The sequence below is a fragment of the Fibrobacter sp. UWH9 genome (genome assembly GCF_900129715.1).
GTDB lineage: Bacteria > Fibrobacterota > Fibrobacteria > Fibrobacterales > Fibrobacteraceae > Fibrobacter.
This window is the reverse complement of sequence record NZ_FQWP01000007.1, coordinates 1-55282: the sequence shown is the minus strand read 5'-3', so window position 1 is coordinate 55282 and position 55282 is coordinate 1. Positions and strand designations below refer to the sequence as shown.

At 51.5% G+C, this 55282-nt stretch carries 62 protein-coding genes, 1 tRNA gene and 1 pseudogene (1 of these 64 cut by a window edge); 9 read left to right on the top strand and 55 right to left on the bottom strand.

The window, feature by feature from the left end:
• Positions 1-685 carry the 3' portion of a glycoside hydrolase family 5 protein gene (locus BUB94_RS07965; RefSeq protein ID WP_073235782.1) on the top strand. The gene continues 530 nt to the left of window position 1, outside the view, so the window shows 685 of its 1215 coding nt (coding positions 531-1215); its start codon lies off the left edge, out of view; the stop codon is at positions 683-685.
• A 4-nt stretch (positions 686-689) separates the two neighbouring features.
• On the opposite strand, the gene lpxA is transcribed toward BUB94_RS07965, so the two are convergent.
• Complete coding sequence (lpxA, locus tag BUB94_RS07960; RefSeq protein WP_073159197.1) at positions 690-1457, bottom strand: acyl-ACP--UDP-N-acetylglucosamine O-acyltransferase; 768 nt, start codon at positions 1455-1457, stop codon at positions 690-692.
• Between the two features lie 37 nt (positions 1458-1494).
• Between lpxA and BUB94_RS07955 the strand changes: the two genes are divergently transcribed.
• The gene (locus BUB94_RS07955; RefSeq protein WP_073235779.1) at positions 1495-2598 is read left to right on the top strand and encodes a glycosyltransferase; all 1104 of its coding nucleotides are present in this window, start codon (positions 1495-1497) and stop codon (positions 2596-2598) included.
• 57 nt (positions 2599-2655) lie between these two features.
• On the opposite strand, the gene BUB94_RS07950 is transcribed toward BUB94_RS07955, so the two are convergent.
• The 4 genes from BUB94_RS07950 to BUB94_RS07935 are packed head-to-tail and all read right to left on the bottom strand — an operon-like array spanning position 2656 to position 7328.
• Positions 2656-3984, bottom strand: coding sequence for a CCA tRNA nucleotidyltransferase (locus tag BUB94_RS07950; RefSeq protein ID WP_073235776.1), 1329 nt, complete (start codon positions 3982-3984; stop codon positions 2656-2658).
• Between the two features lie 8 nt (positions 3985-3992).
• Positions 3993-4451, bottom strand: a complete 459-nt coding sequence (locus BUB94_RS07945) for a hypothetical protein (protein WP_073159083.1) — start codon at positions 4449-4451, stop codon at positions 3993-3995.
• Positions 4452-4463: 12 nt separating this feature from the next.
• Positions 4464-6701 carry a T9SS type B sorting domain-containing protein gene (locus BUB94_RS07940; RefSeq protein ID WP_073235770.1) on the bottom strand — a complete coding sequence of 746 codons (2238 nt, stop codon included), beginning with the start codon at positions 6699-6701 and terminating at the stop codon, positions 4464-4466.
• A 9-nt stretch (positions 6702-6710) separates the two neighbouring features.
• The gene (locus BUB94_RS07935; RefSeq protein ID WP_073159087.1) at positions 6711-7328 is read right to left on the bottom strand and encodes a sigma-70 family RNA polymerase sigma factor; all 618 of its coding nucleotides are present in this window, start codon (positions 7326-7328) and stop codon (positions 6711-6713) included.
• Between the two features lie 169 nt (positions 7329-7497).
• Here BUB94_RS07935 and BUB94_RS07930 point away from each other — a divergent pair, with 169 nt between their 5' ends.
• A complete protein-coding gene (locus BUB94_RS07930; protein ID WP_073235908.1) occupies positions 7498-9420 on the top strand; it encodes a protein-disulfide reductase DsbD family protein in 1923 nt (640 codons plus the stop codon).
• Positions 9421-9520: 100 nt separating this feature from the next.
• Here BUB94_RS07930 and glgA read toward each other — a convergent pair whose 3' ends face one another.
• The 5 genes from glgA to BUB94_RS07905 all read right to left on the bottom strand — a co-directional run bounded on the left by glgA (position 9521) and on the right by BUB94_RS07905 (position 15542).
• Entirely contained in the window at positions 9521-10750 is a 1230-nt protein-coding gene (gene glgA / locus BUB94_RS07925; protein WP_073159089.1) for a glycogen synthase, read from the bottom strand.
• 145 nt (positions 10751-10895) lie between these two features.
• Positions 10896-12203, bottom strand: a complete 1308-nt coding sequence (locus tag BUB94_RS07920) for a poly(ethylene terephthalate) hydrolase family protein (protein ID WP_073235767.1) — start codon at positions 12201-12203, stop codon at positions 10896-10898.
• Positions 12204-12434: 231 nt separating this feature from the next.
• On the bottom strand, positions 12435-13004 hold the full coding sequence (gene folE / locus BUB94_RS07915) for a GTP cyclohydrolase I FolE (protein WP_073159093.1): 570 nt from the start codon (positions 13002-13004) through the stop codon (positions 12435-12437).
• Positions 13005-13137: 133 nt separating this feature from the next.
• Positions 13138-14490 (bottom strand): amino-acid N-acetyltransferase, encoded by a 1353-nt coding sequence (gene argA, locus BUB94_RS07910; protein ID WP_073235764.1) that lies wholly within the window; start codon positions 14488-14490, stop codon positions 13138-13140.
• A gap of 113 nt (positions 14491-14603) precedes the next feature.
• On the bottom strand, positions 14604-15542 hold the full coding sequence (locus BUB94_RS07905; protein WP_073159097.1) for an FKBP-type peptidyl-prolyl cis-trans isomerase: 939 nt from the start codon (positions 15540-15542) through the stop codon (positions 14604-14606).
• 299 nt (positions 15543-15841) lie between these two features.
• Here BUB94_RS07905 and BUB94_RS07900 point away from each other — a divergent pair, with 299 nt between their 5' ends.
• Together BUB94_RS07900 and folD are read left to right on the top strand one after the other, a co-directional pair.
• A complete protein-coding gene (locus tag BUB94_RS07900) occupies positions 15842-16063 on the top strand; it encodes a hypothetical protein (RefSeq protein ID WP_073159099.1) in 222 nt (73 codons plus the stop codon).
• 155 nt (positions 16064-16218) lie between these two features.
• Positions 16219-17064, top strand: coding sequence for a bifunctional methylenetetrahydrofolate dehydrogenase/methenyltetrahydrofolate cyclohydrolase FolD (folD, locus tag BUB94_RS07895; RefSeq protein WP_073235761.1), 846 nt, complete (start codon positions 16219-16221; stop codon positions 17062-17064).
• Positions 17065-17263: 199 nt separating this feature from the next.
• Here the strand turns inward: folD and BUB94_RS16740 are convergent, their stop codons facing one another.
• From BUB94_RS16740 to BUB94_RS07875, 4 genes are all read right to left on the bottom strand, one after another.
• Positions 17264-18997, bottom strand: a complete 1734-nt coding sequence (locus BUB94_RS16740) for a carbohydrate-binding protein (protein ID WP_158535434.1) — start codon at positions 18995-18997, stop codon at positions 17264-17266.
• Positions 18998-19117: 120 nt separating this feature from the next.
• The gene (locus BUB94_RS07885; RefSeq protein ID WP_083538175.1) at positions 19118-20104 is read right to left on the bottom strand and encodes an SIR2 family protein; all 987 of its coding nucleotides are present in this window, start codon (positions 20102-20104) and stop codon (positions 19118-19120) included.
• A gap of 68 nt (positions 20105-20172) precedes the next feature.
• Positions 20173-20880, bottom strand: a complete 708-nt coding sequence (locus tag BUB94_RS07880; RefSeq protein WP_073159107.1) for a histidine phosphatase family protein — start codon at positions 20878-20880, stop codon at positions 20173-20175.
• A gap of 8 nt (positions 20881-20888) precedes the next feature.
• Positions 20889-21461: a phosphatase PAP2 family protein gene (locus tag BUB94_RS07875; protein ID WP_073159108.1), complete on the bottom strand. Its 573-nt coding sequence runs from the start codon at positions 21459-21461 to the stop codon at positions 20889-20891.
• A 160-nt stretch (positions 21462-21621) separates the two neighbouring features.
• Here BUB94_RS07875 and BUB94_RS07870 point away from each other — a divergent pair, with 160 nt between their 5' ends.
• The gene (locus tag BUB94_RS07870; RefSeq protein WP_073235752.1) at positions 21622-22800 is read left to right on the top strand and encodes an acetate/propionate family kinase; all 1179 of its coding nucleotides are present in this window, start codon (positions 21622-21624) and stop codon (positions 22798-22800) included.
• A gap of 321 nt (positions 22801-23121) precedes the next feature.
• Here BUB94_RS07870 and BUB94_RS07865 read toward each other — a convergent pair whose 3' ends face one another.
• The 9 genes from BUB94_RS07865 to BUB94_RS07825 form a co-directional block, all read right to left on the bottom strand.
• Positions 23122-25794 carry a tandem-95 repeat protein gene (locus BUB94_RS07865; RefSeq protein ID WP_073235749.1) on the bottom strand — a complete coding sequence of 891 codons (2673 nt, stop codon included), beginning with the start codon at positions 25792-25794 and terminating at the stop codon, positions 23122-23124.
• 433 nt (positions 25795-26227) lie between these two features.
• Positions 26228-28114, bottom strand: a complete 1887-nt coding sequence (locus tag BUB94_RS07860) for an ATP-binding cassette domain-containing protein (RefSeq protein WP_073235747.1) — start codon at positions 28112-28114, stop codon at positions 26228-26230.
• A 33-nt stretch (positions 28115-28147) separates the two neighbouring features.
• Positions 28148-28627, bottom strand: a complete 480-nt coding sequence (locus BUB94_RS07855) for a hypothetical protein (protein WP_101480032.1) — start codon at positions 28625-28627, stop codon at positions 28148-28150.
• 203 nt (positions 28628-28830) lie between these two features.
• Complete coding sequence (gene lon, locus BUB94_RS07850; protein ID WP_073235745.1) at positions 28831-31212, bottom strand: endopeptidase La; 2382 nt, start codon at positions 31210-31212, stop codon at positions 28831-28833.
• 165 nt (positions 31213-31377) lie between these two features.
• Positions 31378-32673, bottom strand: coding sequence for an ATP-dependent Clp protease ATP-binding subunit ClpX (gene clpX / locus BUB94_RS07845; protein WP_073159120.1), 1296 nt, complete (start codon positions 32671-32673; stop codon positions 31378-31380).
• Positions 32673-33263: an ATP-dependent Clp protease proteolytic subunit gene (locus tag BUB94_RS07840; protein WP_073159122.1), complete on the bottom strand. Its 591-nt coding sequence runs from the start codon at positions 33261-33263 to the stop codon at positions 32673-32675. The genes clpX and BUB94_RS07840 overlap by 1 nt, the downstream gene beginning before the upstream one ends.
• A 14-nt stretch (positions 33264-33277) precedes the next feature.
• Complete coding sequence (tig, locus tag BUB94_RS07835) at positions 33278-34537, bottom strand: trigger factor (protein WP_073159124.1); 1260 nt, start codon at positions 34535-34537, stop codon at positions 33278-33280.
• A 49-nt stretch (positions 34538-34586) separates the two neighbouring features.
• A tRNA-Leu gene (locus BUB94_RS07830) sits at positions 34587-34666 on the bottom strand.
• Positions 34667-34770: 104 nt separating this feature from the next.
• On the bottom strand, positions 34771-35874 hold the full coding sequence (locus BUB94_RS07825) for an acyltransferase family protein (RefSeq protein WP_073235743.1): 1104 nt from the start codon (positions 35872-35874) through the stop codon (positions 34771-34773).
• Positions 35875-35941: 67 nt separating this feature from the next.
• Between BUB94_RS07825 and BUB94_RS07820 the strand changes: the two genes are divergently transcribed.
• Together BUB94_RS07820 and BUB94_RS07815 are read left to right on the top strand one after the other, a co-directional pair.
• On the top strand, positions 35942-37015 hold the full coding sequence (locus BUB94_RS07820) for a glycosyltransferase family 2 protein (RefSeq protein WP_073159128.1): 1074 nt from the start codon (positions 35942-35944) through the stop codon (positions 37013-37015).
• Positions 37000-38526 carry a lipopolysaccharide biosynthesis protein gene (locus tag BUB94_RS07815; RefSeq protein ID WP_073235741.1) on the top strand — a complete coding sequence of 509 codons (1527 nt, stop codon included), beginning with the start codon at positions 37000-37002 and terminating at the stop codon, positions 38524-38526. Before BUB94_RS07820 ends, BUB94_RS07815 begins: the two co-directional genes overlap by 16 nt.
• On the opposite strand, the gene BUB94_RS07810 is transcribed toward BUB94_RS07815, so the two are convergent.
• The 3 genes from BUB94_RS07810 to BUB94_RS07800 all read right to left on the bottom strand — a co-directional run bounded on the left by BUB94_RS07810 (position 38497) and on the right by BUB94_RS07800 (position 42136).
• Positions 38497-39747: an O-antigen polymerase gene (locus tag BUB94_RS07810; protein WP_249269452.1), complete on the bottom strand. Its 1251-nt coding sequence runs from the start codon at positions 39745-39747 to the stop codon at positions 38497-38499. The genes BUB94_RS07815 and BUB94_RS07810 overlap by 30 nt on opposite strands.
• Positions 39748-39825: 78 nt before the next feature.
• Complete coding sequence (locus BUB94_RS07805) at positions 39826-41028, bottom strand: GumC domain-containing protein (protein ID WP_073159134.1); 1203 nt, start codon at positions 41026-41028, stop codon at positions 39826-39828.
• Between the two features lies 1 nt (position 41029).
• Positions 41030-42136 carry a polysaccharide biosynthesis/export family protein gene (locus BUB94_RS07800; protein WP_249269450.1) on the bottom strand — a complete coding sequence of 369 codons (1107 nt, stop codon included), beginning with the start codon at positions 42134-42136 and terminating at the stop codon, positions 41030-41032.
• Here BUB94_RS07800 and BUB94_RS17165 point away from each other — a divergent pair.
• A complete protein-coding gene (locus tag BUB94_RS17165; RefSeq protein WP_249269449.1) occupies positions 42114-42263 on the top strand; it encodes a hypothetical protein in 150 nt (49 codons plus the stop codon). The two genes, BUB94_RS07800 and BUB94_RS17165, sit on opposite strands and share 23 nt — an antisense overlap.
• Before the next feature lie 34 nt (positions 42264-42297).
• On the opposite strand, the gene rplQ is transcribed toward BUB94_RS17165, so the two are convergent.
• The 29 genes and pseudogenes from rplQ to tuf form a co-directional block, all read right to left on the bottom strand.
• Positions 42298-42765: a 50S ribosomal protein L17 gene (gene rplQ, locus BUB94_RS07795; protein WP_073159138.1), complete on the bottom strand. Its 468-nt coding sequence runs from the start codon at positions 42763-42765 to the stop codon at positions 42298-42300.
• A gap of 2 nt (positions 42766-42767) precedes the next feature.
• Complete coding sequence (locus tag BUB94_RS07790) at positions 42768-43742, bottom strand: DNA-directed RNA polymerase subunit alpha (RefSeq protein ID WP_073159140.1); 975 nt, start codon at positions 43740-43742, stop codon at positions 42768-42770.
• An 18-nt stretch (positions 43743-43760) separates the two neighbouring features.
• Positions 43761-44180 carry a 30S ribosomal protein S11 gene (gene rpsK / locus BUB94_RS07785; protein ID WP_073159201.1) on the bottom strand — a complete coding sequence of 140 codons (420 nt, stop codon included), beginning with the start codon at positions 44178-44180 and terminating at the stop codon, positions 43761-43763.
• A 26-nt stretch (positions 44181-44206) separates the two neighbouring features.
• On the bottom strand, positions 44207-44575 hold the full coding sequence (rpsM, locus tag BUB94_RS07780) for a 30S ribosomal protein S13 (RefSeq protein WP_073159142.1): 369 nt from the start codon (positions 44573-44575) through the stop codon (positions 44207-44209).
• Between the two features lie 9 nt (positions 44576-44584).
• Positions 44585-44701, bottom strand: coding sequence for a 50S ribosomal protein L36 (gene rpmJ, locus BUB94_RS07775; protein WP_014546097.1), 117 nt, complete (start codon positions 44699-44701; stop codon positions 44585-44587).
• Positions 44702-44728: 27 nt separating this feature from the next.
• Positions 44729-44947 (bottom strand): translation initiation factor IF-1, encoded by a 219-nt coding sequence (gene infA / locus BUB94_RS07770; RefSeq protein ID WP_014546098.1) that lies wholly within the window; start codon positions 44945-44947, stop codon positions 44729-44731.
• Positions 44947-46308: a preprotein translocase subunit SecY gene (gene secY / locus BUB94_RS07765; protein WP_073159144.1), complete on the bottom strand. Its 1362-nt coding sequence runs from the start codon at positions 46306-46308 to the stop codon at positions 44947-44949. Before secY ends, infA begins: the two co-directional genes overlap by 1 nt.
• Positions 46308-46745, bottom strand: a complete 438-nt coding sequence (gene rplO, locus BUB94_RS07760; RefSeq protein ID WP_073159146.1) for a 50S ribosomal protein L15 — start codon at positions 46743-46745, stop codon at positions 46308-46310. Before rplO ends, secY begins: the two co-directional genes overlap by 1 nt.
• A 1-nt stretch (position 46746) precedes the next feature.
• The gene (gene rpmD, locus BUB94_RS07755; RefSeq protein WP_073159148.1) at positions 46747-46926 is read right to left on the bottom strand and encodes a 50S ribosomal protein L30; all 180 of its coding nucleotides are present in this window, start codon (positions 46924-46926) and stop codon (positions 46747-46749) included.
• 11 nt (positions 46927-46937) lie between these two features.
• Positions 46938-47432, bottom strand: a complete 495-nt coding sequence (rpsE, locus tag BUB94_RS07750) for a 30S ribosomal protein S5 (RefSeq protein ID WP_073159149.1) — start codon at positions 47430-47432, stop codon at positions 46938-46940.
• Positions 47432-47803: a 50S ribosomal protein L18 gene (rplR, locus tag BUB94_RS07745; protein WP_073159151.1), complete on the bottom strand. Its 372-nt coding sequence runs from the start codon at positions 47801-47803 to the stop codon at positions 47432-47434. Before rplR ends, rpsE begins: the two co-directional genes overlap by 1 nt.
• A 9-nt stretch (positions 47804-47812) precedes the next feature.
• Positions 47813-48352: a 50S ribosomal protein L6 gene (gene rplF / locus BUB94_RS07740; protein ID WP_073159153.1), complete on the bottom strand. Its 540-nt coding sequence runs from the start codon at positions 48350-48352 to the stop codon at positions 47813-47815.
• 2 nt (positions 48353-48354) lie between these two features.
• Positions 48355-48750 (bottom strand): 30S ribosomal protein S8, encoded by a 396-nt coding sequence (rpsH, locus tag BUB94_RS07735; RefSeq protein WP_073159155.1) that lies wholly within the window; start codon positions 48748-48750, stop codon positions 48355-48357.
• Positions 48751-48763: 13 nt separating this feature from the next.
• The gene (locus BUB94_RS07730) at positions 48764-48949 is read right to left on the bottom strand and encodes a type Z 30S ribosomal protein S14 (protein ID WP_072799949.1); all 186 of its coding nucleotides are present in this window, start codon (positions 48947-48949) and stop codon (positions 48764-48766) included.
• Between the two features lie 9 nt (positions 48950-48958).
• The gene (gene rplE / locus BUB94_RS07725) at positions 48959-49498 is read right to left on the bottom strand and encodes a 50S ribosomal protein L5 (protein ID WP_073159157.1); all 540 of its coding nucleotides are present in this window, start codon (positions 49496-49498) and stop codon (positions 48959-48961) included.
• Between the two features lie 8 nt (positions 49499-49506).
• Positions 49507-49806: a 50S ribosomal protein L24 gene (gene rplX, locus BUB94_RS07720; RefSeq protein ID WP_073159159.1), complete on the bottom strand. Its 300-nt coding sequence runs from the start codon at positions 49804-49806 to the stop codon at positions 49507-49509.
• Positions 49806-50174: a 50S ribosomal protein L14 gene (rplN, locus tag BUB94_RS07715; protein WP_073159161.1), complete on the bottom strand. Its 369-nt coding sequence runs from the start codon at positions 50172-50174 to the stop codon at positions 49806-49808. Before rplN ends, rplX begins: the two co-directional genes overlap by 1 nt.
• 21 nt (positions 50175-50195) lie before the next feature.
• Positions 50196-50450 (bottom strand): 30S ribosomal protein S17, encoded by a 255-nt coding sequence (rpsQ, locus tag BUB94_RS07710; RefSeq protein WP_073159163.1) that lies wholly within the window; start codon positions 50448-50450, stop codon positions 50196-50198.
• A gap of 18 nt (positions 50451-50468) precedes the next feature.
• Positions 50469-50660, bottom strand: coding sequence for a 50S ribosomal protein L29 (rpmC, locus tag BUB94_RS07705; protein ID WP_073159165.1), 192 nt, complete (start codon positions 50658-50660; stop codon positions 50469-50471).
• A complete protein-coding gene (gene rplP / locus BUB94_RS07700) occupies positions 50660-51073 on the bottom strand; it encodes a 50S ribosomal protein L16 (RefSeq protein ID WP_073159167.1) in 414 nt (137 codons plus the stop codon). The genes rpmC and rplP overlap by 1 nt, the downstream gene beginning before the upstream one ends.
• A gap of 2 nt (positions 51074-51075) precedes the next feature.
• Positions 51076-51735 carry a 30S ribosomal protein S3 gene (rpsC, locus tag BUB94_RS07695; RefSeq protein ID WP_073159169.1) on the bottom strand — a complete coding sequence of 220 codons (660 nt, stop codon included), beginning with the start codon at positions 51733-51735 and terminating at the stop codon, positions 51076-51078.
• A 5-nt stretch (positions 51736-51740) separates the two neighbouring features.
• Entirely contained in the window at positions 51741-52088 is a 348-nt protein-coding gene (gene rplV, locus BUB94_RS07690) for a 50S ribosomal protein L22 (RefSeq protein WP_073159171.1), read from the bottom strand.
• On the bottom strand, positions 52088-52369 hold the full coding sequence (rpsS, locus tag BUB94_RS07685; protein ID WP_073159173.1) for a 30S ribosomal protein S19: 282 nt from the start codon (positions 52367-52369) through the stop codon (positions 52088-52090). Before rpsS ends, rplV begins: the two co-directional genes overlap by 1 nt.
• Before the next feature lie 3 nt (positions 52370-52372).
• Positions 52373-53203 (bottom strand): 50S ribosomal protein L2, encoded by an 831-nt coding sequence (gene rplB, locus BUB94_RS07680; RefSeq protein WP_073159175.1) that lies wholly within the window; start codon positions 53201-53203, stop codon positions 52373-52375.
• Between the two features lie 2 nt (positions 53204-53205).
• Complete coding sequence (rplW, locus tag BUB94_RS07675) at positions 53206-53511, bottom strand: 50S ribosomal protein L23 (RefSeq protein WP_073159177.1); 306 nt, start codon at positions 53509-53511, stop codon at positions 53206-53208.
• Positions 53511-54131, bottom strand: coding sequence for a 50S ribosomal protein L4 (rplD, locus tag BUB94_RS07670; protein ID WP_073159179.1), 621 nt, complete (start codon positions 54129-54131; stop codon positions 53511-53513). Before rplD ends, rplW begins: the two co-directional genes overlap by 1 nt.
• A complete protein-coding gene (gene rplC, locus BUB94_RS07665; RefSeq protein ID WP_073159181.1) occupies positions 54131-54748 on the bottom strand; it encodes a 50S ribosomal protein L3 in 618 nt (205 codons plus the stop codon). The genes rplD and rplC overlap by 1 nt, the downstream gene beginning before the upstream one ends.
• A 5-nt stretch (positions 54749-54753) precedes the next feature.
• Positions 54754-55062: a 30S ribosomal protein S10 gene (gene rpsJ, locus BUB94_RS07660; RefSeq protein ID WP_014546117.1), complete on the bottom strand. Its 309-nt coding sequence runs from the start codon at positions 55060-55062 to the stop codon at positions 54754-54756.
• Between the two features lie 10 nt (positions 55063-55072).
• Positions 55073-55282 (bottom strand): annotated as a pseudogene (gene tuf / locus BUB94_RS07655) (elongation factor Tu); the annotation flags it as partial.

Sequence of the window (55282 nt, the reverse complement as noted above, 5' to 3'; positions counted from 1 at the left end):
CCACTTTAACGAACTTTATGAAAACCCCGACAAGTACTTGCCGCAGTTCTACGCCATCTGGGAACAGATTGCCGAAGAATTCAAGGATTACAGCAACGACTCCCTGGTTTTCGAAGTCCTGAACGAATCTCGCGGAAAGTCGGATAAAATCCTGGCCCAGATGACTGACAGCGCCATCAAGATCATCCGCAAGACCAATCCGGGCAGAACCATCATGATTGACCCGGGTAACTACGGTAAGTTCGATCTGATGGGCGATTTCGCCGATATCAAGGACAGCAACATCATTATCGACGGTCACTACTATGAACCTTATAGCTACAGCCACCAGGGACACAACGGCGCATGCGGCTCCCTCTGGAAGCCCATCGACCAGACCGCAGCTCTCTCCATCGTCGCCGACTTGAAGAATTACGTCCAGCTGGCAAAGAAAACCTTCCCCGGCAAGAACGGAACCTACGCCCCCCTGTACATCGGTGAATTTGGCGCCTCTTCCGCCTGCGAAGCCGAAGGCGTAGACGACGAAAACAGATCCTATTACATCAAGGCTATCGTGGAAGTCGCCAACCAGCTGGGCTATACCTGGGCCATCTGGGGCTTTACCGGAGTTCAGTTCGACATCTACGACAAGGGTGCCGGCGAATGGTACCCCAAGATTCTGGAAGTTCTTCAGAAGAATATGTAATAATCTACGGTCGAACGATAGAACCGGCCCAATGATCGTCAAAGAAGGCTTGGAACAGATGTTCCGGGCCTTTTTTCAATTCCTCGATGACTTCGGAGGCGGGGCGGCCGCTACGGTACAGCATACGGTAGGCCTGTTCCAGGTTGCGGATACGTTCTTCGGGGAATTCTTCGGGATGGAGGCGGAGAGCATGGAGATTAAGACCACAATAACGGATAGGGGTTCCCGATGCCTTGGTACACGGAGGGACGTCGCGGTCCACCTTATAGGTTCCGCCCACGAAAGCGTATGCACCCACCTGGTTGCGCTGCTGGATGGCAGTAACGCCACCGATGGTAGCGAACTCACCGATGCGAACATGACCGCCAAACTGGCAACCATTGGCGATAACGGCACCGCGGCCAATCTGGCAGTCGTGACCGATGTGGGAATAGGCCATGATCAGAACCTGGTCGCCGACGCGGGTGCAACCTCCCCCCTGGACGGTTCCGCGGTTTAACGTACAGTATTCGCGGATGGTGCAGTGGGCGCCGATTTCTAGGCGGGTTTCTTCCCCGGCGTACTTCAGGTCTTGTGGGGGCGCCCCCAGAACGGCACCATCATACACATGGGTTTCAGGTTTGATGTTCACTCCGCCATACACATGTACCCTGGATTCCAGGACCACGCCTTCTCCGATTTCAGCCCCTTCATCTACCAGGCACCAGGGCCCAACAACAGCAGAATCGGGGATTTTTACAGAAGGATGGACAAATGCGGAAACGTGAATCATGGCAAAAAAGTAGAAATTTCCTAAATTTGCGAACACCATGGGTAGTGTAATTATCGGCAGCCTCACTGCACTCTATGTGCTCCTGTTCCTATTCTTTGTAATAGGGCTGTTGAAGACGCACCGTTACAAGGGTGTGAAGGCCACTCCCACCGTTTCTGTGGTGGTCCCCATGCGTAATGAAGAGGAATTTGCCCTGCGCACCCTGGAGGCCCTGGCGGTCCAGGATTATGTGGGGGAATGGGAAGTAATCTGCGTAGACGACCGTTCTACGGATTCTACCAGGGAGATTCTCGAGAAGTTTGCCGCAGACCATCCGCGATTCCGTGTGCTTTCGCTGGACCCGAACCTGCCCCAAATCGCAAGCCCCAAGAAGCGAGCCCTGGAAAGCGCCTTCAAGATTGCAAAGTACGAAGTGCTCTTGACCATGGATGCCGACTGCATTCCCCGCAAGAGCTGGATTACCGCCATGGCGGGCCGCTTCGTAGACGGAATCTGCATTGTCCAAGGTCCGAAACAGAATAACGGCACCCGCACCATGCCTCACCTTTTCCAGAAACTGGAAACCCTGGGCTACACCGCCATGGAAGCCGCCGGTTTCAGCTGGGGACACCCCATCGTGGCAAGTGCTGCCTGCCTGGCCTACAAGAAGGACCTGTTCTTTGAAGTGGGCGGATTCGGCGACCTGATTAATTTGAGCAGCGGTGACGATGACATGCTCATCCACAAGATGATGAAAATTCCGGGAACCAAGGTCTGCTACAACCTGGACAGGGAAGCGGTTATCGAGACGGAACCGGTTCACACGTGGAAGCAGCTCTTTAACCAGCGCGCCCGCTGGAGCAGCAACGGCACCAGCTACGAAAGCAAGCCGTACATTTTGATGCTGACCTTGATTTACACCTATTACATCTGGATGTTTATCAGCCCCTGGTGCGTGGTGTTCTTCGATTGCCCCTGGCAGTGGTGCGTGTTCAGCATCTTGCCGAAGATTGTCATCGACTTTATCTTCCTGGGAATTGCATCCTGGAAGTTGCATAGCAAGCGCAAGATGCTTGCGTTTATCCCCACGGAACTGATCCAGATTCCTATGATCGTGTTCTGCGTGCCGGCAGGAATTACCGGACTATTCAGGTGGAAATAAATCCTTAGAGGTAAAACTGCTCGCAGTTTTACGTCAGTTGTTCACGGGACCAAATGTTTATTGCAACCGCTCGCGGGCCCAGGACTGGGCGGCATCGGCATCGGCGATTTCGCCATCCAACTGCAGTTCAAAACTTTTCTTGATCAGCTCGCCCATTTGCTTGCCGGGCTTTACACCCAGATCCATCAGCATCTTGCCAGTGAGATAGGCCGTAGGCGCCTTTTCGTAGACACCCAGTTCTTCGGCGCGGACCCTGAAGGCCTGTGCGTAGGTGTTCCGAGTTTCTTCGGCGTACAGGGTATTACTCTGCAAGAAAGCGATATACAGGCGGAGTCCGGAAAGTTCCACCGACAGACGACGGATTTCGGAATCCCGGGGAATGCTTTCGCCAGGCTCATACCTGAAGGCATTTTTTAACAGCAGGGGAACACCGCGAACCAATTTGATTTCGTTGGTAATGCGAGCCAGGAACTTAAGAACCGCTTCTTCGCAGGACTTCTCATCAGAAGCAGCGGACGCATTACCGGCAAGCAAACCGGCAAACATCAGGACCATCCGTTCTTCGTCGGAAAGATCCTGGACGGCGGAAAGATTGTTGAGGAATTCGCCAAGAGTTTCCCAGCTAGAATCATCTGCAGCGCCATTCAAGGACAGGGGACGAATTTCGGGGAAGTATTCATCCAGCTTAATGTCGAGGAAAGCGCGAAGGCCGAGAGAGGGCTTACCGGGTTTCAGCAACCACTTCTTGAATTCTTCGAAAAGACGTTCGATGGACAAGTCATCAAGCGAAAGGGTGCGGCACATTTCAACCGTTTCGGGAGCTAGCTTAAGCTTGAAGCGGCTAGCAAACTGCACTCCGCGAAGAATACGCAAGGAATCTTCGGCAAAGGCGGGCCCCACATGACGAAGAAGGCCGGCCTTAAGATCTTCCACACCATTATAAGGATCGCAAAGAGTCAGATCCGGCAGTTCCATGCCCATGGCGTTGATGGTAAAGTCGCGACGGAGGGCGGCTTCCTTGAAAGTCAGACGGGCATCGGTCTTGACCACAAAACCGCGATGTCCGTAACCCACCTTGCTTTCGGTACGGGGGAAAGAGAAATCGAGAGACTCCCCTTTCATGGCGAGATGGATGACACCAAAAGCCTTGCCAATCAAATTGCAACGACCAAACTTGGACAGAATGGCAATCAAGTCATCCTGCTCCATGTCATACACTTCGATGTCGTAGTCACGGCAGTTACCGCCCAGCATGGCATCGCGGACCCAACCGCCCACCAAGTAGGCACGACCACCGGCCTCGCGAATTTCGCCCGCAATTTTCAATAAACGCTGGGGCAGGCCCGGTTCAAAAGTTTCACCCGAAAGAGTTTGCACTGTGGCCATGAATCACCCTACTGGAAGTTGGAAACATCACTTGCAGAAGTATCGGCAGGTACCTCATCCGCAGACGGAGCGGTTCCTGCACTTTCGGACGGAACAGTCTTGCTTCCGTAGCGGTCATAGATGCTCACCGTTTCCTGCCCTGACGAATCACCCAATGCATCTGAAACAGAAATTTCACGAGGGGATTCGTCAGCCGCGGCAGTTCTAGACTCAGCAGACTTTGTCGAATCCGTTGCGGCAAAGCGGTCATAAATGCTTTTACGAGATGCGGCTCCATCTGCCTTTTTCAAGGCTTCCTCTTCACGGCAGACACGAAGTTCTTCTTCTGCATAAGCTCGCTGGTCAGGAGAATAGGCCATGGTATTCAGACGATATTCCATTTCTTCGCACACGAGACCTTGACGTTCCCCTGCGCAAGCATTCAGCAGTACACTTATCACGAACAACAAAAAAATCAGACGTACCATCCAGCAAACCCTCTAATGGATAATAATGAACTTGCCCTTCTTCACCTTTGAAGAATTTTTTACAACATAATAATACACGCCAGGTGCCACCAGATTTCCGTCTAATCCGCGACCATCCCATTCAACGCTGCCCCCCAGTGTATCATCTTTTCGGAAGGAACGAATCAGGGAACCGCCACGGTTATAGATGCTAACAGATGCGCCTTCTGCAATATTCGCAATAACGAATCGGTTATGGACAGCAGGCCTGAAGGGAACGGGATAGGCATAAACGTCGGCCTTTGCCGAATCGGTCATATTCTTCGAGGAGTACTTGAGATTCTTGTTGTAATAACGGCTGACGCCACTGGCATGAGTAAACCAGACCACCCCAAGGGTATGGTCAATGGAAAGGTCCGTTACGTCATTGGACAACATACCGCTCTTTACATTGTAGGACTTGACCGTCAGCGTGTCGGGAGACTTGTTTTTCAGGGACAGACGATAGGCGCCCTGGTCTGTCGTACCTAACCACAGGTTGCCATGAATATCCACGTCAATGGCAGAATATTCGGAAGCACGCAGACCGTTCGTCGACTTGGGCGACACAAGCGTATCCTTGTCTTTTTCATTCTTGTCCAGATAGTAGAGCGATGATTTCGTAATCACCCACAGGCGATCCCCAATAGAGTCGTAAACCATATCCACGGGAGTAGATTCCAGGGGGATAGATGTTTCTATGGTAGCACCGGACAGTTCACCCCCATTGTTCTTGGGAGAAGGAATTCGAATGATGTCAAGCCCGCCATCGGCAGCGATCGCCGTGCCCTGTCTTGAACCCACATACAGAAGCCATGAACCATCTTCATCGATCGTTGCGTAGAGAGGGCCAGCCATTGAAGTTTGCCCCACCTGGCTTGCACAATAAACTTCGCCATTGGTCTTGAAATAGTTTATGCTGTACTTCTTTCCGTTGGAGGTCGTCGTCAAGAAACCGGAACTGTCCGGCGCAGGTGTCGACCCGACAGAAATAACATACTGCAAGGGATTTCCGAGGTCATCATAACGGCCTTCAAAGTAGTTATCCAGGCAGGCGCCGCTATTCAGCCCAACGGAGAACTGCTGATCCAGCCCCCAATTTATGAACATGAAGAAGCCGAAACCCCAGATGTGGAAAAAGGTATGGCCATCGGGCAGCACCGATATGGACTTGATGCGGGCATCAAATGCAGCAGATTGACTACCGATCCCAGGCAGAGGATAAGACAGGTCGCTCCACGGTGCAACACCCCCATAGCTAATCCCGCCTTCCGTAGTACCAACAACGACACCACCGGTAGGCACGGCATGAACTTCATAGGGTTCCCCCAGCGGGAAATCATTGAACAGTGACAGGTCTGTTAGGGAGTTAAGGCTAGGGTCATAAAGGAAGACAGCCTCATCGCCAACCAGGAAATACTTGTCTTGGGCCTTCTCGATCCATCGAGTCTTTCTGACGACGGTAGTATCGTAAATAATCTCCTGGTTTCCCGCAACCTCGATAGTGTCAATGGGAGTCGCACTAATTGTATAGCTGGGGTCATCAATGATATCCCCTTCGATATTTATAAGGTTGGAGTCCTTTTCGACCAATCCATTCACCAGAGACGGATCTTTAACCTTGCTCCATGACAAAGGATCAAAAAGTTTAGCATCCCCGCCCACATCATACCAGTCCATTTCGCGAACATAGGACTGTTCGCCAACATTCACGTAAAGAGAATCTCCGTGAACCACAAGTTTCTGGATATTATCTGCAGACAGATTGTATTCACCAATTCTGTCGATTGTTGCAATAGAGGTTTTCGTAATCAAGTCAAAAAAGGCCAGACGGTCTTCAAATGCAATAACAATGATGGAATCGGCAAGAGCGGCTCCATCAGGCAGCACTCTAGACTTATTGGCGACGTAAGACCTATTCAGTACTCCCCAAACATTTCTTTGGGCGTCCAATGCGGCAATCAGACCGAACTTGGAAATGGCATAAATCCGTTCTTCATAGCCGACAATGGCGTGGAATATGGCCTCTTCCAATCCGTCTTCAGAATGAAATACGCGATCACCGTCTATGGCGCGGTAACGGATACCTCCGTCAGTCGCCAAAAGAATACCCCCACCATAGGGGATGCAACTTCTAACAGGAAAGGGCTTAGAAAAAGTAAGCCAGCTCTCCGCGGCAAAAGCCTGGGCAACAGTCAGAAAGACAATCAGTAGTAAGGTATAGAACTTCACATTACAAAATTACGAAATTTCATTGTTCCTCGTAAGCAAATCCTCCAAAAGAACCATTGGAGCATCAATCTTTTCAAGGATGGCATCCCTTTGCCGCTTTTCTTTGCGCATTTTATTTACAGCCCTGCAGCGAAGCTTGCTTAGGTACCCCCTATTTCTCGTCAGAATCCGGGCCGCATCCTTCAAAAGAAAACCTCCAAGATACGTCAGTTCCGTAACGAGGGCTTCTTCTGGATTGAGCACCTGCATAAAAGTCTTGAGCAGCGCGGCAGCCTTGTTCTCGCGGGATTCATTACGAAAATGGACCGAAGACTGTTCGGGATAAACATCGTACGCCGCCTGATTTTCCCTCAGCACAGAAAAGGGCAGAACCATTTTCTCCCGACGGTAAAGATCGAAGTGGGTACACAACGTTACCCTATAAAACCAGGGCCAAAGTGCGGTATCCAAATTAAGATTTTTCGCATATTTGCAAAACTTCAGCGCAACCTCCTGAAAAAGATCATCGGCGGCCTCTTTTGTACTACTCCGCTTGCAACATAGTTTGTAAATTTGTGGGGCATTCTTGCGCCAGATATTCTCTAGCCGAATGGATACTTCTTCTGAAAAAATTCGCGTATTTTCCATAGTCAGAACGGGAATTTTGACAGAGTGTTTTCAGTTGAAGTCAAATCTAGGAAACCCTATGCGTAAAAAAACGATTCTTGATTATTTTGTCAACAACTGTTTGCAAAATGCTTCATTTTGCATTTTGCTACTGACTTTACCCTTGACAAGCTTCGCCGAAGAATTCAACATGAACAACATGCCCCCTCCGGACATGAGCATGACCTATTCGGCAGGGGAACTGGCTGCAGGATCAAAACTTACCGTCAAAATCACCATTCCCGACAACTGGCACGTAAACGCCAACATTGCCGCCGACGAATTCCTGAAACCCTCGTCCATTGACGTCTCCGCCCAAGGAATTTTCTTTGGCGAACCCGTCTGGCCCGCCCCCATCAAGGAATACAGCGAGGCTCTGGACCTTGAAAACCTGGTATTCCGCGGCGAGTTCCAGGTCATCCTCCCCATCGACAGCGTAGAAAAGAACTTCGACAGCCTCTCCACCACCATCACCTTCCACTACCAGGCATGCGACAATTCCATCTGCCTGGCACCCGCCCAAAAGACCATATCGCTGGACGGGAATACTTTTGGAAAGGGGAACGCAGGCAACGGGGACGCTAACCTAAAAAAAAATGGTAAAGACGGGGATGAGCCGCAGCAAGTAAACGCTACGGAAGAAAAATTCGACATCATCATGGAATTCCAGCAGGAAGAAACCGCTGGAACAGACGCCAAAACCGTTGCAAGTGAAGCCACAGCAAACGAAGGCACCGCAAGCGAACCGCAGACCGCCGCAGAAGAAAGCGCCGCTGAAGTCGCCGCCGTTGGAGAAAGTGCCGCAGACTCCGCCGCAGGTTTCGCCGGCACCCTAGCCCTCCTGTTCTTCGCCTTCGTCGGTGGCATCATCCTGAATCTGATGCCCTGTGTTTTGCCGGTGCTTTCGCTGAAAATTTTCAGCCTCGTCAAGCAGGCCGGGGAATCCCGCAGCCGCCTGCTGGCATCGGGACTCAGCACCACCGCAGGCATCCTCTGCAGTTTCTGGGTGCTGGCAGCCATCATCAGCGTCATCAAGATTGGCGGCGGAAATGCCGGCTGGGGAATGCAGTTCCAGAGCGCAGGCTTTATCGCCTTCATGGTGGTGATCCTCACCGCCTTCGCCATGAGTTTCTTCGGACTGTTTGAAGTGTGGCTCCCCTGGGGAGCCACCACCAAGATGGATGCCGCCGGCAGCAAGGGCGGCCTGGCAGGCGCCTTCTTTACGGGAGCGCTGCTTGTTTTGCTCAGCACCCCCTGTTCCGCACCCTTCCTGGGAACCGCCATGGGATTCGCCTTTACCGCAAGCCTGCCGGTACTGTTCCTATTCTTTACGGCAGCAGGCATCGGACTTGCCCTCCCCTATCTCCTGGTCAGTTTCTTCCCCGCCGTTCAGAAACACTTGCCCAAGCCGGGAATCTGGATGACCTACCTGCAGAAGGTCATGGGTGTTTTACTTCTGGCCACCGTCTGCTGGCTTCTCTGGGTCGTGAACGAGCAGGCAGGTTCTGCAGGCGTAGGAATCTTCGCAGTTATCGCTGTAGTATCTGCAGTGGCCAGCGCCCTCATCGGGAAAATCGCCCCGCCGGGTGTAGCCTTCAGCCGTGAAGTGGTCGGATTCGCAGGCGCCATTGTGATTCTTGCCGGTCTCTGGTTCGGCGTTCTCGCACCCCGCTACGAAAACGTAGTCGTCGATCGTTTCAACGCCCGCATGGCAGAACAGATGACAGAAGACGGCTGGTTCCGTTACAGCCCCGCCCTCATAGAAGAATTCAAGGCCGCCGGGCGCACCGTATTCATCGACGTTTCCGCCGACTGGTGCATTACCTGCAAGGCAAACGAAGCCGCCGTCCTTAACCGCGAAGAATTTACCGACGCAATGAACAAGCTGAACGTGGCCCGCGTCAAGGCGGACTGGACCCGCGAAACTCCGGAAGTGAATGCATTGCTCCGCAGTCTTGGAAAATCTGGCGTACCCGCTTATGCAGTATACCCCAAGGGCGATGCAAGCAAGCAGATTGTCTTCCCAGAACTGCTGACCACAGGTGCCATCGTCGAAAAGATTACTGGCAAGTAAAGTCCTTTTTCCGTATAAGAAAAGCCCGCGGTTTAAATCCCGCGGGCTTTTTGCGATTTCTATAAGTAATCCCCGACATTGTCGGGGATCCCATTAAAAATTAGCGCTTGCCTTCCTTCTTATATCTCTCAATACATTCCTGGTAGAATTCATAGGTCTGCTGAGCGATGGCCTTCCAGCTGAAGACGTCGATAGCGCGCTTGCGGCTCACTTCGCCCATCTTCTTTGCCATTTCGGGGTTGGCCAGAATGGTGTTCAGCTTGTTTGCGAAATCGGTCTGGAATGCCTTGGGGTCGGCGGGTTCGAAGTTGGTCTCGGAAACAGCCTTCAGGGGAACCAGGAAGCCAGTTTCGCCATCCACGATAATTTCGGGAATGCCACCCACGGCGCTACCCACCACAGGAGTACCGCAGCTCATGGCTTCAAGGTTGATGATACCGAAAGGTTCGTAAAGGGACGGAGTTGCAAAGACAGTAGCGTGGCTATAGAGCACACGGAGTTCTTCATGAGGAACCGGTTCCTGGATCCATACAACACCTTCGCGGGTCTTCTGGACTTCTTCAATGAGAGCCTTGCATTCGTCGGCCAGTTCCTGAGTGTCGGGGGCGCCAGCGCAGAGAACCACCTGGGCGTTCTTGTCGATCTGGGGGATAGCTTGGATCAGCTGGCTGATACCCTTCTGACGGGTAATGCGGCCCACAAACAGCACGAAAGGCTTCTTCGGGTCTACACCCCACTTTTCCAGGATGCCTTCGCTGAAGGTGGGCTTGTAGAAGTCGGGATCGATACCGTTGTAAATCACCTTCACACGGTCTTCGGGAACGCCATAAAGCTTCATCACGTCGCGCTTCATGCCCTGGCTAACGGCGATGACACCGTCGGCGGCTTCGTAGGCGGTCTTTTCGATCCAGCAGCTCATGGCATAGCCACCGTCGCCCAGCTGTTCAGCCTTCCACGGGCGGTGAGGTTCCAGGGAGTGGGTCGTCAAGATCAGGGGGCACTGCAAAAGGCGGGAAGCCAGGACGCCACCGAAATGGCTGTACCAGGTATGGCAATGAATGACATCGATGTCATCCATGGTAGCTGCCCACTGCAGGTTAATATCCAGGGGCTTGAAAATCTTCTGGAAACGGTCATCCTTGGGATTCAGGCCCAACTTACGGCTAAAACCGATAGCACGGATATTGTCGGCGTCATCGTTCTGCACGCCAAAGCAGCGGGCTTCCACATGGCAAAGCTTGGCCAATTCCTGGGTCAGGAACTTGACGTGGATACCGGCACCGCCATAGATTTCCGGCGGGAATTCATTAGTAAGGATAGCTGCGTTCATAAATGTCTCCAGTGGCGGAAAAATCCGCCATTCGCACTAAATATACATCTATTTCCTTAGGCCAAAAACGCTAACTAAAAAAAGATTCCCCGACTTGCGCCGGGGAATCCTTGGAGTGTGTTATGTAGAGATACTTTTTATCAGGCTAGAAGTTCTTGCACTGACCCTTCCAGTTACCCGGGCCACCAACGATGGGGCCGTTGATGTAGGCACCACTGGTACCGACGAAGTCAGCCTTACGGAAGTCTTCGCCACCCAGGTGCCAACGCATCCAGGCAACGGTAGCAGCCATGCCGCCCCAAGGACCGGAACCGTGGCCCCAGCCACATTCGCCGTTCTGGCATTCAGGATTTGCACCGACCGCACCACCAGTCATCTTGATAAGGCAAGCGGGAGCCTTGACACCCGGATTACCGTAGTCAGCTTCTGCATTGGGGCGTTCCATACCACCTTCGCCATAGACGATGGCGAAAGTCTTGGTTGCAGGAACCTTAGTGCCATCCACATGAGCCATGTCGCCACTGTTGTTCAAGACTGCAGTAATCACGCGATCGTCATTGATAAGCATTTCTTCGGACTGGAGACCACCCATGGAGTGACCGGATGCACCCACCTTGGTCATATCCAATTTCTGGTACAGGGGGTCGCCCGGAGTATTGTTCTTCTTTTCGAGCCAGTCGAGAGCGGGCTTGCCGCGGCCAGTACCATCCGGAGATTCGCTAGTGGCGATTACAACGAAACCGTGGGAAGCAAGGCGACGGATAATGCCTTCGTATTGTGAGGGGCTAGAACCGCCACCTGGGCCCCACAGCACAACGCCATGTTTCTGGGTTTCGGAAAGTCGCTTGGGATAAGCAAGAATGGCTCCGCCGTTATCACCGGTGTTTGTGAAGTATTCCACCTCCATGTAGTCCTTGTTTTCGTCGGTATCGTTAGCAAGGAAGATACCCTTAGGAGCTTCCTGGACCACAGCGCTAGAGCTTTCCGGAGCGGATTCGCTTGTGCTGGAAGCCGGTTCAGTTACGCCGCCCTCAGAATCGGAACTTGTCACGACATCGGAAGGATTGTTATCGGTAGGAACGTCACCTTCAGCAGGAACATCACCGCCTTCTGCGGGGGTGTCGCCACCTTCGGCTGGAGTATCACCAGTGGGGGGAACAACTTCACCTTCTCCACCAACGTCACCATTTTCTTCACCGGTAATCGGATTGTCAGTAGGATCCATAGCGGCAGAAGATTCCGGATTAGTATAGATAATTTCACCCGTAACCGGGTCAACCATGGGTTCGCCAGTTACCGGATCGATTACCGGTTCGCCAACCACAGAGCTGGAAGACAGACCACCAAGGGCGCCGTCTACAGCATCTGCTACAGAATCACCACAGTTCATGAATGCCAATGCACTTGCAGTAACAAATGCCAGCTTGACCACCCTAATAAAATTCTTTTTCATTTTTAACTCCTTTTATTCCATCACCGAGAATAAAAGTACCTAGAACCAGGCAAAGAAAATAAGGTTCAAAAAGAGTTTCCTTGGATAAAATGTCAACATGGACAATTTGTCAACGAGAAAAATTTTTACATTAATTTATACATAAAAATCCACGATTGACACATATCAATCGTGGATAAAAATCAGACTTTTATTTTTTACAAATTAATTTTCGCGCCAGCGACCGCACCCTTAGCGAAGGCGGTCGTTAATAGTAGCCATAAATTCTGCGCGGGTCTTTTCGTCGGTCTTGAATCGGCCAAGAAGCTGTGTAGTCACCATGGTAGCACCGGGTTTCTTGATACCGCGCATGGTCATGCACATGTGGCTTGCTTCCAGAACAACGGCAACGCCCTTAGGCTGCAATTCCCTCTGGATCAGTTCCGCAATCTGGCGAGTCATGCGTTCCTGAATCTGGGGGAAGCGGGCATAGAATTCCACCACGCGGGGAATCTTGGAAAGCCCAACAACGCAATCACCGGGAATGTAGGCGATATGGGCCTTACCGGTAAAAGGCAAGAAGTGATGTTCACACATGCTGGCGAAGGGAATGTTGGGCACAACGATCATCTCGTCATACTTTTCGTGGAAGCGGGTCTTGAGGATATCTTCGGCCTTCAATTCTCCAGTCAGGCTGCTCATGACCTCGGCATACATCTTGGCCACGCGCTTGGGAGTTTCCAGCAAGCCTTCGCGATTAACATCTTCACCCATACCTTCAAGAATCATCTTGAAGCCATCTTCCATCATTTTTAAATTCATATCAGTTACTCTTCAATCAATTTTTTTCCTGCACCTTCGAACCTAATTCAGCTAAGGAACTAAAGTTCCTAGTTTCGTACAGCTCGCGGGATTGGATCCTTCACTTCGTTCAGGATGACGCACCTGCGGTGCGTCACTTCTCCAGCGGGAGCATCAAGATACGAGACTTCCGCTTCTGATTGTAGTGATCGCGCTTGGTCTTGGGCAGTTCCTCCACAGTACCATCCACAAAGCCGAAATGGTAGAACCAGTCCAGAGCCTGGGTGGTCAGCAGGAACAGCTTCTTGCAACCCTTCATGCGACCAACGGAAATCAGGTGGCGGACAATGGCGTCGCCAATGCCCGACTTACGATAGTTGGCGCCAACGGCAATGCCAGCCACTTCGGCCATACCATCCTCAAATTCATGGAGGGCGCCACAGCCGTGAATGCTGTTATCGATACTGTACACCACATAGTCCGAAAGCTTTTCGGAGATGCTTTCCTGAGTACGGGGCACCAGGAATCCCTTGTCGATATAGTCCTGCATAATGCGGAGGATATCGGGAATGTCTTCCATGGTGGCCGGGCGGATACTAGAGTACTGGTTGGCGTACACCATGGTACCGTCACCACGGGCAGAGAACACTTCCTGCAGCAAGCTTCCCTGAAATTCACCGCTGAGCAAGTGGACACGGTTGGCGCCAGCCTCGCAAGCATGAATGGCATTCATCAAGTAATCCATCTGGGCGAAATTCAAGACGTCAGAATTCAATTCCAGAAGTTCCTTGGCCTGGTCCACATCCATAGCAGAAATCAAACCGTTATCGGTAGGTTCCAGATACTTGGTATTCCTACCCGTCACGAGACCGCCAAGCTTGATACCGTTCTGGTTACCGATGAAGAACAGCTTTCCCACCTTCATGTACTTGCAAAGTTCGGTAGCCAGTTCCGTAGAACTGATATTGTAGGCATGACCAATCTTGTTCCAGCCGATAGGTGCAATGATAGGCACGAAATCTTCGTTCAGCAACTGGTCCAGAGTATCCTTCTGTACGCGTTCGATGCGTCCGGTGCGCATATAATCCACACCGTTGATCACGCCCATGCTGCGGGCCAAAATCCAGTTGCCCTGAATACCGCGAAGGCCGCTTGCCGTCAAATGACTCATAATGTGCTGGGCCGCACCTAGAGAAGCCTGTTCCACGTGGGGCAAGGCCTGCTCACTGGTAAGACGTACGCCACAATGGAACTTGGTTTCTACGTTCCAGGCCTTGAGCTGGGCGTCGATACTATTGCGGGTACCCGGCACGATAATGATCTTTACCCCAGTCTTGTGGAGCAAGGCGATATCACGCATGAGCACAGGGAAAAGCGGATGGCTCATGAGATCGTCTTCGATCTTCAACACAAACAGCTGGCCCTTGAAGCGTTCCATATACCCGAACACTTCGCGAATGAAACCTGCTATTTCAAAATGCTGGGAAGTAAAGTCATTTGGATTCATAAACTCAATAATAAAAAAATTGGTTCAGAAACAAAATGGCATAACGAAAAGAAAACAAAAAGAAAAACCGCGGGAAGTTAACCGCGGCCTTTCTTGAGAGAGAAAGAAAACTCTTACTTGGCAGGCTTGGCCTCAGCGGGGGCTGCAGGCTGGGCTTCGGCGGGGGCTGCAGTCGGCTGAGCGGCGTCGGCAGCGGGCTGAGCTTCAGCAGGAGCGACTTCTGCAGGAACCGTTTCAGCAGGCGGAACTTCTGCGAAGACCTTCAGCAATTCCACTTCGAACACCAGCATGGCATTGGCAGGAATCATGGGAGGTACGCCAGCTTCACCATAAGCCAGGTCGCTAGGAATCCAGGCCTTCACCTTGGAACCCTCCTTGAGAACCTGCAGCAGGTCCTGCCAACCGGCAATGACCGCATTCACCGGGAATTCCAGCGGTTCTCCGCGCTTTACGCTATTGTCAAATTCAGTACCATCCAGCAGGGCACCCACATAATGCACCTGGACCTTGTCGCTAGCCTTGGGAGAAATGCCGGTACCTTCGGTAATCACCTTGTACTGTACACCCTTGGGAGTCAGCTTCACGGTAGGATCCTGCTTGTTCTTTTCCAGGAACTTGTTCTGTTCATCCAGAGCCTTCTGGGCAGCGGCCTTTGCATCGGCTTCCTTGTTCTGCTGCATCAGCAGGAGCAAGTCCTGAAGGGCACTTTCTGCCGTAGAATCATCCATCAGGACCTTACGGTTGGAATCCACCACATCCTGGATGGCGCTCATCAAGAGCATCATGTTCACGGGAGCATTCACATTGGCAATAGCCTTACCCAGGTCCATACCCAGGGCATAGCTGTAACGGTCAGTCTTGTTTGCAAAACCGGCACCGGGAACAGCCACAGAAGCCTTGGCACCACTGGCTTCGGCAGAAACGGCTGCGGAATCGGCAGGGGCGGAACCAGCAGCTGGGGCAGCGGGATCCACAGCGGGTTTTTGAGAACCACCACATGCAACCATGGCTGCGCAAACGGAAATTGCAGAAAAAAGACGGACAAAACTCATGTTAATTCCTTTATAATCAGTGACTTACTGCACATCAATTTACAAAAAAGTGTGTCGGGGAACACGCCGTGAACACTTTTTAGCGGCTAAAAAATAGCGAAAAAGAATCCCCCAGGGCATCCATTTTTGGCAGAAATCGCCGTTTTTGAATAGAAAAACGCCACTTTTATCCAAAACTACATTCGGGAACCCCATTTAGAACCGCCCCAAACCGTAAACTTGCGTAAACAAAAACCCTTTGAAAGGTACAAGAAAATTACTAACTTACAACGCCAAGAAAGAGAGTGTAAGGAAATTGTATGAATTACCGCTTTGAAAATTACATTGAATCGGCTTCTGCAAGCAAGAAAAACTTCGAACGTGACCTTGAAGGTATCAAGGCCTCCCTCCAGTCGTCTATCCAGGGCAAAACCTCCACCTTTACGGTTCAGCCCGCAAAGACCGGCTGGCTCAAGGGCAGCCTTTCCTACCCCTGGGTGCTGATTTGCAGTATCGCTCCGGCCCTGAAGGAAATTTTCTAATAGATATCCCTATCTTGTATTTCATTTTGTGAAAAACGCCGCCTGTTTAAACAGCGGTGTTTTTTTATGCTCTTATTTTTTTATTTCCGCATATTTAAAACATCATACCTTATTTTTAAATTTGAACCATAAGAAAATTAAACCTGGAGACCAATATGGCAGCTCTCGTTTTGGACGGCAAGGCTCTTGCCAAGACCACTGAAGAAGAACTCAGCGCACGCGTCGCAAAGCTCAAGGAAAAGACCGGTAAGACCCCGATCCTCGCCACCATCCTCGTCGGCGACGATCCCGCTTCCGCAACCTATGTGAAGATGAAGGGTAATGCCTGCGCTCGCGTGGGCATGGACAGCATCAAGGTCATCATGCCCCAGGACACCACTACCGAACAGCTCCTGGCCAAGATCCAGGAACTGAACAACAATCCGGACGTCCACGGCATTTTGCTGCAGCACCCGGTTCCCCGTCAGATTGACGAACGCGCCGCATTCGAAGCAATCGACGCCCGTAAGGACGTTGACGGCGTGACCTGCCTGGGCTTCGGCCGTATGTCCATGGGCGAAAAGGCCTATGGCTGCGCCACCCCCCAGGGCATCATGCGCCTTCTGAAAGCCTACAACGTGGAACTCTCCGGCAAGCACGCTGTTGTTGTTGGCCGTTCCGCAATTCTCGGCAAGCCCATGGCCATGATGCTGTTGAACGCAAACTGCACCGTTACCATTTGCCACTCCAAGACACCCAACGTTCCGGAGCTGGTGAAGCAGGCAGACATCGTCGTTGGCGCTGTAGGCAAGCCTGAATTCATCAAGAAGGAATGGATCAAGCAGGGCGCTGTTGTGGTTGACGCCGGTTACCATCCGGGTGGCGTCGGCGACTGCGAAAAAGGTATGGAAGAAGTTTCCAGCGCATACACCCCGGTTCCGGGCGGCGTTGGCCCCATGACCATCAACACCCTCATCTACCAGAGCGTAGAAAGCGGTGAGAAGTATCTGAGCCGAGTGTAGCGCCGAAGGCGCAAAAGCACATTCTCGGCTAATCGCAGAAGGTGCGTCGCGGCAGTTCCGCGGCAAGCAAAAAACTCGGTCGCTTTACGGCACCGAGTTTTTTTATTTCTTGAAGGTAGGAATTATTTCAAACAAAAATGCCTCTCTGCAGAATAATCTGCAAAGAGGCGGTTTTTAGGAGAATAAGAGAGAGATTTAATTACTTGCGGACGCGAATGGTCTGGGTAGCCTTACCAGCAACACCGTAGCGCATAACATAGGCGCCATTGCGCAGCGTTCCGTTAATGCCCTTCCATGCTTCCTGAGCGGAACCGGCAAAGACGTTTGCAGACTTGACCAGCTGACCGTTCATATCGAAAATCTGGCACTTGATCAATCCTGCGCCTGCATCCATCAGGATAGTGTTGGCAATCTTGACCAGTTCACCATTGCCTTCAAACTTGATCCAGTCCACATTCAAATTGTTGTCATTGATGGTCAGGCGCAGAATCTGCTTTCCGGCAGCCAGTTCCAATTCACCCGCTTCGACTTCGGTATAAGTATTCCAGTCACCCATGTTCTTGATTGCGGCATCCAGAGTGGCGGTACCCACAGAAACAGTTACAGAACCATCGGCACCATTACCAGTAGCGCCATTCACGGTCACCTTGTACTTGCCAGCAGCCTTCACATCGATGGTGTATTCGTAGTAGTCGCCAGCAGTGGTATAACCAGCGGCATAGCCTGCACCGGCCACAACGACGCCAGCATCATCTGTACGATAAGCGGTTCCATCATTTTTGGCCTGGCTGTGGGAATAGGCATTCACGTCGTAATTTTCCGCTTCCACAGTACCCGGAATTTCGATAGCGCCCTTAAAGGGATTGCCTTCGGCAGAAGCACTGGAAGAAGGTTCAGTAGAAGTGCTGGAACCCGGGTCCACCACAGCGGCGCCATCAGAAGAGAGCACAATGTCGCCACCATTGGGAACAGCATCAAAGTAGATGTAGCCATCCTTGATGGAGGCTTCGATGGCCTTGCCATCCTGGGTTGCGGAAACCTTGGTCCAGCTGCTCTTGACGCGAATGGACAAAGGATAGTTGTACTTGGAAATGTTGTCGGCGATGCTATGGGTAAGGGTATAGCTCATGCTGGTGGCGGAAGAAGACTTTTCAGTAATCTTCGCAGCCTTGCGTTCCTTGATGTACATGGCAACATGTCCCATGGGAGCAACCCAGATCTTGGAATCGTTCTGCTTTGCCCAACTGAGAGCGCCGTCGATGGCGCTAAGGTCCGTGGGAGAATAGGTAGCGTAACCATTGCTCTTGCCCTGGAAACCGTGAGTCAGGAACGAAACCCAGCCACCCTGCTGGATAGCCTTTTGCATTTGGCCAGTAAAGTCATTAGTGCTCTTGATGTCTCCCTCGGAGCCAGTCATGGTGGCGGGAACCTTGGTCCAGTCGCTGGGACCGTCCTTGCCCGAGATATCGGGCACACCCTGCCAGGAACCATTACAGATACGGCCAACAACGTAGTTCTGGCTCACAGAGGATGCACTGGGGGACTTACAGTTAGGATAAGCCAACGTGACAACGCCATAATTCTGGGAAATCTTGCCATTGATGGTATTTCTTGAGGAAGCCGATTCGTTATCAGGCATGGGGTTTCCATGATTATCGCTATGGCTTGCAATTTCGTGGCCATTATCAGCCATACCCTGGAAACCACTCCAGTTAGGATTCCAAGTCGTCACAAGGTTAAAAGTACCCTTATAGCCGTACTTGTCAAATACCGGGGCGGCGTCAGTCACATGACTGGGAGCACCATCATCAAAAGTAAAGCTTGCCGCACCCTGACGGAAACCTGCCCAGGTTGCAATTTCCTGAGCCTGTACAGAAGCAAAAAGGCTGCCGATCACAGTTGCAGCAACAAAATATTTCCTTGATAGATTCATAACACATCTCCGCCTAAAAAGGCATAACTCTCTGAATCTATAAATACATTTTTCTAGTCCAACATGGACTATTTTTTAGGCGTTTCCGTTGTTGCTAATTACAACAACTGCTGATTCTATTTAACACAGCTTAGACAGGAAGGCCTTGGCATCTTCGCAGATCACCATCTTCTTTCCTAACAGCGACTGCAGACGTTCCAGGTCTGGATGCCCCTGCTGTTCATAAACAATCACGCGCTTGAACCGTTCGCGGTGCCGCAATAAAAATTCCAAATTGTTAATGTCGCTCTTGGGGAAACCGTAACCCACGAAGAAAATATCCTCCGCCTGCTTCAGGTAGTAATCGGCCTTGCTCCAGAGCAAGTTAAAGAGACTTCCGCGCAAGAAGCTTTCCTTGGCGTGGGCCATGGGAATATAGATGGGCGTATCTTCGCAATAGATGGGAAAACTGCGATCCCCCGGCTCCACCTGGCACACACTATTGAGATCCAGCGTGTCGGTCACCCCCTTGAGGGCATACCAGTTCAGGGAACCGTGAAGTTTGATCAAGTCGACGGTACGGCCGGTGTTGGCGCGTCGGGCAGTACGGTCAGCCGGCTCAATACGGACACCATAATCTACGGCCACCTGCCAGGACAGTTCTTCGTCGGAATAGATTGCCTTTTCAATCAGGGTATCGTAGTTGAAACTGAGAAGCAATGTATCGCGGGCACCGGCGCCAGAACAGTTGACGCAACGTCTGAGGAACGTCCGCAAGACCTTCGCCGAACTGGCATCCAGCGATTCTTCGTGACTGATAGCATTGGCAATAAAGCGAAGCAGTTCAAAACGCAGGGACGCATGATACAGGCGCTCCCGCTCCCCCGGGAAAATCTGGGCAGACAGAATGGACGTGGCCAAGGTCTCGATATCCAGATAATCCTTGCAACCATTGCACAAATCCAGAAACTTCCTGCAATAATCGCGAAAATGAGGGAATTCGTCGGGAATCCCTGCAGGAACCAGATTATTCAGGTCCCGAAGGGTCGGCATCTGGGGGCAAAAGGACTTACTGAAGCCCGACCCAAGCACGATAATTCGACGATATGCGTTTTTCGAAACACTCATGGTAGTGAATGTAATCAAAAAAGGCAGACTTTATTTGAAGAAATTTAAAAAAGTTTACAATGAAACGTCTAAAAAAGCATCCAACCCGTATCAAGGCCGGTCACGGGGACAAATCGTCTCACGGCACCAACATCCCCGGATCCCTGGTCCTTACCGATGACCACGGCCAAACCCGTCAGGAAGTTCATCCAGCGGCTGGGAGAGAATTGCAATCCGCAAAAATGATTCAGGCAGGGTACGATCCAGGCATCATGGGAACAGAAGATATTGATAGGGGCCTTCCCGTGAGAAAGCATGAACTGGACCATCTCCTGGGAGCGGGCTGCCAAGGGGAAATAAGCCGGGTCCACATAGCGGGAATCAGCGGCAGTTCCATCCAACCAACGACAAATCCCCTGGTAAAATCCAGTCACGTGAGTTTCCATGTAGGCATCGTAATTCTTCACAAAGAATTCCGCAAGGGGTTGCTGCGGCATTACATCGGGAGCATCTATCCCAAGACCAAGGCCGATATATTCGGCGGTCTGCATACAACGGCCTACGGGACTGCTAAAGAACATGCAATCGGCAGAAACTCCGCTGGTGCAGGAAGCGGCAATGGACTTGCCTAGTTTAAGGGCTTGTTCGCGACCACGGTCCGTCAAACCGACAAAGGCGCCATGATCAGGGTCGTTAGGTTTTATATGGTCCCGCTCACCGTGACGAACCAGGAAGTACACACGTTCGTCATTTCCAACAGTCTTAAAAAAATCTGCGGCACTAACAAATTCAATCATCGATGACATTAGAAAGTCAACATGGGAAGCAAGTCAGCAAGAACCGGCGACAGGAAATACCAGATGCCGTGAGTCAGACCAAAGCAGACGACACCCAGCAAGAAGCCGCAAATGATGTCGGTAAACCAGTGAACGCCAAAGTACACTCGCAGAAGACCCCAGCTCATGGGGAACAGAAGCATCACCCAGCCATAGTAGGGCATGGCGGCAGTCATAGTCATGGCAACAGCGAAGTTGTTCATGGTATGACCGCTGGGGAAGCTGTATTCGTCCATGGGAGGCACCTGGGGCTTGATAGAATCAAGAACCACGAAGGGGCGGGGACGCTTCACCGTAAGCTTGATCAGTTCGTAGAGTCCCAGGGAAATGCCCGTAACAATGGCAGCTTCCATAGCTACAGGAATAAAGGCTCGCCAACCGATATGGATAAAAAGCACAATGGCAAAAAGAATCCAGACGTAGCCATCACCCAGGCGTACGTAAGAGCGAAGAAACCTCTTGGTCTTTTCGGAAAAATGCCTATTGTTCCAATACCAATAGAGTGATACGCCTTCGTCAAATTTTTGGATTCTCTTAAACATTGCGCCAAATTTAAAAATTTTTTCTGATTCAATTTCCTACTTTTAACATATTAACGTTGAAGCAGGACCTGCCCAACACGAGTACTTTCGGCGCAGCCGAAGCCAACCGCCTTGCCCACTTCCTACTTCGAAGAATATTTGACCAAGATAGAGGTAAAAAATGCGTGTACTCGTTCTTAATTGCGGCAGTTCTTCTGTGAAGTTCGCTGTCATCGACACCAAGACCAAAGAATCCATCGCCAGCGGCCTTGTGGAAAACATCGGCGTTGACGGCCACACCAAGGCAAAGGGCCCGGAAGGCAAGATTGATTTCAACTTTGACTGCCCCACCCACGCCGAAGCTGTGGACCAGGTGAAGAAATTCCTGGACGAGCAGAAGCTCACCGACACCATCGAAGCCATCGGCCATCGCGTGGTGCACGGCGGTAAGTACATCAAGTCCGAAAAGGTGACCCAGGACGTCATCGACTACATCCGCAGCATCGTCCTGTTCGCACCGTTGCATGAACCTGCACACGCCACCGGTATGGAATGCGCCATGAAGTTCTTCCCGAACCTGAAGGACAAGCAGGTGGCCGTATTCGACACCGCCTTCCATCAGACCATGCCGAGGAAGGCTTTCCTCTACGGCATCCCCTACAAGTTCTATGAATCCGACGCTATCCGCCGTTACGGTTTCCATGGTACCAGCCACCGTTTCGTAACTGCAGAAGCTGCCGCCATTCTCGGCAAGAAGCCGGAAGAATGCTGCTTCATTACCGCACATCTCGGTAACGGTTCCAGCTGCTCCGCCATTCTCAACGGCAAGTGCGCCGACACCACCATGGGTTTCACTCCGCTGGACGGTCTCATCATGGGAACCCGCTCCGGTTCCATCGACCCGGCCATCCTCTTCTACATCAGCAAGAAGTACGGCTATGACATCGACCGTCTGGACAAGATGGTGAACAAGGAATCCGGCCTGCTGGGCCTCTCTGGCTTGAGCAACGACATGCGTACCCTGACCCAGGCTGCAAGCGAAGGTCACGTTGGCGCACAGATCGCTCTGGAAACCTTCTGCTACAAGCTGGCTCGTGAAATCGGCGGCATCGCTATGGCTCTCCCCCGCATTGACGCCCTGGTATTCACCGGCGGCATCGGCGAAAACAGCATGCTGGTCCGTAAGACCGTCATGGAAAACCTTGCCCTTCTCGGTTACCAGATCGACGAAGACCGCAACAACAAGGCTGGCAAGGAATCCGGCCACATGATCAACAAGGAAGGCACCCCCAAGGCAATGGTGGTGGCAACCAACGAAGAACTGCTCATCGCCCTCGATACCGAAGACTTGGTAAAGTAGCGAGAGTCGCAGCAAGTGTTTTACACTTGCTATGACCGAGCTTCGACCAAGCGCACGAAGTGCGAACTGGTGAAGTAATCAGGTCGGTAGCGCTTCGCGCTCCCTTTTAGGTAGTTGGGGGCGCAAGCGCAGCTCGCTTTCTGGTAAAATAATGGTGCCTGACGACACAAAAAAAAGAGACTCCCTCACGGGAGTCTTTTTTGCATTTCGGCGAAGCCGAGTGAATTTAACCTCTAGCGACGAAGTCGCGACCTCAAGCCTCTAGCGAGGCTTGCGAGCGAACCTCACGGCGAGCGGCATCACGCCGCTTACAAGGAAAAACTACTTGATGGTCCAGGTCTGCTGATTTACCTTCAGGATCTTGCGGCCCTGAACCGTCGCTGCAGCGGCACGAACTTCAGATTCGCTTACCGGCAGACGGCGGGTCCACATGACGCGGCCCTGCATATCCATCATGGAGACGGTACCGCGATTAGCCTGAATAGCCCCCTGCCAGTTCAACTTGGCAGAAGCCACCACGGGAGTAATACCCGTAGTAGAAGAACCTTCCAGGTAGAACACAACGCCTACAGTCTTAGTAGTGTCGTTGGCATCGTAAGCGGAAAGGGATACGCGATAAGCCACATCCTTGAACAGTTCAACTGTATCGGATGCCAAGGAAACCTTCAGGACGCCATCCACAATTTCAACTTCCAGCTGCTTCGAATGGCTTCCGATGATGTAACCCAGTTCATCACCATCAACGTCAGTGAAGATGGAATCCATGGGAACTTCACCAACAAACTTCTTGCCATCAATTGTAGCTGTACCTCTCCAAATAACCACCGGAGCATCATCTACAGGAGTGATATTGACAGTGATGTTAAATTCAGTAGGAGTGCTCTTACCATCGGTAACAGTACCGACCACAATAGCTTCACCGAAGGCATTGCGAACCGGCGTAATAGTCAAAATGCCAGAAGTGTAGCTCACCAGAGTCTTGCCATCTTTGCTTTCAAAGCTGTAAGTCAAAGCTTCCTTTTCAACATCCGTTGCCCAGGAAGTCACAATAGCCTTCTTATAGACAATAGCTGCAGCATCTTCCATCACTGTGGTGTCAATGGCGTCAACAGTCATAATGGGAGACTTGTTCCTGTACTTCACATCCAGCATGACAACAGCCATTTCGGACTTAAGACCTGCGGAGTTTTCAATGTGATAGGCAAAAGCATCCGGACCTTCGTAATCTTCATCGGTGGTGGTGTAGACGAAGGAGCCGTCCTCGGCAAGGACCACAGTACCTTCGGAAGGTTCAACATCCAGAACGGCAATCAAGGTAGAATCACCATCGGGATCCTCATCATTGGCAAGGACACCCTTCTTGGCTGTAATTTCGTTCTTGCCCTGCAGAACTTCATAGGTATCACCCTTGGCAATGGGAGCATCGGCAACAGGATTTACCTTTACATAGAACATCACATTGGGAATAGAAATAGCAGGGTCGGTAACCACGAGGCTAACCTTGGCAACACCGTTGGCATCCTTAATCGCCGACACATCAATCAGATAATTATCGTCTGTTGCAGAGACGCTCACGGTAACGACACCACTTGCCTTTCCAGTAACAGTATAATCGTCATCGCCATCTACATCCGTAATAGAAATGTTTTCCTTGGGGAACACCAGGACAAAGTCATCGAAATCTTCATCGACTACCAGGGTATCGCCAAAGGATTTTTCATCACCATCTTCATTCAAGAAAGTCTTGGTCAGGATCTTAACCACCGGAGCATCATTCACGTTTGTTACGGTAATAGTTGCAACGCCAATTTCACTTTCCCTATCGGTGTTATTCTTTTCGACACACTTGTAGGTGAAGGAATCCTTACCATAGAAATTTGCTGCGGGAGTATATGTGAATATGCCAGTCAGGGCAGCAATCTTCAGTTCACCATGTTCGGGTTCACTGAGCTGCACCCATTCAACAGCATCGCCATCGGCATCGGAGCAAATCTTGGTCAGGTTGTTCACGAGGAGAGTGCTCTTGTAAGAGGAATCTTCCTTGACCTCGAATTCCATGTTCTGGGCCACCGGCAGGTTTTCCGTATCTTCGGTATTGATGGTGAAGGAGAAGGTGGCGGTCTTCTTGGTGGGATCCGTTGCGGTCAGAGTTACCTTGGCGGGACCATCGGGATTCGGGGTGGTCGTGAACTTGATGATGCTATTCTGGTCGTACTTGGTAGAATCCACCAGCTTGACAGAATTGTTTTCGCTTACGATCTTCACGGTAATGGTCAGATCGTCTCCGTCGGCATCTTCAAAAACCTCGGCCATATTCATGGTATGAACGGCGCCTTCGGCAAGGTCGATGGAACCGCCGTTATAGCCAGCAAAACCTTCGGTTACGTTAGGAGCGGCAGTGACGCATTCATCCCCCAAGGTAAAACTATGCAGGGTGACCGTGTTAGAACCACTCTTGGCAGCCTTGGCGTGGGAGTCCTTGAAGCTGAACTGAACGCCCAGCTGAGATCCGGAATTCCAGGCTACGGTCTTGGTAGACTTCCAGCTCTGGGTAAGGGCAGAGAATGCGATGTAGGACCTTTTTAAAGAACCCTTGGTGGCAGCCATTTCCATGCCGTAATAGTTGTCATCGGTAATGGTAGACTGCTTGAAATCTACACGGAAGGGAGCGTCAGCCTCATAAGCCAGGCAAACACCCTTATAAGTCGCAATTGAAGTCACCTTGGGCTTGTAGCTTGCGTCAATGACCCAGCTAAAACCGAAACCGGCACCGGACTTGCCATCGGTAGTCGTGGGTGCAGTAAAGTCCAGAACACGGGCACCATTCACATTCGTTGTGTCAATGGATGCACCGGAACCATAATCGTAGATGTAGCTCTGGGCGTAGGGCTTATCGGCAGTAACGCCATCTTCATCCGAAAAAACGACAGCAGTTGCTGCGGCGGCATAACCAGCCAAAAGACCTGCCGTCAAAATTCCAATCTTCTTGATCATAAATGACCTCTCTTTCCAAAATCCTATACGTCATATAATTATAATAAAAAGATTACAAAACTCAAAATACTTATGATAGTCAAAAGGTTAAACATTTTTCACATCTAAAAAAATGGTATCCCGTCATAAGGGTACCGCTAATTTTTAATGAAAAAAAGGGAATTTAATACCGGAACGAAAAGTTTCAGTGCAGGGATGAGGGCGGAGCCTGCGGCTCCTTTCAGGCTGATAATCGCGCAGGAGGAGCCTGGCTTTTTAATTCGTAACTAATTTTCGCGCCGGTTATAAAAGCAACGAAATTGCTCATTCATTTCTAAGCGCCTAAAAGCACCGCAGGTGCGACCCAATACCTAAAAGGCCGCAGGCCGACCTCACCGCTCATTGCTCACAACTCATTGCTCATTGCTCGCGCCCATTGCCTGAAACCTGCCGCCTATCCCAGCGAGTCCAGTTCCTCGTAGCGTTCGTAGGCTTTTTCCAGGGCCGATTCCCGTTCCGTGATTTCCTTCTGCAGTTCCACGATGCGGGCGGCGTTGGTACAGACCTCGGGCTTGCAAAGTTCTTCCTGGCGTTCCGCGATTTCGGCTTCCAGCTTCTCGATCTTTTCGGGAAGGGAATTGTATTCGCGTTCCTCGTTATAGCTGCGCTTTTTCTTCTTGGCGGGAGCGGAGCTCACGCCTTCCCCGCCGTTTGCGTTACTGGCTGCGGAGCTGCGAGAAGCTTCCTTCTCGGCGGCGACGCGGGCAGCCGCTGCGGCTTCCTTATCACGGATTTTCTTGTTAGCTTCGTAATCGCTGTAACCGCCCACGGCCTCGAAAATGTTTCCGTCTTCTTCGATGGCCAAAATGCCTGTGGCCACGGAATCCAAAAAGGCGCGGTCATGGCTCACGGTAAGGACAGTTCCCTTGTACTCCGCCAGAAGTTCCGCCAGCAAGTCCAGGGTTTCCATATCCAGGTCGTTGGTAGGTTCGTCAAGAACCAGCACATTGCTGGGGTGGCTAAAGAGGCAGGCCAAAAGCAAGCGATTACGTTCACCACCGCTCAAGGCGCTAATGGGACCGCGGGCACGATCCGCGCTAAAGAGGAAGTCCTGCAGGTAGCTGAGCACATGGCGCTTGACGCCGTTCAAGGTAATGTAGGCCTGACCATCGCCAATGTTTTCGATAAGGCTCTTGTCTTCGCGGAGGCGGGTACGCATCTGGTCGAAGTAGGCGATTTCAAGATTGCTGCCCAGGCGAACTTCGCCCTGGTCCGGCTGCAACTCGCCCAGGATCAACTTCAGGAGAGTGGTTTTGCCGCTACCGTTGGGGCCTACAATGCCGATGCGGTCACCGCGGGAAACTTCGGTAGAAAAATTCTTGATGAGAGGCAGCGAGACGCCGCCCGTCGTTTCGTCAGCATAGGCATAACTGATGTCGGTGAGGCGGGCCACCATACGGCCGGAACGTTCCGCTTCCGTAATCTGCATATTCACGTTACCCGTGCGCACGCGGCGTTCGGCACGTTCCTGACGCATCTTGATCAAGGCGCGGACGCGGCCCTCGTTACGGGTACGGCGGGCCTGGATGCCCTTGCGGATCCAGACTTCTTCTTCGGCCAGGCGCTTGTCGAAAAGGGCGTTGGCCTTTTCTTCTTCGGCCAGGGCCTGATCGCGGAACTGCACGAACTTGTCGTAGGGGAAATTCCAGCTGCGGACGCGACCGCGGTCCAGTTCAAAAATTCGGGTAGCCACGCGGCGGACAAAAGCTCGGTCATGGCTAACAAACATAACAGCGCAATTCAGGCGGGTCACGATTCCTTCCAGCCACTGGATGGCGGGAATGTCCAGATGATTGGTAGGTTCGTCCAGCAAAAGCAAATCCGGATCCTCGGCCACGGCGCGGGCAAAAAGCACCCTACGCTTCTGACCACCGCTCAAGCTATCGTAAGGCAGGTCCGCATCGATGCCCGTCTTTCCAAGAATCGCCTCTGCTGCAGAATCATGATGTCCATCTTCGTTGGAACCATCCTTTACGCCCGTCCAGCCGGCGGAACTGCCTGCCGCCACCTTCCCCATCACAATGTCGCGGACGGTACCGTCGATGTGGGCGGGAATTTCCTGAATCATGCGGCTGACCCGAAGGCCAGTCTTCTTCACGATATCGCCGGAGTTGTATTCCATCTCGCCAGTGAGAACCTTCAGAAGCGTAGACTTTCCTTCGCCATTGCGGCCCACCAGGCAAATGCGGTCGCCAGGTTCAACATCAAAGGAAACGTTATCCAACAGCGGAGCGGTTCCGCCAAGACGCAAAAGAATGTTCTGTGCTGATAAGATAGGCATGGGAGCAAAGATAGCTTTTTACACTGAACTGCTTCAGTGGACTTCTACCAGTTTTCCATTGCGGTACGCGCAGGAAGCCACCCGTTGCATCAGACCTCCGCTTGAAGGAGCCCACAGTATCAATCGGGAGGCAAGGCGCTGCACAAAGTCGGCACAATATTGCCTTGTACTGAACAGACTCTCATCGTTCCAAAAACAGGAAACCACCAAAAGACGGCCTTCTGCAAACGCCTGGCAACAGGTGCTACTGTAAATGGTGGGAAGTTTGCGGTCTACAATCCATACGGCGTGTCCCCCATACCTTAAAAGAATTTCCAGGATATTCCTTTCGCTTAGATTGCGGAAGGAGCCAACCACCTTGCAACCTTCCAAACCTGCATCAGCCGCCCAATGGTCACGCCGGCGAGGCATCAGAATATCGCTCCGGTCCGAAGCAAAGACGCCCACAAGTTCTTCGTCCAAAAGGGAACTGTTCCCGATCCAGGTCGTGCCAACGAGATTCAAATTCTTCATGGCCCAAATATACACTTGCCACTATACCGAAACAAGGGAGCGGCCTTTCAGCCGTTCATTATGCAACCGGCTCTTTTAAACAAAGTAATATATATAGGTCCGCAAAATAGAATTGCTAACTATAAAAGGGAAATAGAAAATCCGCACCAGACCGTCTAAAGTCCAGTGCGGAAATTTCCAGAGTCTAGGGACGAAACCGACCCTTAGTTCTTTTTACCGTCTGCGGAACCTTCCTTCGTCACCACCTTAAAGCACTTGCTCTTATCGACACCCTTGAAGAGGATCTTGATAATTTCGTCAATGTGCTTGTGGGTAAAGATCTTCAGGCCCTTCTTCGCCGGAGCGGGAAGTTCGTCAACGTCCTTCTTGTTCTGTTCCGGGAGGCGCAAGGTCTTTACGCCAGCCTGCAGAGCGGCAAGGGCTTTTTCGTTGAGTCCGCCAATGGGGAGGCAGGCGCCAGTGAGGCTCACTTCGCCGGTAAAGGCGATGTCGGTGGGCACGGGGTGGCGGGTAAATGCAGAAAGCAGGCACAAGGTGAGTGCAATACCGGCAGAGGGGCCATCCTTGGGAACGGCACCTTCGGGCACGTGAATGTGGATGTCGGTATTCTTCACCACGTCAGGATCGATGCCGAAATTCTGCAGACGTTCGCGAACCAGGGAGAGGGCAATCTGAGCAGATTCCTTCATCACGTCGCCCAGCTTACCCGTCAGCAGCAGGCCGCCCTTGCCCTGCAGCAAGGTACATTCGATAGGCAGGATTTCGCCACCCACGCTTGTCCAGGCCAGGCCGGTAATAACGCCCGGGCGACCGGATTCGGGGAGCTGGCTATCCAGGAAGCGGGCGGCTCCCAGATATTCCTGCAAAGTCTTTTCGGAAAGTTCGGCCTTGAACTTCTTGCCCGTCACCATGTCCTTGGCACGATGGCGAACGATGCGTTCCAGCACACGTTCCAGTTCACGGACACCGGCTTCACGGGTCCAGCCGCGAATGGCGTGGCGGATCACGTCTTCGTTAAAGGCGATGTCCTTGTCCAGGGTAACGCCGGTGCGTTCGCAGATGCGGGGCACCAGGTAGTTGGCCGCAATCTTTTCCTTTTCGTGGGGGAAGTAACCCGGCAGACGCACCACTTCCATACGGTCGCGGAGGGGTTCGGGAATTTCGCCTTCGTTATTTGCAGTCGCAATGAACAGCACGCGGGAAAGATCCAGGCCCACTTCCATGAAGTGGTCGGTAAAGTCGTGATTCTGTTCCGGATCCAGAACTTCAAGCATGGCGCTGGCGGGGTCACCGCGGAAGTCGCTGGCCATCTTGTCGATTTCGTCCAGAAGGATAATGGGGTTCATGCACTTGGCGCGCTTCAGGGCCTGAATGAATCGACCCGGCATGGCGCCAATGTAAGTGCGACGGTGACCGCGGATTTCAGCTTCGTCACGGACGCCACCCAAAGTGATGCGGACGAAATTGCGCTGCATGGCCTTGGCGATAGATTCCACCAAGGTGGTCTTGCCGACACCCGGAGGGCCAACAAGGCAGAGGATGGGGGCGCGGCGTTCGGTGCCGGTAAGCTTCAGGACCGCGATGTATTCCATGATGCGGTCCTTCACCTTGTCCAGACCAAAATGCTTGGAATCCAGTTCGGCCTTCACCTTCTTCATGTTCAGGCTGGTTTCCGTGTACACGTTGTACGGAAGGGTCAGGAACCAGTCCAGGTAATTGCGGCTGACGGCATATTCCGGGGAAGTGGGCTGCATCAGCTTCATGCGGCCGATTTCCTCTTCCAGCTTTTCGCGGATCGGTTCCGCAAACTTCTTTTCCTTAATCTTCTTCAGCAGCTGATCCGGTTCGGACTGGCCATTTTCGCCATCCAGTTCATCTTGCAACTGGCGGATCTGTTCAGAAATAAACCATTCCTTCTGCTGCTGGGCCATCTTCTGACGCACATTCTGCTGCACCTTCACCATCAAGGTGTCGTTGACGGCAGAAGCCTGCATAATCTCGATCAGGTTGTCGGCCAACTCGTCGATGGAACCTACTTCCAAAAGGCGCTGACGTTCAGACAGGGAAACCTGCAAGAAGGGAATCATACCGTAGAAGGCGTTCAGATGGCTATCCATGGTAAACAGGGCGTCCACCATGCCTTCGGTAATGTTGCGATGCATGGCGTATTCGCGGAACTGCACCAGAACGTTCTCGAAACGGGAGCTCTTGTCAGTCAGCAGAACCGCCGGAGTATGGGCCGAAACCGTAACCTGCAAAAAGCCAAGTTCCATGTTCATGGAACGGAGGTCCACCACAGCTTCGCCTTCCAGCACCACCTTCACGCAACCGTTGGGGAACGGAGTCACGTTGCTCATGCGGGCCATGACGCCCACCGAGTAAAGGTCCAGCATGGGATTTTCCAGTTCTTCCAGCTCGATATTTTTCTGGGCGGCCAGGATAATCACATTGTCATGAGCCTCGGCGTATTCCAGGGCCTTCAGCGAAATGTCGCGGCCTACCAAAATGCGGCGGGTGGTCAGCGGAAATACGATAGCATCTCTAAGGGGGAGCAGCGGATAGGTTCTAGAAAAATCAGTGGCCAAATTAAAATCTCCAGTGCAGGAATTCGAAACGAAAATCCTGAGTCATCCAAAAATAAAAAAATGGAGGTCGCATTCCGAAGAAGGACCATCCAAAAAATAGGCTTGCGGGTAAGTCCCACAGGGTATGGGCCGCACACAATCAAGTGCAACCCATTAATCGAAGAGTTATACGGACTTCTTACGAGTACGTTTGGGAGCCGCCGCAGTTTCGTCAGCAGGAACCACATTGTCCAAAGCCTGACGGACCATTTCGGCAGTCACTACAAGCTTGCTCTCGCCAGAACCCGGCATGGTAAACATGTAACGCTGCAAGGTCTTTTCCATAACGGAACGGAGGCCGCGGGCACCAGTCTTTCGAACGATAGTTTCGCGGACAATTTCCTTCAGGGCTTCCGGTTCAAAGTCCAGCTCGATGTCGTCCATTGCGAACAACTTCTTGTACTGCTTTACCAAGGCGTTCTTGGGTTCAGTCAGAATGTTCAGCAATGCGGCTTCATCAAGTTCTTCAAGAGCGACAGCGATGGGCAAACGTCCAACGATTTCAGGAATCAAACCGAACTTGATCAAGTCATCAGGTTCCATCACCTTGAACAATTCGCTGAGGGTATTTTCTTCGGAGCTGCGGATATCGGCACCGAAACCCATGCCGCCCTTGTTTACGCGGCGGGCGATAATCTTGTCCAGAGATTCAAAGGCGCCACCGCAAATGAACAGGATATTGCGGGTATTCACCTGCACCAGGGCCTGCTCGGGATGCTTACGTCCACCTTTAGGAGGAACAGCAGCCACGGTACCTTCGAGAATCTTCAGAAGCCCCTGCTGCACGCCTTCACCGCTCACGTCGCGGGTAATAGACGGATTGGCAGACTTGCGGGCGATCTTATCGATTTCGTCCACAAAGATAATGCCACGTTCGGCCTTGGCCACGTCATATTCGGCAGCCTGCAAAAGGCGAACGATGATGTTTTCCACATCTTCGCCCACGTAACCAGCTTCAGTCAGCACGGTAGCGTCGGCAATGGTAAAGGGAACATCCAGGAAGCGGGCCAGCGTCTGGGCCAGCAAAGTCTTACCGGAACCGGTGGGGCCCACCAGAAGCAAGTTGGACTTTTCAACTTCTACAGCGTTCTTGTCGGTATTCGTAGCCTTGTAACGCAAACGCTTGTAATGGTTGTAGACCGCTACAGACAAAGCCATCTTGGCCTGGTCCTGACCAATAACAAACTCATCCAGGTGAGCCTTGATCTCGGACGGATGCGGAAGAGGCTTTGCAGTCAGTTCAGCAGTTGCGGTTTCCTGCGCTCTGCGGGTACGATCCTCTTCGATAATACGATGGCACATGGAAACGCAGTCACTACAAATGTGGACGCCTGCGCCTGTAATCATCTTCTCGACTTGTTCCGCCGGCTTGCCACAAAAACTGCAATTCACCGTCGGATGGTTCTTCCCGCTACGATACATTAAAATCCCTCTTTACGCGGCACAAAAATTTCGTCAATAACGCCAAATGCCTTGGCTTCTTCAGGGCTCATGTAGAAGTCACGGTCGGTCTTTTCGCGGACTTCGTCGATAGCCTTGCCAGTATGCTTGGCGACAATTTCTGCCAGAGTATCCTTAGTGCGGACAATTTCCTTGGCAGTGATCTGGATATCGGTAGACTGACCGGTGGCAGCGCCAGAAGGCTGATGCAGCATGATGCGGGAATGAGGGAGAGCATAACGCTTGCCCTTGGTTCCTGCAGCCAGCAGCACAGCAGCCATAGAGGCGCAACTACCAATACAGATTGTAGCGATGTTCGGACGAACATGCTGCATGGTATCATAAATGGCCAAACCTGCCGACACGTAACCACCCGGGCTGTTGATGTACAGCGTGATATCCTTTTCCGGATTCTCGTATTCAAGGAAGATCAGCTGGGCCATCACATTGTTGGCCACTTCATCGTTAATGGGAGTTCCCAAAAAGATAATGCGTTCCTTAAGAAGACGGGAATAGATATCGTAGGCGCGTTCACCGCGTCCGGTGGTCTCGATGACGGTAGGAATGATCATTATGAGTTTACCTCTTACTTGTTTTCTTCGGCAGCGGGGCGGATACCGACGATGAAGTCAGCGGCCATCTGGACGCGGAGTTCGTCGCGGAGACCGTTGATGCGGCCGGACTGACGGAAGTGGTTCTTCAGGGATTCGAAGTCCACGTGATATGCGTTTGCCATGACCTGGAGACGTGCGTCGACGTCAGCCTGGGCCGGGCGGATCTTTTCAGCAGTAGCGACGAAGTCCAGAATGCGGTGCTTCTTGATTTCGCGGACAGCTTCCGGAGAGAGAGCCTTGATCTGTTCTTCGGTGGGTTCCACAACATCCTTTTCGCTCTGGGCGTTACGGTTCATGGACCAGCGGATCAGGTCGTAGACGCGAGCTTCGGGAACTTCGAACGGGTTAGCTTCGATAATCTTGTCGATAGCTTCGTTGATAGCCTTGTTCTTGGCAGCGTCCTTCTTCTGGTTTTCGATACCTTCGGCCAGGTTCTTCTTCAGGTCTTCAACGTCCTTGACGCCAACCTGTTCAAAGAAGGCTTCGTCCATGGTGGGAGGAACGATTTCGCGAACGTCGGTAATTTCGACCTTGAACTGAGCGGTCTTACCGCGATAGCGTTCGTCCTTGTGGTCTTCCGGATACTGGAAGTTGACTTCCTTAGCTTCGCCAGCCTTGGCACCGACGAGACCTGCATCGAATCCCGGAGAAGCGGATTCGCCGAGGAGAGAACGGAATTCCTTGTTTTCCGGCAGATCCTGCTTTTCGCCGTCGATGATGACTTCAACATAGTTGCCAACGACAACGTCACCAGACTTTGCTTCGCGATCGACGTGTTCGTCCTTGCTCCACATCTGCATGAGACGGTTGTATTCGTTGTCGATTTCTTCCTGGCTTACAGCAATGGCTGGAACGGTGATGCCGGTGTCAGCATAGCCCTTGATGTCGATGACCGGATCCATTTCGACTTCCACCTTAAGTGCGATGTCGTTTTCCTTGTCATCCTTGAAATCAACAACCTTCATCTGGCCAACGGGAATGATGTTTGCCTTCTTCAGTTCATCCTGGACGATCTTGTTGATGGTTTCATCCACAACTTCGTGGCGGATGGATTCACCGAACTGCTTCAGGATCATAGCCTTGGGAACCTGGCCCTGGCGGAAACCCTTCAGGGTAACCTGCTTCTTGTACTGATTCACCTTCTTTTCGAAGGGAGCCTTGAGGTCGGCCTGCGGAATGGTAATTTCGAGGGTGCGCTTGGTGGCGCTGGTTTCTTTGATTTCAACTGTCATTATGAACTCCGAAAATCGATTTCTTATCGGTTGTTAGATGTTAAAGACGTGCGAGGGGTGGGAGTCGAACCCACACACCGAGGTACCAGATCCTAAGTCTGGCGCGTCTGCCAATTCCGCCACTCTCGCAATTTTGCACCCAAAGTTAGAAAAAATCAAAACAACCACTTAACCCTTTACAACCAATTTATCGTTACAAAGGGAGTTTTTGTCTACGAAAAAATGCGTCTGACCTAAAAAAAGGCGAGCAATCGGCGACACAGGGCGGAAATCTTTTCGGAAACCAGATTTTCTAGGGTAGAAACCCTCAAAATTTTAAAGAACGTTCTACGAATAAATTCAATTGCAGAACAAGATACATAGATGCCGACAACCAAACCTATAAATAAAAGGGTAGCTTTGTATACCGGCTGTTCCAAAATCCAGGAAAAGGGAGCCTCGCCCAGATACTGCCAAACCATGGGCTGCATATGAATCAGGTAAACCCCAAAAGTCAGGGGCGCAAGAACTTTTACGACAGCGGCCCCGCAGGCTCCCCATTTAATTCTGGAAAACAGGATCAAAAGCATTACCGAAGCCACGATAATCGTAGGGGACGTGTATTCCAGCAGCACATTGGTGTGAATGCTCTCGGAACCCGTCAGGCGAATCGACAAAAAGGCCAGCCCATATTTCGCCAGCAGATTGCAGCCCACGGCAACCGCAAAGACACTCACGCAGAACAACTTGCTCTTGCCAAGCCAAGCCCCATGATGGCGCATATAAGCCCCCAGGATATACATCACGGCAAGCCACAGCGCACTGTAACCGTTCATGGAATGGAATACATCCTCATCGACAATCGTGGGCAAGACTGCCAACAACACAAAGCACAGGGCCAGGAATTTCTTCTGCAGATCCTTAGGCGCCTCCAGCACAAAACGGTTCATGAACGGCATAAAGAAGAACATGCAGAAATAGGCCGAAAAATACCAGTAACGTTCAAAAAGCACCGGCAACGCCGACTTTACCAGATCGCCAGTCCCGAAAACGCCCGGAGCAAGCAAGTAAAGCGCAACCGCGATTCCCAGCGAATAGAATTCCACCTGGAACCAGAGCGACACAATATTCTTCAGCTTGAACTTCGAATAAACCCCGACAAATCCCGATATGAGGGCGTAGCAGTTTACCGCGCAGAGGATCAGATTTTCCACACCCCAGGCGGCAAAATAGTGGGTGGTTCCCCAGGCGGATTTGGCCAGGATGCCCCCGGCCCCCAGCACATGCAACATGACAATCATGAACATCGAAACAATGCGCAGTGAATCAATTCCGTAATTTCTTTCGTTGGATGCCATGCCTGTTATTCTTCTGGTGGATTAATTTTTTAAATTACTGAGAACCCTAGCGAATATAAAAAAAATCATGCCCAAAGTCAGTATCATCACGCCGTCCTACAACACGCCTCCCGATTTTTTCAAGCAGTGTATCGAGAGCCTGTTAGGGCAGACGCTAAGGGACATCGAGCTGATCATCATCGATGACGGCTCCACATCGAAAGACGAAACTGTCGCCCCCTGCATCCAGCTTTGCAACAGCTACGCCGCCGACACCCGCGTCAAGTTTCTAAAACAAGACCACAAGGGCGTCTCGGAAGCCCGCAATCTCGGCATCCAGAACGCAACCGGCGACTACATCGTATTCCTCGATTCCGACGACTGGTTCGATACCGACACACTGGAAAGTTTATACAACTACGCCGTAGCCCAAAATTCCGACATTACCATCTTCGAAAACTATCGAAACACGGCCACTTCGGAACAGAACTTCAAGGCATTCCCCAAAGACATCGGCCATTTCGAAGGCGAGAACCTGGTCGAACTGATCAAAAATGCGGTACAGACAAATCCGCTCCACTGCGGAATCATTATTGGTGTTTGCTGCAAATTTTACAGAGCTGATTTTTTAAAGAAAAATGATTTAAAATTCAGGTCGGGAATCTCTCTTGGCGAAGACAGGATGTTCTTCCTGAACGCCCTTTGCAAACGTCCAAGAATATCTTACCTGGCACGCCCCTTCTACCACTATCGCGAATCGGAAAGTTCCCTTTCCCAGGCCGTCCGAAAGGATTTCGGATCCATTCTCGCCAACAGTGAGCTGTACCTGCAGCAACTCCCCATCGCCGAAGCCTACGGCATCCCCACCGAGACTTACACATCCTGGGTCTACACGGATTTCGCGAGAATCATATGGGCCTCCCTGATCCAGTATTACATCAACCCGCAGAATCGGGATTCCTATTTCGCCACCCGAAAGAACTTCCTGGAATTTATCAACCTGGATGTCTGCCAAAAGGCACTGAGGCGATTCAACCGAGAATGTTTCAGCAAGAAGGACCTGCTTAAACTCAGCCTCTGTCAGGCAAGGCTGTTCTCGGTACTTTACCTTTTTAAAATTAAGCTGTCCATCCAGAGAAGAATCCTATGCCGTCACAAGTAAACCGACGCATCGCCAAGAATACCCTCTTCCTTTACATAAGGATGGCGTTCACCCTGGTCGTCTCCCTCTATACGTCAAGAATCGTACTCAAGTACCTGGGCGTATCGGACTTCGGAATCTTTGAAATTGTCGGAAGCATCGCCGCCGCCTTCTCGTTCCTGATTGCCTCCATGACCCTGGCCACCCAGCGCTACCTGAATTTCGCCCTGGGCCAAAAAGACCTTGAAAGGGTTTCAAAAGTCTTCTCGGCAGCCATGAACATCCATGTGGGAATCTCGCTGGTCCTGCTGATCTTGGCAGAAACCGTGGGCCTTTACTTCTTGAACCATAACTTGAACATTCCCGAAGGCCGAATCGGAATCGCAAACATTGTCTACCAGTTTTCCATCGGCAGCACCCTTCTGGGCATTGTCTTCATCCCCTACAACGCGCTGATCATCGCAAACGAGAAAATGTCCTTTATCGCAGGCATCAGCATCGTCAACGCCCTGCTAAGATTGGTCATCGTCTACATGCTGGTCATCATCAACGCCGACAAGCTCCTCGCCTATGCGGCGCTGGCCTTCGCCGTCTGCGTCATCGTGCAATTATCCTACGCCGTCTACTGCAAGCGACACTTCAGCCAGCATTGCAGATACAGCTTTGAGCGCGACAGGCAGCTCTTCAGGGAAATGGCCTCCTTCTCCGGGTGGTGTACCTTTGGCGGCGTCACCTCCATCTGCAAATCCCAGGGCATCAACTTCATCCTGAACATTTTCCACGGCGTTACCCTGAATGCCGCCATGGGAATCGCCAACCGTGTCGCCGAGGCAACGAACCAGCTGGTCGCCAGTTTCCAGACGGCAAGCAATCCCCAAATTGTCAAGCAGTACTCAAACGGAGAATTCGAATCCCTTTCCACCCTGGTCATACGGGTCTCGAAATTTTCCTATTTCCTGATGTTCATCTTCGCGGCACCGCTGCTGCTGAACATCGATTTCATCTTCAGCATCTGGCTTGTAGAAGTGCCCGAATACGCCACGTCCTTCGTCAAGTGGATGATCCTCTTTGTTTTGACCGATTCCATCGCCGGTCCCCAATGGATGTCCATTCTCGCCACAGGAAAGGTCCGCAACTACTACATCATCGAAACAGCAATCACCTTCCTGAACATTCCCCTCTGTGTGCTGGTCCTTTACCTGAACTACTCGCCGGTCTACGTTTTCGTGGTGCGCTTCGCCATCAACCTCGTGGTACTCTTCTGGCGCGCCGCCTACATGCAAGACAAAATCCACCTGCCCCTCAAACGATATCTGGGTAAGGTCATCTGGCCCATCATCCTGGTTTCGTCAGTGGCAGGCGGCATCTCCCTCGCCAGCGCAGAAATCCCCGTTCAGGGCGTCGTACGCTTTGTCGTGCTTTCTGCCATATCGGCAACAGCAGTCATCGGTGCCACATGGATATTCGGCCTTAACGCCGACGAACGCCATTCCTGCAAGAACCTAATTCTTAGCAAGCTCAAGCGAATCTAGCTCAGCCGTTTGTGCAACAGCCGGCCTGCGCCTTCTCTTGCAGGCGAAATGCATAAATGCGATAAGGTAGACCCAGAGCCAGACATGGCCCAGCTTAAAGCCACCTACAAAGAAACTCCAACCCACATGGTAGATGGACAGGGCCATCAGTACGAACATCTGGGGGCGACAGCAAACCTTCATGCGTTCATAAAGGAACGACATCAGGAACGAAACGAAAAACGGGAAGAATATACAGCCTGCAATTCCAAAGTTCTTGTAGACTTCCCACAAGTAGCTAACAGTATTGTAGCCGCGCTGTTTCATGATGCGGTCATTGAAGACGTCATCCCACCCGTAAGACGACCTAAAGCCACCCGGCGCTCCCGTATATTCCACAAGGGCACCCGCCATGTCCAGGCCGTAAGTATACGGATGTATTTCCCTATCGTTAGGGGGATTTGCCGCATAATCAAGATTCCAATAGTTATTGGCAATGTAATTATAGGGCAAGGTCATCACGTACTTCAAGCCCATCCCTTCCAGCGAGGAACTTCCATACTGCGAACGGACAAGACCTACCGCCACGAAAGATGAGATGGCAAGGACGATCACCATGATAATCGCCTTGGTCGGTATGCGTTTCTTTAGATAGTGAAAAAGAATAAAGGAAGAGCCCAGGCACAGGAATAGGGCATTACGTCCAGGGTACACGCATACAGATAATATAATGACACAAATCGCCAGAATGAATGAAGCAATCCTGATACACTTATAGGGATTGATAGACTTGAAGGAGGCGACCATCAGCGTCACCACCACAAAGGGGGAACTGGCAAAGCTGACATTGGCAAAGGCCGACGCCTGAACGCTACTCCTTAAAGTCTTCTGCCCCACGCTCATAAGGTACATTCCGCCCATAGCTCGAGATACAAGGAACGCACCCACAGCAAAAATGGCCACAAAAATCAGCGAGAAGACAAAGTGCAATTTCCAGTTGTATTCCCGCCCCACTTCCATGGTCCGGCTCTTTTCCAGCTCGACCGTTTCCGGCTTTATCAAGTAATAGGCCATGGAACCAAGGATAAACGCAGCCATGGCACCGAGCCAGGCAAACCAGGTAACAATCTTGAAATCGCTCATGGACGGGGAAATCTTCAGGTACGAGATTCCCAACGTGACGCATTGGCAAAAGACATAGAAAACGGTCGGGTGGAAAAAATCCCTTTTCAGGGCCCCCACATACACAATGCAGAGAATTGCCGATAAGGCACAGGCGATTGAAACGTAATAAGCTTCCACCAGAAAACCGTTTCGCGACTACTTAAATCTAATCTTGCGAGAGAACTTGCTGATTTCCTTGCCCAGGCTAGATTCAGGATCCACGCTGCGGCAATATTCAATAAAGCAGCAGAGGGAAACAGCCAGGATAAAGCTGAGAGAGAAAACGAACACCAGGGTAACACCACGCAGCGGTCGAATCTTCTTGTCGTTATCCCAAGGCGGCAACAACACAATCAGGTTAGACATCAGGTTGCTCTCTTCGATATAGAGACGTTCGCTTTCCTGCTTCAAGAAAGTATAAATCGCCCCCTGCATCCTGATTTCCTTTTCCATTCTGGTATATTCGGCAGCCAGCCCGGGAACCTTGCTCAGAGAAAGCACACCGATATTGCTCTGCCTTCCACCGAGGGCCTGGTTTCTGGTGTTTTCCACCTTCTTGACACGTTCATTCAGTTCGCGGTAAAGCTTGGTATTTTCGCCATGCTCTACGCGTTCCTTATCAAGCGCAAGAGACACCACATTGTAATCAGTCTGCAGGCTAGCCAGATACTTCATTGTACCTTCAACTTGCACTTCAGGATCATACACATGGTTCTTCTGCTGGAAATTCACAAATTCCCTTTCCAGGGAATCCAACCTGACCATCACTTCTTCAAGACGCTGGTTCATATACAGCCTAGACTGGCGGGCCTGAGTCGTCTTGAAGGAATTGTACATGGAGTCCACGTTGGCCAGCATGAAACTCAAAATGTCTGCGGCAAGCTTATGGTCCTCGTCGACAAAAGTCACGTGGAACATTTCTTCGTCGTTTTCTTCCAGAGAAAACTTCTTGCGGAAAAGTTTCAGCAAGTCTGCATGAAAGTTCCCGTCAAATTCGTAATGGTCTGCCAGGTTGAACTTCTCGATAACCTTGTTGTGCAGTTCCCACGAATTAAAATAAGTCCAGACAATGTTCTTGCCGTCATCACCCCCTCCCAGCAGGGAAGACATAGAAGACAGACCACCGGCACCATCCAGCAACTTGCTGAGGCTTCCGGCAGAAGTTCCAGAACCGTTAGGCGGAGTTACGACAGCCTCGGCAGAATATTCAGGCTTGATAACCCACATCACCAATACAAAAGCTACCAACACAGGAAGCCAAAGCGTAACCATAAACAGGAACTTGTGCGAAAGGCAGCTATTGACCATCTTCAGCACACATTCCAATAAAGTCATGTCTTTCTGATTTTCAGTAACCATACTACTTGTAACTCATGTATATGATAAATGTAGACGAAACCACCGATAGCAGCGAGGCCAGGAACAAGGTGAAATCCTTAAAAGATTCGTAATGGCTTTTAGGAATTTCGATATAGTCGCCCGGAAGAATCTGATCTTCAGTGACGCTCAGGGTAAGGGCCGTCGGCTTGTTACCACGCCACACCCTAATCTGGTTCCAGGAACCGGCAATGGTGTTGATACCGGCAGCGGCGGCATAATCCAGCGCATGCCAGCTGGGATTATACGGATAACGGCCAATGGCATTTACGGCGCCACCCACATAGACCAGCATTTCCTGCACAGAAAATTCCACTTCGGTATTGGGCGCAATCTGGGTCAGCTTCATTTCAGAAAGAGTAATCCAGCGGGGAGCCTTTCCAGGTTCGCGGACACAGACCGCCTTGTAACCTAGGTTATGCATACGGGTACCGCCGGCAAGCTCAAAGTAATCCTGCAAAGTCCTTCCTTCCTGGAAGGCCACACTAGTACGATACCCCGGGAAAATCAGCGCAATGTTATCGCCCATAGCGACAAAGGGAACATAAATCTTGTCCCCCTGTTCCAGCATGACATCCTGTTCGAAATCACCCGACGAAGACATTGCATTATAGTTCACATGCAGGGTATCGTTACCACGCAGGACCCAGATATCTTCCTTGTTGGCATTGGGAAGAACACCGCCAACCTGTCTAATGAAAAAGCTCAACCTGGTCTGAGGTTCAACCACCTGCTGACCGATTGTCGTTACGGCACCCATCACATTCACACGGAACTTCTTGAGAGCGGAAAGCTGGACAAAACAATATTCGCGGTTATAACGTTTAGCCACAAGATCAAGAATCAAGGTCTGGGCCTCGGACAGGGTTTTTCCACCAATATTGACCGAACCGCATTCCTCGATAGCCACGGAACCATCCGGATAAATTTGAACGGTGAGATACTTGTCTTCAAGCATCAAGTCCAAAAAATCACCCGGTCCAAGAACATAAGCAGAATCCACCTGAACTTCGGCAAAGGCCGGCTGAAGAGAAACTGTGCTACGGGAAGGCGCACCCTTACTAGAAGTGGACAACGAAGAACTAAGCATTGATGTCTCTGCAAAAGCAGAAAGAATGCAAAGCAAAATAAGTGAAATAATTTTCGGCATGTTGAACGAAAAATACAAAAATAAAGCAGCCGGAGTTATGGGTAAAAATAAAAAAGCCCAGTCATAGGACTGGGCTCTTTAAACCGATTGCAAAAGATCGATTAGACGGACTTGCCTTCGCCTTCAACCATGTTAACGGTTTCAGACTTTGCAGGTTCTGCAGACTTCTTAGCCTTAACGACGATTTCGTCTTCGACGAGACCGACGAGAGCCATTTCAGCAGCGTCACCAGCACGGTTCGGGCCAAGCTTCAGGATACGGGTATAACCACCGTTACGGGAAGCATAGCGCGGGCCGATAGTGTTGAACAAATCCTGGAGAACCTTCGGGTCCATCACGAAGCGAGCAGCTTCACGACGTGCAGAAAGGTCACCCTTCTTTGCATAAGTGATCATGCGATCCACGCAGCTACGAACGAGCTTAGCCTTGTGGAGAGTGGTGCGCACGTAGCGGTTGCCCTGTTCGGCTTCCATACCCTTTCCAAGAATGGAAGTGGTAAGAGCGCGGAGGATGGCACGCTTGTGCTGGGCGTTAACGCCGAGTTTCTTGTTTTTTACACCGTGTCTCATTTTTAATCCTTCAAGTAGTCATCGACGTCCATACCAAAGCTGAGGCCCATGGAGGTCAATACTTCATTAAGTTCAACCAAGGACTTACGACCGAAGTTCTTGTATTTGAGCATATCGTTTTCCTTGTTGCGCACAAGTTCGCCAACGGTATGGATGTTTGCCATACGGAGGCAGTTGCTGGAGCGAACGGAAAGTTCCAGATCGTCCACGCGGGTGCGCAGGAGCTGAGCGATACGCTGACGTTCTTCGTCCATCTCCAATTCTTCGGGAGATTCGAGATCGCCTTCGAAGTTGATGAAGATTTCCAGGTGATCGACCAGGAGCTTTGCAGCATAAGCCAAAGCATCTTCCGGATCGATGGAACCGTCAGTCGTAATCTCAAGTTCCAGACGGTTGTAGTCCGTCTTCTGGCCAACGCGGGTATCGCTGATGTGCATTGCTACTTTCTGCACCGGATTGAAGTTGGCGTCCATGGCGATTACGCCGATCGGAGCGTCCTTGTCCTTCAATTCGTCAGCAGTGACGTAGCCACGGCCGCTGGAAATCTTAACTTCCAGAGACAGCGAAGCGTTACCGTTCAATGTTGCGATATGAACATCCGGAGTCAGGATAGCGACATTCGGATTGTCCATGAAGTCCTTAGCCGTGACTTCGCCGTCGCCGGACATATCCAGGCGAAGGGTTTCGTCGTGGTCGGAAAGGAGCTTAACGCGGATGCTCTTAAGATTCAGGATAATGTCAGTGACATCTTCCTTAACACCCGGAATCGTCGAAAATTCCTTGTCAACGCCTTCGATTTTCACGGAGACAATAGCCGCACCCTGCAGAGAGGAAAGGAGCGTACGACGGAGAGCGTTACCGAGGGTGATACCCCAGCCACGTTCCAAGGCTTCTACGACAAACTTAGCGTAGCGGCCGTCTTCGCCGGTTTCCACTTTCTGGAAGCTGCGCGGCATCTGAAGTGATTTCCACATCATTGGCGATACCTCTTTAGATTAGACTCTTCTCTTCTTTTTAGGACGGCAACCGTTGTGAGGAACGCCCGTCACGTCTCGAATAGAGAGAACTTCGAGGCCCGCATTCTTGATAGCACGGACAGCGGATTCACGACCACCACCTGCACCCTTGACGCGGACATCCACCTTACGCATACCGAGGTCGAATGCCTTGTGAGCAGCAACTTCAGCAGCCAGCTGAGCAGCGAACGGAGTGCTCTTACGAGAGCCCTTGAAGCCGGAGTTACCGGGAGAGCCCCAAGCTACAACGTTACCGCGAGCGTCGGTGATAGAAACGATTGTATTGTTGAAGGAAGCGAACACGCAGGCGATACCCTGGAGGTCAATACGCTTCTTGCCCTTCTTAACCTTGACTTCTTCAGCAGCCGGAGCTTCTACAGCGGCAGCAGTTTCATTAATTACTTCTTCAGCCACGATGAGACTCCTTACTTCTTCTTGTTAGCCACAGTTTTCTTCGGGCCCTTACGAGTACGGGCATTGGTGCGGGAACGCTGACCGCGGACCGGGAGGCCCTTGCGGTGGCGGATACCACGGTAGCAACCAATATCCTGCAAACGCTTAATGTTCAGGGTAACTTCTGCGCGAAGCTGACCTTCCACAGAGTATTCGTCTTCCAGGAGATGACGAACCTTACCTTGTTCTTCTTCAGTCAGGTCATCACACTTCTTGTCTTTGTCAATGCCCAACTGAGCACAGACCTTACGAGCGGTGAACAGACCGACACCATAAATTGCCGTCAGACCATATTCAACAGTCTTGTTTTTCGGTAAATCGACACCAGCGATACGTGCCATACGATCTCCTTATCCCTGCTTCTGCTTGTGACGGGGGTTCTTCGAACAGATGATGCGCAATACACCCTTACGACGGATGATCTTGCAGTTTTCACATCTGGGTTTGATGGAGGCTTTGATTTTCATAGGTTTGACCTTCTTTGAAAATACCTATTACTTGTAACGGTAAGTGATTCTTCCACGATTTAAATCGTAGGGAGAAATTTCTACCAACACTTTGTCGTCAGGCAAAATTCTAATGAAATGCCGACGCATTTTTCCTGAAACATGGGCCAGAATTTCGTGACCATTTCCGAGTTGAACGCGGAAGAAAGCGTTGGGAAGGGCTTCCAACACAACGCCTTCTACTTGAATTCCTTCTTCTTTAGCCACTAGTTAGCCATCCTGCCGCGGATGCGGCCATTTTTCAAGAAACCTTCATAATTTTTGGTATGCAACTGAGCTTCGAGCTGACGAAGTGTATCAAGTGCAACACCAACCACGATAAGTACCGAGGTACCCCCAATATAGAAAGTCATATTGAGTTCGTTTTTCAAATGCAGGGGAACAACGCTAATAAAAGCGAGATAAAGTGCCCCAGGCAGAGAAATTCGAGTTAAAACGTGGTCAATATACTCTGCAGTCTGCTTACCCGGACGTACACCAGGGATAAATCCGCCAGACCTCTTCAGATTTTCAGCAATATCATTCGGGTTGTACTGAATTGCTGTGTAGAAGAAGGTGAAGAAGATAATCAGGAGTGCATCCACCACACTGTAAGAAATGTGGCCGGGGATAAACATAGATGCAAAGCTCTGCATCGCTGTAACGTTCGGGAACCAAGATGCAATCATTGCCGGAATGAACATGATGCAAGAGGCGAAGATCACGGGGATCACGTTAGCGGTATTCACCTTGAAAGGCAGATAGCTAGACTGACCACCTACGACCTTACTACCGACAGTACGGCGAGGACTTTGTAGAGGAATTCGACGGGTCGCCTGTTCCACGAAGACGATGAAGCCGACAATCAGGACCACGATGGCAAGGATCATTACTTCGAATGCCAGGGGATGAATGCCTTCCTTCAACATTTCCGCTTCAGCCATAACGGCCCTCGGGAGGCCGCCGACGATACCGGCGAAAATAATAAGAGAAATACCGTTACCCACACCATGAGAGGTGATTTGTTCACCAAGGTACATCACAAAGATCGTACCAGCAGTGAAGGTCAGGGTAGCGAGTAAACGGAAGCCGACGTTACCGGCGCCAGAGGCGAAGTCGTCCGCAAGGACCGACACGCCAGCACCAGTAGCGGTAGTCACCTTCAGGGAGGAAAGCCATACAGAAATGCCCCATCCCTGCAGAGCAGCCAAGGCTACCGTGAAGTAGCGAGTATACTGGTTCAGCTTAGCGCGTCCTTCCTGACCTTCCTTCTGTAACATCTGGATGGCGGGAATAACAGAGCCCATCAACTGAATGATAATGCTCGCACTGATGTACGGCATGATGCCCAACGCAAACACTGTGGCCTTAGCGAAAGCACCGCCAGTGAAGGAGTCATACAGACCGAACAAGTTGTTTGAATTACGGAAGAACTCCGCCAGAACGGCAGAATTCACTCCGGGGATGGTGATGTGAGCGCCAATACGATAAACGATCAAAAGACCAAGCGTAAAAAGCAACTTCTTACGCAGGTCTTCAATCTTGAAGGCATTGACGAACGCATCAATAGCTTTCTTGAGAGCTTCCATTAGATGATCTCGACTTTGCCGCCAGCAGCTTCAATGAGGGCCTTAGCCTTTTCGCTGATAGCGTTAACCTTTACGTTGATAGCCTTATCGATGGCACCAAAAGCGAGGACCTTGACCGGCAGTTCGACGTTACGGATGAAGCCCTGATCGAACAGAGACTGTGCATCGAAGTCGACGACGCTGCAGGAAGCAAGCTTCTTCAGGTTCACGATCTGGTATTCGACACCAGCGTGCTTGAAGCCGCGCTTCGGGATACGACGGTGAATAGGCATCTGGCCGCCTTCAAAAGCGACACGACCGGCCTTAGCACTCTTACGAGCACCAGCACCCTTCTGACCACGGCCAGCAGTGGTGCCCCAACCGGAACCCGGACCACGGCCGATACGCTTGCGCTTTACGACCTTGGCCTTGCCAGGATTGAGAGTATTGAGTTCCATCTTAGATCTCCTCGACCTTTACCATGTCAGCCACAGCATTGATCATGCCCTGGATGGAGGGGGTCAAATTGTGTTCAACAGACTGTCCAATCTTGCGCAGACCGAGAGCAGCAACGTTTGCACGATGCATCGGGAGGCGACGGACGATACCCTTGATCAAAGTAATACGAACTTTCTTCATTGTATTACCCCTTAGGCGTTAGCACCGCGCAGTGCAGCGCAGTCCTGTTTGTTCTTCTGAGCCAGGAGGCCTTCGACGCAAGCGCGAACGACGGTGCTGGGGTTGGAAGAACCGTGAATCTTAGTGAGAATGTTGCGCACGCCAGCGAGTTCGAGAACTGCACGGGCAGCAGCACCGGCGATAACACCAGTACCCGGAGCAGCCGGCATCAGGAGGATGCGGGTTGCACCGCTCTTGACTTCGATGTCATGAGGGATGGTGCCGTCCAGGAGCTGGACTTCGACGATGTTACGGTTAGCAGCTTCGGTACCCTTACGGATAGCTTCGGAAACTTCCTTAGCCTTGCCGAGGCCTACACCAATCTTACCATTCTTGTTGCCAACGACAACGAGAGCGGAGAAAGACATACGACGACCGCCCTTAACGGTCTTGGCGCAACGGTTGATGTGTACAACCTTGTCTTCAAATTCAGAAACTTGAGCTTCGCGTTCCAAAGTGTACCTCATTAGAACTTCAGGCCGCCTTCACGAGCACCTTCTGCAAGGGCCTGAACGCGACCATGATAGATGTAACCGCCGCGGTCAAAGACCACGGATTCAATGCCCTTGGACTTGGCGATTTCAGCAATCAAAAGACCGAGCTGCTTGCTCTGTTCAGTCTTTGTCATTTCACCGAACTTGCCCTGGAAATCCTTGGAAGTAGTGGTGAGCTGAGCAATAGACTTGTTGTTTGCGTCATCGATAATCTGGGCGACCATGTGAGACAAAGAACGGCGAACAGCCAAACGAGGGCATTCTGCAGTTCCGACAACAGACTTACGTACGCGAGCGTGGCGTGCGATTCTGGACTGGATTCTTTTCTTAGCAATTGCAGTCATAGTTTACCCTTATTTACCTGTCTTCTTACCCTGCTTGCGACGGACAATTTCGCCAGCGTACTTAATGCCCTTGCCCTTATACGGTTCAGGACGGCGGTACTTGCGAATTTCAGCAGCAGCCTGGCCAACCTTCTGCTTGTCGATACCCTTGATGGAAATCTTCAGGGGATCAACAGCCTTCAGTTCCACGCCTTCCGGTGCCTGGAAGATAACCGGATGAGAGAAACCGAGAACGAGGTTCAAGTCCTTGCCCTTCTGTTCAACACGATAGCCAACGCCAACGATTTCGAGAACCTTTTCGAAACCCTTGGTCACGCCTTCAACCATGTTGGCAACGAGAGCGCGAGTGGTGCCGTGAATTGCACGGGTGAACTTCTGGTCGTCAGGACGGGTGAAGGACAGCTGGTTGTTTTCGAACTTGATAGCAATCAGTTCGTGAACGTCAGCTTCGAGCTTGCCGAGGGGACCTTCAACCTTGATGTTCTGACCATTGATGGCAACCTTAACGTTTGCCGGGACGTTGATAATAGCTTTACCGATACGGGACATCTTTACCAAACCTTTGCGATGACTTCGCCGCCCACATTTTCCTTGCGAGCTTCGTGGTCAGTCATGACGCCTTTAGAGGTGGAGATGATAGCAAAGCCGAGGCCATTGCGAACGCGCGGAAGCTTGGCTGCGTCAACGTAGTGACGAAGACCCGGGGTAGACACGCGCTGGATGCCCTGGATTGCGGATTCACCGTTAGTGTAGCGGAGGAGGACCTTGAGGATGCCCTGCTTACCGTCTTCAACTACGACGAACTTCTTAATGAAACCTTTTTCCTGCAGAACGCGAGCGATTTCACGCTTCAGGTTGCTGGCAGGAATGTCCACCACGGGGAGCTTTGCCGTAGAGGCATTGCGGATACGGGTGAGCATATCGGCGATAGGATCTGTCATTGCCATGAGTATACTCTCCTTACCAAGACGACTTAGTGATACCGGGGATTTCGCCGGCCAGGGCCATTTCGCGGAAGCAAATACGGCAAAGGCCAAAGCGGCGCATAAAGGCGTGCGGCCTACCGCAACGCTTGCAACGGTTGTACCCACGAACGGTATACTTCGGAGTACGCTTGCATTTTTCAATCATTCTTGTGCTAGCCATGGTATTACCTTACTTACGGAAGGGGAGTCCAAGTTCTTCGAGGAGAGCACGGCCTTCGTCGTCAGTCTTTGCAGAGGTAACGAAGGAGATGTCCATACCGAAGGTACGAGAGATCTTGTCGATGTCGATTTCAACAAAGATGGTCTGTTCCTTGATACCGAGGGTAAAGTTACCCATACCATCGAAACCACGACGTGCGAGACCACGGAAGTCACGAACACGAGGCAGGTTCACGTTGATAAAGCGGTAGAGGAAGTCCCACATGTTTTCGCCATGGAGAGTGACCTTAGCGCCGATACCGATGCCTTCACGGAGGTGGAAGTTAGCAACAGCCTTCTTAGCGTTGGTAACGATAGCCTTCTGACCAGTGATTGCAGTCAGGGTATCCACAGCTTCGTCGAGAACCTTACGGTTCTGGGAGGCAGCGCCAACACCCATGTTGATCACGATCTTTTCGAGGCGGGGAATCATCATCACGTTCTTGTAGGCAAACTTCTGCTGCAAGGCCGGGACGACTTTTTCGAGATAAAATTGCTTCATCTGGTTCATTGTAATCCTCACAGAGCCTTACCGGACTTAACGCTCACGCGAACAGCCTTCTTGCCAGCTTCGCGAACGATGCGAGTACGTACCGGAGTGTTGCCTTCGAGAAGCATCACGTTGGAAATGTCGATCGGCAGTTCCTTTTCGATGATGCCACCGGTCTGGTTGGTCTGGCTCGGCTTTTCGTGACGCTTGCAAACGTTAACGCCGCTAACGGTCACCTTGCCTGCCTTGACGCTAATCACGGTGCCGGTCTTGCCCTTGTTGGCACCGGAAATCACCTTGACGGTATCATTCTTCTTGATGTTAGCCATTAGAGAACCTCAGGTGCGAGGGAGATGATCTTCATGTATTTCTTGTCGCGGAGCTCACGAGCCACCGGTCCAAAAATACGGGTTCCACGCGGTTCACCTTCCTTATTGATGAGAACCACTGCATTGTCGGAGAAACGGATCAAAGTTCCATCCGGACGTGCGATTTCCTTACGAGTGCGGACGACTACTGCGTCTGCCACGGAACCCTTCTTCACCTTGCTCTGGGGGATAGCGTCCTTAACGGCTACCTTGATGACATCACCGATGCTAGCATAGCGACGGTTTGTGCCACCCAAAACACGGATGCAGGCGACTTCCTTGGCACCACTGTTATCGGCCACGACGAGTCTGGTTTCTTCTTGAATCATATTCGCCTTACTCCAAAAAGATTATTTCTTCTTTTCCACAATGCGAACCAAGCGCCAGCGCTTAGTTGCAGAGAGGGGACGAGTTTCCATGATTTCTACCAAGTCGCCTTCCTGGGCTTCGTTGTTTTCATCGTGAGCCTTGAGCTTCTTGGTAGTGGTCATGATCTTGTTGTACATCGGGTGACGCTTGCGGTTTTCAACCACAACCGTGATGGTCTTATCCATCTTGTCGGAAGAGACAACGCCCTGCTTAACCTTACGAAGGTTTCTATCCATTTCCTGCTCCTGCCTGGCTTAAGCCTTGGCCTTTTCGGTGAGGATGGTCTTGACTCGAGCAATATCCTTGCGGGTTGCCTGAATCAAAGAGGGTTTTTCCAAGCTACCAAGCTTTGCAGCCATGCGGTAGTTGAACAAATCGAGATTCAACTGAGCGAGCTTTTCCTTGAGCTGGTCAACACCCAGTTCCTTTAATTCACGTGCCTTCATTAGATCTCCGATTCTTCGATGATTTTGCACTTGAGGGGGAGCTTCTGAGCTGCCACGTGGAGAGCTTCCAGTGCCAGTTCGCGTTCGACGCCACCCATTTCGAAAATGATGCGGCCCGGGAGGATCACGGCTGCCCAGAATTCGACAGCGCCCTTACCCTTACCCATACGAGCTTCTGCAGGATGGCGGGTGATCGGCTTGTCGGGGAAGACGCGGATCCAAACGCGGCCACCGCGCTTGATCTTACGGGTCATGGCGATACGAGCAGCTTCGATTTGGCGAGCAGTCAGCCAGCACTTTTCGAGAGCCTGAATGCCGAATTCGCCGAAGGCGATGGAGTTACCGCGAGAAGCGATACCCTTCATACGGCCTTTCATCTGCTTACGATGTAATGTTCTTTTAGGACTCAGCATAATTACTTCTCTCTCTTGTTGTCAGACATGACGTCCTTACCAATCTTTTCACCGTGCATGATCCACACCTTAATACCGATGGCACCATAAACGGTCTTGGCAATCGCAGTTGCGTAATCGATGTCAGCGCGCAGAGTGTGCAGAGGCACGCGACCTTCAGCATACTTTTCAACGCGAGCAATTTCAGCACCGCCGAGACGGCCACCGCACTGCACCTTGATACCTTCCACACCCATACGCATAGCGGACTGGATGGCACGCTTCATAGCGCGGCGGAAGGAAATACGCTTTTCGAGCTGACGAGCGATATTTTCGGCAACCAGCTTAGCGTCAGTTTCCGGACGCTTGATTTCCTGGACGTTAATATAGATTTCTTTACCGGTGATCAACTGGAGTTCGCCCTTCAGCTTCTCCAATTCTTCGCCCTTACGGCCGATCACGATACCCGGACGGGCAGTAAAGAGGTTAACATTCACCTTCTTGACGGTACGTTCGATGCCAACCTTGGACAGGGAAGCATGTTCGAAGCGCTTCATCAAGTAGCGACGGAGCATGATATCTTCATAAAGAAGATCTGCAAACTTGTCTTCGGCATACCACTTGGATTCCCAGCCGCGGATGACGCCAAGACGAAGACCATTCGGATGAGTTTTCTGACCCATTTTAATTACTCCTTGTTGGCCACAACGACTGTGATGTGAGAGAGCGGCTTTTCGATACGGAAAGCACGGCCCTGGGAACGCGGATGGATGCGCTTCATGATGGTTGCACCGTCAGCAGTGATGGTCTTGATGACCAGTTCTTCTGCTGCAACAGCGGAAGCGGACTTCTGCTTGAAGTTAGCAACAGCGGACTTCAGTGCATTTTCAACCAGGGGAGCGCCCTTGGTCTGCGTGTGGAGGATAGAGAGCATTGCGAATGCTTCTGCAACGGACTTGCCACGAACCAGGTCGACAACGCGACGCAGCTTGCGGACACCGTAACGGACGTTTTTCACTTTAGCTACAGCTTGCATTATTTCTTGCCTCCGACAGTTTCAGTCTTGCGGTGACCCTTGAAAGTACGGGTCAGGGAGAATTCACCCAGCTTGTGACCGACCATGTTTTCGGTTACATAGACAGGAATGAACTGCTTACCGTTGTACACGGAGAAAGTAAGTCCGACCATATCGGGGATGATGGTAGAACGACGGGACCAGGTCTTGATAGCCTGTTTCTTGTCGGAACCGGCCATGGCCTGAGCTTTGACGAGAACGTGGGAATCCACGAACGCACCTTTCTTAAGGGATCTAGACATGAATTAGGCCCTCTTCTGACGACGACGAACGATGAAACGATCGGTACGCTTATTGTTACGAGTTTTTGCACCCTTAGAGTTCTTACCCCAAGGAGAGCAGGGATGACGACCACCAGAGGTACGACCTTCACCACCACCAAGGGGGTGATCGACCGGGTTCATAACGACACCGCGGACAGACGGGCGAATGCCGAGCCAGCGAGAGCGGCCTGCAGAACCCGAGGATTCATTCATGTGATCGATATTGGAAACCTGACCAACGGTAGCGAGGCAGTCTTCCGGAATGTAGCGAACTTCGCCACTCGGCAGACGGACCTGGCACAGCTTGCCATCCTTAGCAACCAGTTCTGCACCGGCACCAGCGGAACGAGCAATCTGGGCACCCTTGCCCGGCTTCATTTCGATGTTGTGGATAATGGTGTTCAGCGGAATTTCGCGGATGGGAAGAGCATTACCAACGCGGAATTCGGCACCTTCGCCAGAATTCAGAACGTCACCGACCTTAACGTCTGCAGGTGCGATGATGTAGCAGCGCTTGCCGTTTTCGTACTTGACGAGAGCGATGCGAGCAGTGCGGTTCGGATCGTATTCGATAGTTTCGACGACGCAGGAGACACCTGCGAACTGACGCTTGAAATCGATGAGACGATACAGTTTCTTGTGACCACCACCGCGACGGCGGGAAGTGATTTCACCGGCGTTGTTACGGCCAGAGCTACGCTTGATACCCTTGGTAAGCGGCTTGTACGGCTTGTCAGCAGTGATTTCCTTGCGGTCACCAATCTGCTTGTAACGAAGCGTCGGGGTAAGCGGGCGATAAGACTTCAAACCCATGATTATACTCCTTCGAACTCAGCGATGGACTGACCGGCCTTCAAAGTAATGTAGGCCTTCTTCCAGTTGGACTTCTTGCCAGCAACCATGCCCATACGGACACGCTTCATCTTACCACGGTTGATCAAGGTATTGACGGAGTCAACAGAAACGTTGAAACGCTTTTCGATAGCTTCCTTGATTTCGGTCTTGGTGGCAGACTTGGCAACCTTGAAAACGTACTTCTTCACATCCTTGGATGCAGCCATAACCTTGGCAGCGTCTTCGGTAATGTGCGGAGCAACGAGGATTTCGTGAATTTCAGCCATTAGCGGCCTCCTTCAAGTTCTGCGAGTGCAGCCTGAGAGATAACAACGTTGTTGGCACGAACGATATCGTAGGTGTTAACGTCGGCTACGCGAGCGCAACGGCACCAAGGGATATTGTTGGAGGACAGGTAAAGGTTCTGATCCTTTTCGCTAACCAGGAAGAGAGCGTTACGCTGTTCCAGACCAGCCTTAGCGAGAACGGAGAGGAGATCCTTGGTCTTGGGAGCTGCGAAGCTGAGAGCTTCGAACACCATCACCTTGCCTTCAGCTGCCTTAGCAGAGAGAGCAGAGTGGAAAGCGATCTTCTTAACCTTCTTGTTGACCTTTTCGAAGTAGTCGTGAGACTTCGGACCGTGAGCCTTAGCACCACGAACCCAAACTGCAGAGGTGTTCTGACCGGAACGAGCGCGGCCGGTACCCTTCTGCTTCCACGGCTTCTGACCACCACCGCTAACGGCGGACTTGTTCTTGGTCTGAGCAGTGCCCTGACGGTTGTTGTTCAGGATAGCCTTGATATGCAAGTACATGCAAACCTTGTTGACTTCCACGTCGAACATTGCCGGGAGCTGAATATCATTCTTAAAATCGCCAGTAGCGGCGAAGAGCTTTGCATTAGCCATTAGTCTTTCCTCACCACGATAATGCTGTTCTTAGCACCGGGGACTGCGCCACGGACGAAGATCAGGTTGCGGTCGCCATCAACCTTAACGACCTGGAGGTGCTTAACGGTAACCTTCTTGTTACCGAACTGACCAGCCATGCGCTTACCCGGGAAAACACGGCCCGGATAGGAGTGAGCGGAAGTACCACCCGGTTCACGCATATTGTGAGTACCGTGGGAACGAGGACCGCTGTGGAAGTTGTGGCGCTTGATGGTACCAGAGAAGCCGTGACCCTTAGAGATGCCGGAAACGTTGACAACCTTAACGTCAGCGAAATCAGCAGCACCAAATTCCTTGCCAACCGGCCAGGATTCGAGATCAGCGACATCAAATTCAGCGAGGTGTTCACGAACAGCAACGTCAGCCTTCTTGAAATGGCCGATTTCTGCCTTATTGGCACGCTGTTCCTTCTTGAGACCAAAGCCGATCTGGACAGCAGTATAGCCATCCTTCTCTTCTGTCTTGTGGGAAACGACCACGCACGGACCGGCTTCGAGAACCGTAACAGGAACGCATTCGCCCTGTTCCGTGAATACCTGGGTCATTCCCAATTTCTTTGCGAGAATACCGTTCATTGTTATTAAACCTTAATTTCGACTTCAACGCCTGCGGGCAAGTCAAGTTTCATGAGGGAATCTACAGTCTGCGGAGTAGCATCAAGGATGTCGATAAGACGCTTGTGCGTACGGGATTCGAACTGTTCACGAGAAGTCTTGTCAATATGCGGAGAGCGGAGCACCGTATACTTCTGAATCTTCGTCGGGAGAGGGATGGGGCCAGCAATGCGGGCACCAGTGTTCTTAGCTGTATTCACGATGTCCTGAGCAGAGCGGTCGATCATGCGATGATCGAAGCTCTTCAAGCGAATACGAATGCGTTCACCAGCCATTGTAAATTCCTTACTTGATGATTTCGGTTACAGAACCAGCACCAACGGTACGGCCACCTTCGCGGATTGCGAAGCGGAGCTGCTTTTCCATTGCAACGGGGGCAATGAGAGTGGTGTGGATGGTCACGGTGTCACCCGGGGTCACCATTTCGACACCTTCCGGCAGCTGGATGGTACCAGTAACGTCGGTGGTGCGGAAGTAGAACTGGGGACGATAGCC

What these genes read in the sequence shown, in the direction of transcription:
- lpxA (WP_073159197.1), bottom strand. Translation starts at nt 1,457, where the DNA reads ATGATTCACGTTTCCGCATTTGTCCATCCTTCTGTAAAAATCCCCGAT.
- BUB94_RS07955 (WP_073235779.1), top strand. Translation starts at nt 1,495, where the DNA reads ATGGGTAGTGTAATTATCGGCAGCCTCACTGCACTCTATGTGCTCCTG.
- BUB94_RS07950 (WP_073235776.1), bottom strand. Translation starts at nt 3,984, where the DNA reads ATGGCCACAGTGCAAACTCTTTCGGGTGAAACTTTTGAACCGGGCCTG.
- BUB94_RS07945 (WP_073159083.1), bottom strand. Translation starts at nt 4,451, where the DNA reads ATGGTACGTCTGATTTTTTTGTTGTTCGTGATAAGTGTACTGCTGAAT.
- BUB94_RS07935 (WP_073159087.1), bottom strand. Translation starts at nt 7,328, where the DNA reads ATGGAAAATACGCGAATTTTTTCAGAAGAAGTATCCATTCGGCTAGAG.
- BUB94_RS07930 (WP_073235908.1), top strand. Translation starts at nt 7,498, where the DNA reads ATGAACAACATGCCCCCTCCGGACATGAGCATGACCTATTCGGCAGGG.
- glgA (WP_073159089.1), bottom strand. Translation starts at nt 10,750, where the DNA reads ATGAACGCAGCTATCCTTACTAATGAATTCCCGCCGGAAATCTATGGC.
- BUB94_RS07920 (WP_073235767.1), bottom strand. Translation starts at nt 12,203, where the DNA reads ATGAAAAAGAATTTTATTAGGGTGGTCAAGCTGGCATTTGTTACTGCA.
- folE (WP_073159093.1), bottom strand. Translation starts at nt 13,004, where the DNA reads ATGAATTTAAAAATGATGGAAGATGGCTTCAAGATGATTCTTGAAGGT.
- argA (WP_073235764.1), bottom strand. Translation starts at nt 14,490, where the DNA reads ATGAATCCAAATGACTTTACTTCCCAGCATTTTGAAATAGCAGGTTTC.
- BUB94_RS07905 (WP_073159097.1), bottom strand. Translation starts at nt 15,542, where the DNA reads ATGAGTTTTGTCCGTCTTTTTTCTGCAATTTCCGTTTGCGCAGCCATG.
- BUB94_RS07900 (WP_073159099.1), top strand. Translation starts at nt 15,842, where the DNA reads ATGAATTACCGCTTTGAAAATTACATTGAATCGGCTTCTGCAAGCAAG.
- folD (WP_073235761.1), top strand. Translation starts at nt 16,219, where the DNA reads ATGGCAGCTCTCGTTTTGGACGGCAAGGCTCTTGCCAAGACCACTGAA.
- BUB94_RS16740 (WP_158535434.1), bottom strand. Translation starts at nt 18,997, where the DNA reads ATGAATCTATCAAGGAAATATTTTGTTGCTGCAACTGTGATCGGCAGC.
- BUB94_RS07885 (WP_083538175.1), bottom strand. Translation starts at nt 20,104, where the DNA reads ATGAGTGTTTCGAAAAACGCATATCGTCGAATTATCGTGCTTGGGTCG.
- BUB94_RS07880 (WP_073159107.1), bottom strand. Translation starts at nt 20,880, where the DNA reads ATGATTGAATTTGTTAGTGCCGCAGATTTTTTTAAGACTGTTGGAAAT.
- BUB94_RS07875 (WP_073159108.1), bottom strand. Translation starts at nt 21,461, where the DNA reads ATGTTTAAGAGAATCCAAAAATTTGACGAAGGCGTATCACTCTATTGG.
- BUB94_RS07870 (WP_073235752.1), top strand. Translation starts at nt 21,622, where the DNA reads ATGCGTGTACTCGTTCTTAATTGCGGCAGTTCTTCTGTGAAGTTCGCT.
- BUB94_RS07865 (WP_073235749.1), bottom strand. Translation starts at nt 25,794, where the DNA reads ATGATCAAGAAGATTGGAATTTTGACGGCAGGTCTTTTGGCTGGTTAT.
- BUB94_RS07860 (WP_073235747.1), bottom strand. Translation starts at nt 28,114, where the DNA reads ATGCCTATCTTATCAGCACAGAACATTCTTTTGCGTCTTGGCGGAACC.
- BUB94_RS07855 (WP_101480032.1), bottom strand. Translation starts at nt 28,627, where the DNA reads ATGAAGAATTTGAATCTCGTTGGCACGACCTGGATCGGGAACAGTTCC.
- clpX (WP_073159120.1), bottom strand. Translation starts at nt 32,673, where the DNA reads ATGTATCGTAGCGGGAAGAACCATCCGACGGTGAATTGCAGTTTTTGT.
- BUB94_RS07840 (WP_073159122.1), bottom strand. Translation starts at nt 33,263, where the DNA reads ATGATCATTCCTACCGTCATCGAGACCACCGGACGCGGTGAACGCGCC.
- tig (WP_073159124.1), bottom strand. Translation starts at nt 34,537, where the DNA reads ATGACAGTTGAAATCAAAGAAACCAGCGCCACCAAGCGCACCCTCGAA.
- BUB94_RS07825 (WP_073235743.1), bottom strand. Translation starts at nt 35,874, where the DNA reads ATGGCATCCAACGAAAGAAATTACGGAATTGATTCACTGCGCATTGTT.
- BUB94_RS07820 (WP_073159128.1), top strand. Translation starts at nt 35,942, where the DNA reads ATGCCCAAAGTCAGTATCATCACGCCGTCCTACAACACGCCTCCCGAT.
- BUB94_RS07815 (WP_073235741.1), top strand. Translation starts at nt 37,000, where the DNA reads ATGCCGTCACAAGTAAACCGACGCATCGCCAAGAATACCCTCTTCCTT.
- BUB94_RS07805 (WP_073159134.1), bottom strand. Translation starts at nt 41,028, where the DNA reads ATGGTTACTGAAAATCAGAAAGACATGACTTTATTGGAATGTGTGCTG.
- BUB94_RS07800 (WP_249269450.1), bottom strand. Translation starts at nt 42,136, where the DNA reads ATGCTTAGTTCTTCGTTGTCCACTTCTAGTAAGGGTGCGCCTTCCCGT.
- rplQ (WP_073159138.1), bottom strand. Translation starts at nt 42,765, where the DNA reads ATGAGACACGGTGTAAAAAACAAGAAACTCGGCGTTAACGCCCAGCAC.
- BUB94_RS07790 (WP_073159140.1), bottom strand. Translation starts at nt 43,742, where the DNA reads ATGATGTGGAAATCACTTCAGATGCCGCGCAGCTTCCAGAAAGTGGAA.
- rpsM (WP_073159142.1), bottom strand. Translation starts at nt 44,575, where the DNA reads ATGGCACGTATCGCTGGTGTCGATTTACCGAAAAACAAGACTGTTGAA.
- rpmJ (WP_014546097.1), bottom strand. Translation starts at nt 44,701, where the DNA reads ATGAAAATCAAAGCCTCCATCAAACCCAGATGTGAAAACTGCAAGATC.
- secY (WP_073159144.1), bottom strand. Translation starts at nt 46,308, where the DNA reads ATGGAAGCTCTCAAGAAAGCTATTGATGCGTTCGTCAATGCCTTCAAG.
- rplO (WP_073159146.1), bottom strand. Translation starts at nt 46,745, where the DNA reads ATGGAACTCAATACTCTCAATCCTGGCAAGGCCAAGGTCGTAAAGCGC.
- rpmD (WP_073159148.1), bottom strand. Translation starts at nt 46,926, where the DNA reads ATGAAGAAAGTTCGTATTACTTTGATCAAGGGTATCGTCCGTCGCCTC.
- rpsE (WP_073159149.1), bottom strand. Translation starts at nt 47,432, where the DNA reads ATGAGGTACACTTTGGAACGCGAAGCTCAAGTTTCTGAATTTGAAGAC.
- rplR (WP_073159151.1), bottom strand. Translation starts at nt 47,803, where the DNA reads ATGACTGCAATTGCTAAGAAAAGAATCCAGTCCAGAATCGCACGCCAC.
- rplF (WP_073159153.1), bottom strand. Translation starts at nt 48,352, where the DNA reads ATGTCCCGTATCGGTAAAGCTATTATCAACGTCCCGGCAAACGTTAAG.
- rpsH (WP_073159155.1), bottom strand. Translation starts at nt 48,750, where the DNA reads ATGGCAATGACAGATCCTATCGCCGATATGCTCACCCGTATCCGCAAT.
- BUB94_RS07730 (WP_072799949.1), bottom strand. Translation starts at nt 48,949, where the DNA reads ATGGCTAGCACAAGAATGATTGAAAAATGCAAGCGTACTCCGAAGTAT.
- rplE (WP_073159157.1), bottom strand. Translation starts at nt 49,498, where the DNA reads ATGAACCAGATGAAGCAATTTTATCTCGAAAAAGTCGTCCCGGCCTTG.
- rplX (WP_073159159.1), bottom strand. Translation starts at nt 49,806, where the DNA reads ATGGCTAACATCAAGAAGAATGATACCGTCAAGGTGATTTCCGGTGCC.
- rplN (WP_073159161.1), bottom strand. Translation starts at nt 50,174, where the DNA reads ATGATTCAAGAAGAAACCAGACTCGTCGTGGCCGATAACAGTGGTGCC.
- rpsQ (WP_073159163.1), bottom strand. Translation starts at nt 50,450, where the DNA reads ATGGATAGAAACCTTCGTAAGGTTAAGCAGGGCGTTGTCTCTTCCGAC.
- rpmC (WP_073159165.1), bottom strand. Translation starts at nt 50,660, where the DNA reads ATGAAGGCACGTGAATTAAAGGAACTGGGTGTTGACCAGCTCAAGGAA.
- rplP (WP_073159167.1), bottom strand. Translation starts at nt 51,073, where the DNA reads ATGCTGAGTCCTAAAAGAACATTACATCGTAAGCAGATGAAAGGCCGT.
- rpsC (WP_073159169.1), bottom strand. Translation starts at nt 51,735, where the DNA reads ATGGGTCAGAAAACTCATCCGAATGGTCTTCGTCTTGGCGTCATCCGC.
- rplV (WP_073159171.1), bottom strand. Translation starts at nt 52,088, where the DNA reads ATGCAAGCTGTAGCTAAAGTGAAAAACGTCCGTTACGGTGTCCGCAAG.
- rpsS (WP_073159173.1), bottom strand. Translation starts at nt 52,369, where the DNA reads ATGTCTAGATCCCTTAAGAAAGGTGCGTTCGTGGATTCCCACGTTCTC.
- rplB (WP_073159175.1), bottom strand. Translation starts at nt 53,203, where the DNA reads ATGGGTTTGAAGTCTTATCGCCCGCTTACCCCGACGCTTCGTTACAAG.
- rplW (WP_073159177.1), bottom strand. Translation starts at nt 53,511, where the DNA reads ATGGCTGAAATTCACGAAATCCTCGTTGCTCCGCACATTACCGAAGAC.
- rplD (WP_073159179.1), bottom strand. Translation starts at nt 54,131, where the DNA reads ATGGCTAATGCAAAGCTCTTCGCCGCTACTGGCGATTTTAAGAATGAT.
- rplC (WP_073159181.1), bottom strand. Translation starts at nt 54,748, where the DNA reads ATGAACGGTATTCTCGCAAAGAAATTGGGAATGACCCAGGTATTCACG.
- rpsJ (WP_014546117.1), bottom strand. Translation starts at nt 55,062, where the DNA reads ATGGCTGGTGAACGCATTCGTATTCGCTTGAAGAGCTTCGATCATCGC.